Consider the following 57,671-nt stretch of genomic DNA (forward strand, 5'->3'; position numbering starts at 1 on the left):
CGATGATCATCGCGATCAGGGACGTCATGATCACGGTCTTCGGCCCGATCCGGTCGTCGAACCGGCCGGCGGTGAGCGCGCCGAGCGCGGAGACGACGTTGGCCGCGACGCCGAACAGCAGCACGTCACCCGCACCGATGCCGTAGACGTTGACGGCGAGGACGGCGCCGAACGTGAAGACACCGGCCAGTCCGTCGCGGAACAACGCACTCGCCACCAGGAAGTAGACGGTGCGCCGGTCGGCGGACCAGAGGTCGCGGAGATCGCGCCACAACACCCGGTACGACTCGACGAAGCCGGCCTTGTCCGCACCCGGATCCGCGTGCGGGCGGGGTAGCTCGGGGACCTTCAGCAGCACGGGAATTGCGAAGACCGCGAACCAGACGGCGGCCAGCAGCGCCACCATCCGGATGTTCAGGCCGCCGTCCGTGGTGAGGCCGAGGAATCCCCGGTTGTCGCCGTCACCGGAGATGAAACCGAAGTAGCACACCAGCAGGAGCACGATCCCACCGAAATAGCCCATCGCCCAGCCGAACCCGGACACTCGGCCGATGTTCGCCGGCGTCGACACCTGCCTGAGCATCGCGTTGTACGGGACGCCGGCCAGTTCGAAGATCACCGAACCGGCGGCCAGCAGCACCAGCCCGAGCCACAGGTACTGATACGAGTCGCGGACGAAGAACATCGCCGCCATGCATCCGACCGTCGCGAACGTGAGCACGCCGAGCGCCCACTTGCGTCGTCCTGCGGCGTCGAATCGCTGCCCGGTGACGGGGGCGAGCACGGCGATGAGGAAACCGGCGATGCCGAGCGACCACCCGAGCCACGTGCTCGCGGAGATCGATCCCGGCAGGTCCTCCCCCACCGCGTCCGTCAGGTACACGGAGAATACGAACGTGAGGATCACGGCGTTGAACGCGGCCGATCCCCAGTCCCACAGCCCCCACGCGACAACCTGTCTGCGCGTCGCGGCCTCGCCGATCCCGGCCGGCGGACGAACGTCGGTGCTCATGCCCGCGAGCCTATGCGAGCGAACGGGGAGTTCGTGCGGTCTGACGCGACGAGCGTCCCGTTCGGACGGAAGGACGTAGTGTGCACTCAGTTGCATACGCACCTCGTTGCATACATACTTCTGTTCGTGGCCCTCGAACATGCGCTTCTCGTCTCCCTGACCGAGCACTCCGGCTCGGGCTACGAATTGGCGCGCCGGTTCGACAAGTCCATCGGCTTCTTCCAGAGCGCCACCCACCAGCAGATCTACCGCGTCCTCAAACGGATGGACGAGTCCGGCTGGGTCGACGCCGAGGTCGTGGCGCAGGACGGCAGACCCGACAAGAAGGTGTACCGGGTCAGCGCGGCCGGGCGCGCGGAACTCGAGCGCTGGATCGCCGAACCGACCGAGCCCAATCACCTGCGTAACGAGCTGGCAGTGAAGATCCGCGCCGCTCAGCACGGTGACATCGCCGCACTCACGGCCGAGGTCGCTCGCCACCGCGACGGGCACGCCGCCCGGCTCGAGGTCTACCGCATGATCGAAAAACGCGACTTTCCCGCACCGGAGCAGCTCTCCGGGGCAGCCCTGCACCAGTACCTCGTCCTGCGCGGCGGAATCCGCGTCGAAGAGGGATTCGCCGACTGGTGCCAAGAAGTACTCGACGCGCTCGCACAGTAAGGACACGCCGCCAATGACTCAGTTCCCTCAGCTCCTCGCTCCCCTCGACCTCGGTTTCACGACGCTGAAGAACCGGGTGATCATGGGCTCCATCCACACCGGGCTCGAAGATCGCGCGAAGGACGTTCCCCGTCTGGCCGAGTACTTCGCCGAGCGTGCCCGCGGAGGTGTCGCGCTGATCGTCACCGGCGGATACGCGCCCAACCGGACGGGCTGGCTGCTGCCGTTCGGCGCCAAGCTCACCAACCGTGTCGAGGCCCGGCGGCACCGCGCGATCACGAAGGCGGTGCACGACGAGGGCGGCAAGATCGCCCTGCAGATCCTGCACGCCGGCCGGTACAGCTACCAGCCCTTCAGCGTCTCCGCCTCGTCGATCAAGGCCCCGATCAACCCGTTCCGGCCCCGCAAACTCACGGGCCGCGGCGTGCGCTGGCAGATCCGCAACTTCGTCCGCTGCGCCCGGCTCGCGCAGCAGGCGAACTACGACGGCGTCGAGATCATGGGCGGCGAGGGCTACTTCATCAACCAGTTCCTGTGCGAGCGCACCAACAAGCGCACCGACATGTGGGGCGGCACTCCCGAGAACCGCAGGCGGATGGCCGTCGAGATCGTCCGCCGCACGCGCAAGGCGGTGGGCCCGAACTTCATCATCATCTTCCGCCTGTCGATGGCCGATCTCGTCGAGGGCGGTCAGACATGGGACGAGATCGTCGCGCTGGCACAGGAAGTGGAGGCCGCGGGCGCGACCATCATCAACACCGACATCGGCTGGCATGAATCCCGTGTTCCCACGATCGTGACGTCGGTGCCGCGGGCCGCGTTCGCCGACATCACCGGCAAGCTCGAGAAGCACGTGAGCATCCCCGTGGCCGCGTCGAACCGGATCAACATGCCGGAGGTCGCCGAGGAGATCCTGACCCGCGGTGACGCGCAGCTCATCTCGATGGCACGGCCGATGCTCGCCGATCCCGACTGGGTGCGGAAGGCGGAGGCAGGCACCCCCGACGAGATCAACACGTGCATCGCGTGCAACCAGGCCTGCCTCGACCATGCCTTCGTCCGCAAGCACGTGTCGTGCCTGCTGAATCCGCGTGCGGGCCGGGAGACGGAACTGACGCTCTCCCCCACCCGGGCCGCGAAGCGTGTCGCCGTCGTCGGCGCCGGCCCCGCGGGACTGTCCGCGGCACTGGGCCTGGCACAGCGCGGCCACTCGGTGACCCTGTTCGAGGCGGATTCGGAGATCGGCGGCCAGTTCGGCATCGCCCGCAAGATCCCCGGCAAGGAGGAGTTCGCGGAGACGATCCGGTACTACAACCGCCAGCTTCCACTCGCCGGTGTCGACGTCCGGCTCGACAGCCGCGTCACCGCGACCGAGCTGGTCGGCGAGTACGACGAGGTGATCGTCGCGACCGGTGTGACGCCGCGCGTTCCGTCCATTCCGGGCATCGACCACCCGAAGGTGCTCACGTATCCGGAGGTCGTGCGGGGCGGCAAGCCCGTCGGGCAGTCGGTCGCCGTGATCGGGGCCGGTGGGATCGGCGTCGACGTCAGCGAGTTCCTCACCCACGAGCACTCCCCGACGCTCGACCTGAAGGAGTGGAAGCAGGAGTGGGGTGTCACCGAACCCGAAGCGGCGGCGGGCGCCCTCACCACACCCATTCCCGAACCGTCGCCGCGCGAGGTGTACCTGCTGCAGCGCAAGAGCGGCCGGATCGGCACCGGACTCGCGAAGACCACGGGCTGGGTCCACCGGGCAGCGCTGAAGAACAAGGGCGTGCAGGAACTGTCCGGGGTCAACTACGAGCGCATCGACGACGACGGCCTGCACATCACATTCGGCGCCAAGCGCGAGAAGCCCCGCACCCTCGCCGTCGACAACGTCGTGATCTGCGCAGGTCAGGAATCGGTGCGTGACCTCGTCGACGAACTGACCGTCGCCGGCGTCACCACCCACGTCATCGGCGGCGCCGACGTCGCAGCCGAACTCGACGCCAAACGTGCCATCGAGCAGGGCACCCGGCTCGCCGCGCGCATCTGACGCACTACGCTGCTGACCGTGAGCTTGCCGAACCCCACTCCCAGTGCCCGCGCCGTCGTGACCGGCGCCTCGTCCGGAATCGGCGAGGCGCTGGCGACTGATCTCGCCTCCCGGGGCCACTCCCTGATCCTCGTCGCACGCCGCGGCGAGGTGATGGAGTCACTCGCCGGGACCCTGCGCGACAAGCACGGCGTCGAGGTCGACGTGCGCGCCTGCGATCTGTCGGATCGCGACGCGCGGGCCACCCTCGTCACCGAACTGTCCGGACGTGAGATCAGCGTCCTGTGCAACAACGCGGGCATCGCCACGTTCGGCCCGGTCGCCGAACTCGATCCCGCGTACGAGCGGGCCCAGGTGGAACTCAACGCCGTTGCGGTGCACGACCTCACCCTCGCGGTGTTGCCCGGGATGATCGAACGCAAGTCCGGCGCCATCCTCATGGTCGGCTCCGCGGCAGGCAACATGCCCATCCCTCACAACGCCACATACGCGGCCAGCAAGGCGTTCGTCAACACCTTCTCCGAGTCGCTGCGCGGCGAACTCAAGGGGACGGGAGTGAACGTCACCCTCCTCGCACCCGGCCCGGTCCGCACCGAGGAGCCCGATCCGGCGGAGGCGTCGATCGTGGACAAGCTGGTGCCCGACTTCCTGTGGATCTCCAGCGAGTACACCGCCAAGGTGTCGCTCGACGGGCTGGCCGACAACAAGATGCGCGTCGTGCCCGGCATCATCAGCAAGGCGATGTCCGTTGCCGGGCAGTACAGCCCGCGCGCGGTGGTCGCCCCGATCGTCGGAACGTTCTACAGGAAGCTGGGCGGATGACCCCCGGGTGAATGTACCGTTCACCGCTGCCGAGGCGCTGAAAGGTACATTCGCCCAGCGTTTCTAGCGCCTGCGACGTTTGCCCGTCCCGAAGATACTGCGGGAGATCTCGCGCCCGGCGGCCGACGCGGCCGAGCGGAGGAAGCTCTTCACCGCGGAGTTCCCGAGAATCTGCTCGGCCATGTTCGGACCCTCCGGCTGTGCGGGCGGCGGTGCCGGCAGGTCGGGCAGCGGGGGCAGGTCGAGGCCCGGTTCCGTGGCCGGCGCTCCGGCGACCTTGGCCGTCAGCTTCTCGTACGCCGATTCCCGGTCGACGGTCTGCCCGTACTTCGCCGACAGCGGGCTCGACGACGCCGCGGCCGTGATCGCGTCGTTGCCGATGGTGTCCATCAGCGAGCGGGGAGGCCGAATCCTCGTCCACGCCACCGGCGTCGGCGCGCCCCGTTCCGACAGGACCGTGACGATCGCCTCACCGATGCCCAGTGAGGTGAGAGCCTTCTCGAGGTCGTAGTTCTCGGTGGTCGGGTACGTTCGTACCGTTTTCGTCAGCGCCTTCTGGTCGTCGGGGGTGAAGGCGCGCAGCGCGTGCTGGATCCGGGCGCCGAGCTGCGACAGCACCGCATTCGGGACGTCCGTCGGCAACTGGGTGCAGAAGAAGACCCCCACACCCTTGGAGCGGATGAGCTTCACGGTCTGTTCCACCTGCTGCAGAAACGCCTTCGACGCGTCCGCGAAGAGCAGGTGCGCCTCATCGAAGATGAAGACGAGCTTGGGTTTGTCGAGATCACCTTCCTCGGGCAACGTCTGGAACAGGTCTGCCAGCACCCACATCAGGAAGGTGGAGAACAATGCCGGGCGCGCGGCCTGGGCGCCCAACTCGAACAACGCGATCACGCCCTTGCCGTCGATCACCCGGAGCAGGTCTTCGGTCTCCAGCTCGGGCTCCCCGAAGAACGTGTCGCCGCCGTCGGCTTCGAGATTGACGAGGGCCCTGAGGATCACACCGGCCGTGGCCGGGGACACGCCGCCGATGCCCTTCAGATCGGCCTTGCCCTCGTCGCTGGTGAGATGCGCGATGACCGATCGCAGATCCAACAGGTCGAGCAGCGCGAGCCCCTGAACGTCGGCCCAGTGGAAGATCAGCCCCAGCGTGGACTCCTGAGTCTCGTTGAGCCCGAGAACCTTGGCGAGCAGGATCGGCCCGAACGCCGTGATGGTCGCGCGGACGGGAATGCCCAGGCCTTCCGTTCCCAGCGAGAGGAATTCGACCGGGGATCCCGCCGGCCGCCACTCGTCGTCACCCGTCTCGGACGCTCGGGCCGTGATTTTGTCGCCCGCCTCACCCGGCTGTGACAGGCCCGACAGGTCGCCCTTCACGTCGGCCATCACCACGGGAACCCCTGCAGCCGACAGTTGCTCGGCAATACCCTGCAGCGTCTTCGTCTTTCCCGTCCCGGTGGCGCCGGCGACGAGTCCGTGCCGGTTGACCGTCGCGAGGGGGATGCGCACCCGGGCCGCCCGATCCACGGCGCCGTCGAGAACCACGGTGCCCAGCTCCAGAGCCGCACCCTCCGAGGAGTATCCGGCCGCGATGGCCGCGGCGGCACCGGAGGGGGCGGCGACGCCTGCAGGAGCACGGTTCTCTTCAACCTCCGCGTCCCGGGCTTCCTGCTCCGCCGCCTCTGCCGCTGCCGCGGCCTCCGCCGCGATCCTGGCCGCTTCGGCGGCCGCCGCCCTCGCCGCCGCCGCCCTTTCCGCCGGAGTCGAGGTCGCGCCACCGTCCTGCGATTGCTGGGTCATCCAAGCCCTCCTCGGATCACGCACGTCGGGAGAAAGTGTCCACCGCAGACTTTATCCCGTCACTCACGTGACTACTGTGTTCCTGGTGCAGGACAAACTTGTGTGGATCGACTGTGAAATGACCGGGCTCCGGCTCGGTACCGACAAGCTGATCGAGATCGCAGCTCTGGTCACGGACAGCGAGCTGAACGTGCTCGGTGAGGGTGTCGACATCGTCATCCACGCCGACGACGACGCGCTCGCGGCCATGCCCGACGTGGTGACCAAGATGCACGAGAACTCGGGGCTGACCGACGAGGTCCGGAAGTCCACGGTCACGCTCGCCGAGGCCGAGCAGCAGGTGCTCGCCTACATCCGCGAGCACGTGCCGGTCGCCGGGACGGCGCCGCTCGCAGGCAACTCGATCGCGACCGACCGCGGATTCATCGCCCGCGACATGCCGGACCTCGACACCTACCTGCACTACCGGATGATCGACGTCAGCTCCATCAAGGAACTGTCCCGGCGCTGGTACCCGCGGATCTACTTCGGTCAGCCCGAAAAGGGTCTCGCCCACCGCGCCCTGGCCGATATCAAGGAGTCGATCCGGGAACTGAAGTACTACCGGAAGACGGCGTTCGTGGCCGAGCCCGGACCGTCTACCAGCGACATCGCCGCCGTTGTCGAGGAACTCGGGCCAGCCTGAGATACCGATTGGCTTCTCGGGCACCGGACGCGCTAGTATCTTCCTCGCCGAAGTTACTGCCCCCGGGCGGTGCCTGAAGCACATGGTGAGTGTAGTTCAGTTGGTAGAGCACCAGGTTGTGATCCTGGCTGTCGCGGGTTCGAGTCCCGTCACTCACCCCAAACGGAAAGCCCCCGGCCTCGGCCGGGGGCTTTCCTCTTTGCGATTGGTCTGACGCCTGCTGTCAGGCGTTGGCGTTGCCCGCCTTCCAGACATCCCACGGGATGTTCCAGTCACCGAGGCCGTCCGTGCCCGACAGCGTGCCGCCCAGCGTGTTCTTGACGATCACGATGTCGCCGCGCTTCGTGTTGTCGTACACCCACTTCGCGTTGGACGGGCTGAGGTTCAGGCAGCCGTGGCTCGCGTTCGAGTAGCCCTGCTGCCCCACCGACCACGGCGCCGAGTGGAAGAAGATGCCGCTGTAGGACATTCGCGTGGCCCAGTCGACGGGAGTCTTGTATCCCTGCGGGGAGTTGACCGGCACGCCGTAGGTGGACGAGTCCATGACGAGGTTCGCGAACCGGTCGCCGATGATGTAGACGCCGTTGTCGGTGGGTGTGTCGTCCTTACCCATCGACGTGGGCATCGTCATGATCACTTCGCCGTTGCGCTCGAACGTCACCTGCTTGGTGTTGTCGTCCGCCGTCGCGACGAGGGCGTCGCCGATGGTGAAGGCCGTGTGGACGTCCTCCTGGCCGAACAGTCCGTCACCGAGGTCGCGGCCGTACACGGCGACCTTGACGTCCACGGCGGTGCCGGGGGCCCAGTAGCTCTGCGGACGCCACCGCACCTCACGGTTGTTCACCCAGTAGAACGCGCCCTCGACGGGCGGATTCGTCGTGACGGTGATGCCGGCCTCCGCCGCCTTGCGGTCGGGGATGTTCTCGTCGAACTGGACCGCGATCGGCTGACCGATGCCCACCACGTCGCCCTCCGACGGCATCACGTACGGCTTGGTGACGTTGCCGGGTGCGCTGGTGGTGAACGCGGATGTCGAGGTGGTACCGCCGCCCAGTCCGTTCGCCTTCACCTCGAGCCGGTACTCCTTGTCGTAGCCCAGCGGCTCCGTGTTGACCCAGGACAACCCGTCGGGCGCGATGGCGCCGTCGACCGTCTCACCCTCCGGGTTGAGCATGGTGACCGCCGCCAGCGTGCCGTCGGCCACCGTCACCGTCACCGGCTGTCCGGGCGAGAATCCCACCGCACCATCGACGGCCGACGCCGTCAGCTTCGGCTTGATGAGCTCGGTGACCGGATTGGAATCGATCGGCGCCTCACCTTCCGACGTGACGCTGTCGGCACCGGAGACGGTGCACCCCGCGATCGACACTGCGAATACGAGTGATGCCGCCACAATCGTCGCCGTCTTCGAGACGGATCTCACCGATTGCGCACGCACGCGCCCGCCACGCCCCACACCCATGGATAACCCCACTTCACGTCCTCGCTCCGAATTCACGTTCAAGCCGGCACGTCCCTCGCCTTCGCAAGACGAATCGGCACGTCGAGACCGTGTGGTCTCCAATGATGCCAGCCACTGGAGACCGGTTCCAACCAAGCGCCGAGCCGCTCAATAACGTTCGAATATCAATCGTGACCAGCGGCGCTCTTGTTACGCGCCACCGTGCGGATCGGGTCGCCACGGGCAGTCGCCACCAGGCGATTTGCATTCCCGAGAAGCGACCCGCTAATGTTCTGTCTCGCAAGAGCGAGCGCCTATAGCTCAGTTGGTAGAGCAAGTGACTCTTAATCACTGGGTCCGGGGTTCGAGTCCCTGTGGGCGCACTTGCACGAAGGCCCCCATCCTCTCACGAGGATGGGGGCCTTTCTCATGTCACCACCATCACAGCGTGCGTGCGGGGCGGTCAGATGACGAACGGGCCGCCGGAACGTGAAGTCACTGCGAACTTCACATCCGACGGCCCGTTCGAGGGTCGTTCAGCGCAACGCTTTGCGGAGCACCAGGAGCCCTGCCACCGCACCCACGGCGATCAGTCCGTACTTGACCGCCGGCTCGTTCAGCTTGGCGATCAGCGTCCGCTTCGTGTTCTCCATGAGACGCTTCGGGTTGGTGCGGACCGTCAATTCGTCGAGAGTGCTCGCGAGCTGATTACGCGCGTTCTCGATCTCACGCTCGATGCTCTCGGTGTCCCTGGGCACGTGTCCTCCAACTTGTTCGACTGGTTCGATCAGCGAGAGCGACGCTACCGCGACGATCCCACACTTGCGTCAACCGTAGACGAGAACACGCGACCTGCGACTCCGTCTCCCCCGATCGCGCCGCGGCCCACGGTCAGACCTTCCCGGTAGCCTGACTTCTCGTGACCGACAACAGCAGACTCGCACCCGGAGACACCGCCCCCGCCTTCACACTGCCCGACGCCGACGGCAACGACGTGTCGCTCGCCGACTACCGCGGCCGCAAGGTCGTCGTGTACTTCTACCCGGCGGCGAGCACGCCGGGCTGCACCAAACAGGCCTGCGATTTCCGCGACAACCTCGCCGACCTGAACGGCGCAGGCCTGGACGTGATCGGCATCTCCCCCGACAAGCCGGCGAAGCTGGCCAAGTTCCGCGACAACGAGGAACTGACGTTCCCCCTCCTGTCCGATCCCGACAAGGCCACACTCGAGGCGTGGGGCGCGTTCGGCGAGAAGAAGATGTACGGCAAGACGGTGCAGGGTGTCATCCGCTCCACGTTCCTCGTCGACGAGGACGGGAAGATCGAAGTGGCCCAGTACAACGTCCGCGCCACCGGCCACGTCGCGAAACTGCGCCGGGACCTGTCCGTCTGATCCACGCGACGGGCGGCTGCGACTCGTCAGCCGCCCGTGAGCCGTTCGATGCCGTCGAGCATCCGGTCGAGGCCGAATCGGAAGTCGTGTTCGAGCCAGTGCGCGTCGTCGGCGTCGCCGGCATCGAACGCACCCCCGGCGATCGCCGCCCGCAGTGCGGGAAACCGCTTCTCGTCGAGCAGTAGCGGGAGCAGCCGGGCGTAGTCGACCTGCTCCACCTTCGCCGACCGTTCCAGGTCCAGCGCGAACCGCGCCCGCCCGATCACGAACAGCGAAACATTCAGCACCACTTGCAGCTTCCGGTCCTCGCTCAGGCCGGTGTCGGCCAGCGACCGCAGACCGGCCTCCAGCCACGCGAGATTGTTGGGGCCCGTCGGAGGCGCGGAGATGGTCACCTCCGGCCACCACGCGTGCGTCCGGACCGCCCGGTACTCGCCCAGCGCCCACGATTCGAGTCGGTCCCGCCAGCCCCCCGTGACGACGAGTCCGCGGGGCTCACCGATTGCCCGATCGGCCATCAGCTCCACCAGGTCGTCCTTGCTGTCCACGTAGCGGTACAGCGACATGGTGGTGAATCCGAGTTGCTTGGCGACCCGGCTCATGGACAGACCCGCGAGGCCTTCGGCGTCCGCCACCTCGATGGCGGCGTCGACCACCCGCTCGAGGCTCAACCCCTTCCGGGGGCCGCGGGTCCCCGGTTCCTCGATCCCCCAGGCCAGCCGGACGGCCTTGGGCAGGGCCACGGTGGGGTCGTCGGGGGTTTCGTTCGGTCGGGGCATGCACGTGTCCACTTCGTCGGGGTCTTGCGCTCATCCTAAAACTGCGTACGCTGCACACCATGAGTATACGAGATACACAGTTTTGCGTGTCGGCCGTCTCGGTCACCGGTTTACGCAAGGCATACGGAGACGTCACCGTCCTCGACGGAGTCGACCTCGACGTGCCGCCAGGCAGCGTGTTCGCGCTCCTCGGCGCCAACGGTGCGGGAAAGACGACGATGGTCCGCATCCTGTCGACCCTGACACCGCCTGACGCGGGCACCGTGCACGTCGCCGGGCACGACCTTCGCTGCGACCCTCAGGGAGTGCGGCGGAAGATCAGCCTCACCGGGCAGTACGCGGCGGTCGACGACCTTCTCACCGGCGAGGAGAACCTCCGGCTCATGGCCCGGCTGAGCCACCTCGGCCGCGCAGAGGGCAAGCGGCGCGCCCGCGAGCTACTCGAGCAGTTCGACCTGGTGGACGCGAGAACCCGCCGCGCAGGGACGTACTCGGGTGGGATGACCCGGCGCCTCGATCTGGCGATGAGCCTCATCTCGCGGCCCGACATCATCTTCCTCGACGAACCGACCACCGGTCTCGACCCGCGCAGCCGGCAGTCCATGTGGGAGATGATCCGAAGACTGGTCGACGGCGGCGTCACCATCTTCCTGACCACCCAATACCTCGAGGAAGCCGACCGGCTGGCAGACCGGGTCGCCGTCCTCGACGGCGGCAGGGTCGTGGCCGAGGGCACTCCTGACGAGCTGAAGCGACTCGTGCCCGGCGGTCACCTCGAGCTCACGTTCACCCGGCCGTCCGAACTGCACGACGTCGCCCAGGCCTTCGACGACGCCGTCCTCGACGCCGACCGCCTGGCCGTTCAGGTCCCGACCGACGGCAGCATCGGCCAGCTGAAGACGCTGCTCGGACGAATCGACGACCAGAGCGTCACCGTCGACAAGCTCTCGCTCCACTCCCCCGATCTCGACGACGTCTTCTTCGCTCTCACCGACAACTCGAACGCTTCTCCGATCCGGAACGAGGCCGCAGCCCGATGATCCCGAACACGCAGTCACGCCCCCTCGACGACTTCGCGGCGATGACCGGCCGCAGCCTGACGCGCCTGCTCCGCAGCCCGGACACGATGATCATGGGCGTCGCCCTTCCGGTGATGCTGCTGCTGTTGTTCGTGTACGTCTTCGGCGGAGCCATGCAGACCGCCACCGGCTACCTCGACTACGTGGTGCCCGGAATCATCCTGCTCTGCGCCGGTTTCGGATCCTCACAGACGGCGGTGAGCGTCACCGGCGACATGGTGCACGGCATCGTCGACCGATTCCGGTCCATGCCCATCGCACGTTCGGCGTTCCTGTTCGGCCATGTCGCGTCCAGTGTCATCCGCAATCTCCTCACGTCCCTCGTCGTGATCGGCGTCGCGATGATCATGGGATTCGGGCCCACCGCAGGCCCGATACAGTGGCTGGCCGCACTCGCGATCGTCGCCCTGTTCATCCTCGCCATCTCCTGGCTGGCGACGGCGCTCGGGCTCCTCGCCGGCACCGAGGAAGCCGCCAACGGGTTCACCTTCTTCCTGCTCTTCCTCCCCTACGTCAGCAGCGCGTTCGTTCCCACCGACACGATGCCGAGCTGGCTACACGCCTTCGCCGAGAACCAGCCCGTCACGCCGGTGATCGAAACGGTCCGTGGCCTACTGCTCGGCACACCCGTCGACGACACAGCTCTGATCGCGGTGTTGTGGTGTGTCGGAATCGCCTGTGCCGGCTACTTGTGGGCGATCACATTGTTCACCCGGAGAGCGGCTCGATGAGTCGTCTCCGCCAGGTGAAACCTGACGCGTCACCGGGAGGGATCTTCGGAATCCGGACGAAAGACGGATAGCCTGGGGCGGTGGAGTCTTCAGTCAGCAAGCAAGCGCCGCGCCGAGTGGACCCGGCGTTGGAGCTGCAGTCGGACCCGCAGGAACTCCTGCCCCGCAGACGGCCGACCCAGGAACGTAGTCGCCGGAAGTTCGACGCGCTGCTCACGGCATCGCGGGAGTTGCTGGTGGACGTGGGATTCGAATCGTTCACGTGCGAAGAGGTCGCCGCACGCGCGGACGTCCCGATCGGCACCCTCTACCAGTTCTTCGCGAACAAGTACGTGATCGTCTGCGAACTCAACCGGCAGGACCTCGTCGGAGTCCAGCACGAGATCGCCCAGTTCAACGGTGAGGTCCCGTCCCTCGACTGGCTGCGGTTCCTCAATTCCTTCGTCGACCACATGGCAGGCCTGTGGACGTCCGACCCGTCGAGGCGCGAGGTGTGGCTGGCGATGCAGTCGACGCCGTCGACGCGCGCCACCGGCGCCATCCACGAGAAGGCGTTCGCGGAGCAGGTGTCACGGATGCTCGCGCCGCTCACCCCGCAGACGTCGCGGGAGCGGCGCACGATGATGGCCGAGGTGCTCGTCCACGTCGTGTACTCGATGCTCAACTTCTCCGTGCAGGACAACCAGAGCCACGCGGACGCCGTCGCCGAACTCAAACGGCTGATGGTGGCATACCTGTTGGTCGCCGAGAAGGAATCGCGCTCCACCTAGGCGCTACGCGCCTGTGCGCCCTTCCGGTTGCCGGAGCTACCAGAAAGGCGCACGGGCGCCGGAGGCGCCTACAGGGACTCGATGACGGCGAACGCGCCCGCCATGTCTCCGTCGTGTGTGAGGGAGATGTGAATCTTCACATCGGTCAGATGCTTGGCGACGTCTCCGCGTAAGCGGATGCTCGGTCGCCCCCACGCATCCGTCACCACCTCGATCAGGTGGTGGATCATCTCGGGCAGCACCGGCGGGCTGGCGAAGAGAGACGTGGACCAGGCCTTGATCACTGCCTCCTTCGCAGCCCACCGGGCGGCGAAATGTCTAGCCGGATCGGAGCTCCGGGTCACGGCGTCCCGACGCTCGCCCGGTGTGAAGTTGTCGAGCATTGCCGTCCCTGGCCGGTCCAGCTGCTCGGCGAACTCCGACACCGTCACGAGATCGAAGCCGATCCCCAGAACTCCCATCCGTCGTTCCTACTTGCAGCCGGGCAGACCCGAGCTGTACACGTCGTCCGATCCCAGGCGCGCGGCCTCGGTGAGCAGGACGTCCGCCTCGAGCTGACGGGACGCCGCAGCCGGGACGCTGTCGCCGCCGAAGCGACGATCCGCCGGACGCTCGTACAGGCTGCCGCCGCCGACCATGGCCTTCGCCAGTCGACGCTGACCCTCGACGGTGCGCTTGCGTGCCTGCTCGAGGTACGCCTCACGCTTGTCGGCCGGGATGGCCTCGACGAACGCCTGCGAGTGCACGACCGCGACCATGCCCGACACGTGCCCGAAGCCGAGGCTGGTCAGCAGACCGGCCTTCAGCGGGAACTGCTCGCCGAAGCGGAGCGGCTCCCGAGCCCACACGAGGTGTTCGAACTCGGCCATCTTCTCGTCGACGCAGTCGAGGCTGCGGTTCGGCGGAACGATGCCCTGGTCCAGCACCTGGCAGAGACCGATCAGCTGGAACGCTGCGGCACCACCCTTGGCGTGTCCGGTGAGGCTCTTCTGCGAGACCACGAACAGCGGCGCACCGTCGCTGCGGCCGAGTGCCCCGGCGAGGCGCTCGTGCAGCTCCGCCTCGTTGGGATCGTTGGCCGCGGTGGACGTGTCGTGCTTGGAGATCACCGAGATGTCGTCGGCGCTGACACCGAGCTTGCCGAGGGACTGGGCGAGCTGCGAATTCGCTCCCCCACGACCCGCACCGAGCGCACCGATTCCGGGAGCCGGGATCGACGTGTGGACACCGTCCGCGAACGAGCCGGCGTAGGCGACCACACCGAGGACGGGCAGGCCCATCTCGAGTGCCAGGTCACCGCGGGCCAGCAGGATCGTGCCACCACCCTGCGACTCGACGAACCCGCCGCGACGACGGTCGTTGGCCCGCGAGAATCGACGGTCGTCGATGCCCTTGGCCCGCATGTCGTCGGTCTTGGCCGTGGCGGACATGTCACCGAATCCGATGATGCCTTCCGCGCTGAGGTCGTCGAACCCGCCGGCGACCACGAGCTGGGCCTTGCCGAGCTTGATCTTGTCGACGCCCTCTTCGACGGACACCGCGGCCGTGGCGCACGCCGCAACCGGGTGAACCATGGCGCCGTAACCGCCGACGTAGGACTGGACCACGTGCGCCGCAATCACATTCGGCAGGGCTTCCTGCAGGATGTCGTTCGGCCGGTTCTCGCCGAGCAGCGTGTCGATGTACAGCGACCTCATGGAAGTCATGCCGCCCATGCCGGTGCCCTGGGTGTTGGCGACCAGCGAGGGGTGCACCCACCGCAGCAGTTCGCTGGGCGTGAACCCACCGGTGAGGAACGCGTCCACCGTGGCGACGATGTTCCACAGGCCCACGCGGTCGACGGAGTCGGCCATGTCGGCGGGGATGCCCCACTTGGTGACGTCGAATCCGGTCGGGATCTGACCACCCACGCTCCGCGTGAGCTTCATCTTGCGGGGGACGCGGATCTCGGTGCCCGCACGGCGGGTGACCTGCCAGTCACCGCTGTCCGGAACCGGGGTCGCGACCGTGTTCTCCGGGTCGGCCTCCACGAAGGCCAGTGCCTCCGCCTCGGTGCTGACGACGAAGCTCAGGTCCTTGTCGAGGAAGACCGACGTGAGGAGCGGTGCGGTGTTCTCGACCATGGCGCCGTCGTCCGCGTAGCGGCGGATGCCGCAGCGCTCGACGACCGTGTCGTGGTACTTGTCCGCGATCTCGGCCTCCGGAACCAGTTCCCCGGTCTCGGCGTCGTACCAGCCTGCGGACGGCGTGGTCTCCCACACGACGAGTCCGGTGTTCCAGGCGAGTTCGAGAACGCCTGCCGCCGAAAGCTCTTCGTCGACCTCCATCTCGAAGCGGGTACGCGAGGAGCCGAACGGTCCGAGCTCACCGGCGCCGACGATGACGACGAGGTCCTCCGGAGCCGCAGTGACGCCGGACCAGGCCGGTGCCACCGACGCGGAGACCCGCGGCGGGGCGGGCAGAGCCGCGATGGTCTCGAGCTCGTCCGCATCCGCGTCGGCCTCGGCAGCTGCGGTCGCAGCTTCCTGAGCCTGCTTCGCCAGCGCGGGCAGGTCCAGGTTCGCCTGGGCGAGCCCACCGGTCAGATCGGCCGCGAGCGGCTCGGTGGAGGCGAGGCGACGTGCCTCGGGCTCGCACCACTGCAGCAGCTCGGTGGCCATTTCCTGGGTGGACCAGGTACGGACTCCGGCACCTTCGACGGCCTCGACCAGCGGGTCGTTGCCGCCCATGAGGCCGGTTCCGCGGACCCAGCCGATGAGAGCGTGCACCAGGGTGACGCGCTCGGCCCAGTTGCGCTCGGCCTTCCAGCGGCCGACCACTGCGTCCAGCGCGGCCTTGGCCTCGCCGTACGCACCGTCGCCACCGAACAGGCCGCGGTTCGGGGAACCGGGCAGGACCACGTGCAGGTGGGTGTCGACGTCACGGTCGTAACCGATCTTCGACAGTCCGCCGATCAGGCGCTCCACCGACCACAGGAGAACGCGCATCTCCATTTCGGCGCGGGCGCCGGCGTCGGCGAGGTCGCCTGCCACGCGGGGCGCGGCGAACGGGAACAGCAGCGTCGGGGTGACCGCTTCCTTGACGAGCTTCTTCGATCCACCGGCCGTCTCGTACTGCGCTTCACCGATCCACTCGATGAGCGCGTCGATGTCCGTGTAGGACGCCATGTTCGCGGGGACCACCCACAGGGCGGCACCGGCGCGAGCATTGCGGCGGTAGAGGTCGCGGTAGAAGCCGAGACGCTTGTCGTCGAGACGCGAGGTGGTCACGAAGACCGTCGCGCCGCCGGCGAGGAGCTTGCCTGCGACCGAGGCCGCGATGGAGCCCTTGCTGGCACCGGTGACGACGGCGACCTGGTCTGCCCATTCCGGGGTCTCGTCGGTGACGACGACTGCCGCCTCCGCGATGCGTCCGTACTTCTCGGCCAGAGCCGTGCGACCCTCGTCGGTTGCGCGGGCCTGCCACCATGCGGCCTGCGCCGCAACGGACTTGCCTGCACCGGCGAAGCCTTCGATCTCGAGAGACTCCACGCCTGCCGCGTCGATCCACAGACGAGCGAGGTCCTCACGTGCACTGGCCCAGCGGTCGTCGAGCAGGACCGCCCGCTTGGCGTCGAACGCCGGAGCGACCAGGCGCGGCCAGTCGGAACCGAGTTCCGCCGACACGAGGTCGACGAGTTCGGTGTCGGTCGGCTGCGCTGCCGTCGCCGTGTCGCCTGCGAAGCCGAGCTGCTCGAGCACGAGGCGGGCGGCCGAGGCCAGCACGCCGTCGCGGCCCGTGATGTGCTCGGTGAACTCGCCCAGTGCCGCGGCGTCGACGGTGCCACCGGCTCCGCCACCCGAGGACGGGAGGGAGACGCTGATCCCGCGGCGCGAGGCCACTGCGGCCACTGCGCTGTCGATGACGGCGTCCACTGCGGCGCCGTCGGCGAGACCGCCGCCGGCCAGACCACCGAGGTCACCACCACGGATGCTGGAACCGTCGCGGGTTCCGAGCGCCACCTCTGCGGTGACGTGGTACGCCCAGCCGTCGCCGAGTTCCCAGACCTTCTTCACACGGTCTGCGATGGCCGCCGGACGACGACCCGAGGGGCCGAAGACCTTGCGGAGGTGATCGTTGATCGAGTCGGACAGCACCGGGCCGAACGGCTTGTACGTGCGGGCCAGGGAGTCGACCGTGCCGGCGAGCGAGCCCATGTCGGCGTCAGCGGCACCGTCGATCGCGCCGAGCGAGAGCTCGGAGCCGAGGTCGACGAGCAGCTGGTTACGCCGCGAGGACACACCGTCGCACAGCGCCTCGATCGTGTCGACGGGGCCGACCTGATCGGGACGGAGCTTGGTCCACAGGCTGATCAGGACCTTGGTGGCGTCAGCGGCCTTGAACGCGATGTCGTCGGGACGCGGTCCGCCGGACGGTGCAGCGGCCGGGGCCGGGGCGGCGGCGGGTGCAGCCGATGCGGCGGGCGCCTCGGCTGCGGGTGCTGCGGGCTCGTCGTCCTCGACCGGCGCCGGATCGACGTCGGTGGAGTACACGATGGACGCTTCACGCTCGATGTTGAGGACCTCGACCGGGTAGCCGAAGCGGCCCGGCAGCTTCAGGGTCTGCGACGCGAGGTTCGCGACGGTCGGGACGGAGCCCAGACCGATCTCCACGAACCGCTCGACACCCAGTCCACCCTCGGACTCGTCGGCGAACAGCAGGTCCTGCGTCTCGATCCAGCGCACCGGGCTGGCGAACTGCCAGGCCAGGAGCTCGGTGAGGACCACGCGGGTGAGCTGAACCGGCTTCTTCGCCCAGGAGTCGAAGTCCTTCAGCACCTTGTCGAGGGGCTTCGACGGCACCAGGTCGGCGATCTCCTGCACGAACTCCTTCTTCAGGGAGAACGGCTTGGGGACCAGGTTCGGGATGTAACGCCCGATCAGGATGGCCGGGTCGATGTCCTGCGGAAGCAGTTCCTCGAGACGTCCGCGGAAGTCGTCGACGCCGCCACGCAGCACCGTCGAGTGGAACGGGACGTCGATGCCCGGGACCATGATGTACGCGCGCTTGCCACCGAAAGCCTCACGGCGGATGTCGATTTCGACCTCCAGCGCGTTGAGTCCGGCGACGGTACCGGCGATGGCGTACTGCGAGCCACGCAGGTTCAGGTTCACGATCTGCAGGAACTCACCGGTCGCCTCGGCGACACCGGCGACGAACGCCTCGACGTCGTCGTCGGCCAGACCGATCTGCGACGGGCGGATGGCAGCCATCCGGTAGTCGGAGCGGCCGGCCTCGTCGCGGGGAACGAGTGCGTGCATCGCGGAACCACGCTGGAAGACCACCTCGAGAACAGCTTCGAGAGGCAGCACACCGGCGACGGCGGCGAGAGCGTTGTACTCACCGACCGAGTGGCCTGCGAGCAGGGCACCCTCGACGAAGGCACCGGACTCGCGGAGCTCGGCGACCTGAGCCACACCGAGCGTCGCCATCGCGACCTGGGTGAACTGGGTCAGGTGCAGGACGCCGTCCGGGTGCTTGTGCTCGACACCGCGGGCCTTGACGACCGTCGGGTTGTCGCGGACCACGGCGAGGATCGAGAAGCCGAGGGCCTTGCGGGTGTGCTTGTCGGCGCGGTCCCAGATCTCACGGGCGGCCTTGGAGCGGGCGCGGGCGTCGAGGCCCATGCCGGGACGCTGGATGCCCTGTCCGGGGAACGCGTAGACGGTCTTCGGGGCGGCGGTGCGACCCGTTGCGACCATCACCAGTTCACCGTCGATACGGCAACCGACCTCGACGATCTCGGCGCCACGGTCCACCGCGATGCGGTCGACGCGGACATCGATCTCGGCGCCCGGGCGAACCATGCCCAGGAAGCGTGCGGTCCAGGCGGTGAGGCGACGCGGCGGCGTCTTGGTCTCGGCCGGATCCACGGCGGTGACGACCTGCTGAGCAGCGGCGGAGAGCCACATGCCGTGCACGATCGGGCTGCCGAGGCCGGCGAGCAGTGCCGCGTTGTCGGAGGTGTGGATCGGGTTGTGGTCGCCCGACACCTGGGCGAAGGAGCCCATGTTGCGGGGAGCGACGATCGTGGTGTCGCGGCGACGACGACGCGGGGTGTCGACGGCCTCGTCACTCAGCGAGCCACCGGCGCGGGCCGGGTCGGACAGTTCGCCCTTGCCGGTGCGGCCGCGGATCGCGAAGCGCTCCGACAGAGTGACGACGGCAGGCGCGTCCAGGCCCTCGCCGAGCATGGCGCCGACCTCGACCTTGACCTCGACGACGCGGCCCAGGTCGGTGTCGAGAACCGAGGCGACCTCGGCCTTGACGACGAGAATGCTGGTCTCCGAAGGCAGTTCGCCGACGAAATCGACACCGTGGTCCAGGTGGACCAGGTCGAGCATGCCCTCGATGACGGACAGCGAGTCTTCGGTCTTGGCAGCACCGAGCACGGCGAACACGGCCGGCCAGCAAGCGCCGACGACCACGTCCGGGACGGCCTTGCCGCTGACGCTCAGCGTCGTGGGCAGACCCGAGCCGGTGACACCGGCATGGTCGGCGACCAGGTCGGGCGTCCAGGCGAGGTTGAGGCGTGCGACACCATTCTTGACGGCGGGCAGTTCCTGACCGGCAGCGACCGCGAGGAGTGCGGTCATCGACTTCTCGGCGTCGGCCTCGGTGACCACGGGAGCGCCACCGTCCGCGACGGACGCGGGAACGGTGATGATGATCTGGACGGACTTGGCTGCCACCAGCGGGACGGTGAGGAGCACCTGCTGGTCGTCGATGACGGACAGCTCGGCACCGGTGGTCTCGTGCACCGCGAGGGTGTCGGACTCGATCGACCACTTGTCGAGGTCACCGAGCCGGCGAACCGGGTTCAGCGTCAGGCGCGAGGCCCACTGGATGTCGGGAGCCGACAGCACGGTGTCGAGGAGGCCGCGGGCGATGTCCGCGTGACGACGTGCGGGCAGCGACAGCGGCGCGACACCGGCGGTGACCAGCTCGTCGTACGTGGCCTTCTCGAAGCGGTCCAGCAGCTCGCCGACAGGCTCGTCGACGCGCGTGATGCCGGCGACGGCGACGGTGCCGGGGATGACGCAGACCTGGTCGGCCGTGTAGCGGGGATCGTGTGCCTGCCACAGCGAGTCGGAACGCCACCAGCGGCGGACGTCACCGTCGACGACGGGCACGAAGTTGACCGGCTTGCCGGGGGTCTTGCACAGCGAGACGAAGAAGGAGACGTCGGCGGGGTGCAGAACCGTGGTGGCGTAGTCGGGGTACTGCGCCTGCAGGGCGCAGACGGCTGCCTCGGGACGCTCGAGAATCGCGTCGTCGGCGAACAGGGTGGGGATGGGGCCACGGTCGACCGGGTGCAGACGCGACTCGGTGCGCTGCAGCATCTCACCGAAGCGCGCACGCCAGGTGATGTCGAGCCACGGGCTCGAGGTGGCCTCGGTGATGGCGTCCTGGACGTCGGTGCCGCAGTCGAATGCCTTCGCCGCGTCGATGCCGACAGCCAGCTCGAGGTAGCGGCGCAGCCACTGCTCGTACGTCATGGTCGCGACGTCGCCGAAGTACGGCTTCGCCGTGATGTTCAGTGCCTCGATGATCTCGTCGCGACGCTCGGCGACGGCGTCGGCGTCACCGGCGACCTCGTCGAGCAGACGGCCGGTGCGGGACGCGGCGTTGTCGATCTCGTGGATGTCGGCGCCGAGCTGGCTACGGCCGGAGGCCATGCCGCCCTCGGCGGTGCCTGCTCCGACCCAGTCCGGAGTACCGGGGGTGTCGACGAGGAGCTGCTTCACCTCGGCAGAGGTGGTCGCCTCGAGGGTGGCCATGGCGGCGGTGCCGACCAGGATGCCGTCGAGCGGCATGGCCGGGAAGCCGTGTGCAACGGACCAGCGGCCGGTCAGGTAGTCGGCAGCCTGCTCGGGCGTGCCGATGCCGCCACCGACGCACAGGACCAGGTTCGGCCGGGTACGCAGCTCGGCGTAGGTGTCGAGGAGCAGGTCGTCCAGGTCTTCCCACGAGTGGTGGCCACCGGCGCGGCCGCCCTCGATGTGGGCGATGACGGGGAACGAGGGAACCTCGTTGGCGATGCGGATGACCGAGCGGATCTGCGCGACCGTGCCCGGCTTGAACGCGACGTAGCTGAAACCGGCATCGGTGAGGTCGCCGATGATCGAGACGGCGTCCTCGAGCTCGGGGATACCGGCGGTGACGACGACACCGTCGAACGGGGCACCCGCGGCGCGGGCCTTCGGCACGAGGCGCTTGCCACCGACGTGAAGCTTCCACAGGTAGGGGTCGAGGAACATCGAGTTGAACTGCACGGCGCGGCCCGGCTCGAGCAGCCCGGTGAGCTTCTCGACGTTGTCGGCGAAGATCTGCTCGGTGACCTGGCCACCGCCGGCGAGCTCGGCCCAGTGGCCTGCGTTGGCTGCTGCGGCGACGATCGTCGGGTCGACCGTGGTCGGGGTCATGCCGGCGAGCAGGATCGGCGAACGACCGGTCAGCTTCGTGAATGCGGTCTCGACGCCGATGCGGCCGCCCGGCAGCGACACCGGCTTCGGGAGGAACTCGGTCCACGCGGCGGGAACCTCGGGGGTTGCGCCGGGGGTGAGCAGGTTGCGGTGACCGCCACGGGTCGCGGCGGCGACGATGCCGACGCCCTGGCCGCGGACACTGGCCGACGTCATACGGGTGAGGAGGTCACCGGGTCCGAGATCGAGGATCCACGCGGCACCGGCTTCGAGGGTGCTGTCGACGGCGGCGACCCAGTCGACGGGATCGACGAGGCAGGCGCTCGTGAGAGCGCGGGCCTTCTCCTCGTCGAGACCGCAGCGCACGGCCCACTGGCCGACGATGTCGATCGTCTCCGCGAGTGCGGGGTGGTGGAAGCCGATCTCGACCGCGAGGGACTCGAAGACGGGCGCGAAGATGGAGCCGCCACGCTTCTTGGCGTCGCGCTCACGGGCCTCGTCGGCCTCGATCTGCTCGCACCGCTGCTGGACGCGTGCCAGCTGGGCGGGCGGGCCGGACAGCACGACGCGGCGACGGGCGTTACGGATGCCGAGGACGGCAGCACGCTCGGGCTCGAGGCCCTCGGCGAGCTCCTCGACGATCTGACGGAGTCGTTCCGGGTCGACGTTGGAGACAGCCAGCATCGGGGTGGAGTCGGCGGCGGCAATCACTCCGCGACGACGGCCGACGAGGCCGGCGGCCGCACCGATGAGCTGAGCGAGGGCGAGGAGTTCGCCGTCCTTCTGACCCGAGGAGGCAACGGCCTCCGCGGCGAGGAGTCCCTGGGAGTGGCCGATCACCGACACGGGAGCCGTAACCGCGGGATCGAGGCCCTGAGCAGCCAGCGCACGCAACGCTGCGATCTGGGTGAGGAAGACGCCGGGGAGAGACACCGCCGCCGAGGTGAGCGCTGCCGCGGAGGGTCCGGCCGCCTGGGCGCCGTCCTCTTCGTCGGCGAGTTCCTGCTCGAGGATCCACGCGATGGGGTCGAATCCGACCGGGCGCACGACGAGGAGTTCCTGCGCCACGGGGGCCAGGTAGTCGGCCGCGTCGTTGACGATCGTGGTGAGTGCCGGCTCGAGTCCGTTGTCGCGGCTCAGTTCCTCCAGCGAGCTCAGCCAGGGTGCACCCTGACCACCGAAGGCGAGCGCGTACGGCTCACCTCCGAGCAGACGATCCACGAGGGTGCCCTTGCTCGACGACCGAGTGTCGTCCCGGTCTACGCCGATGCGCCGCGAACCCTTCGAGTTTTTTCCGTTTCCTGCGGGTGTCGTGTCGTCAATCGTCACGCGTATGTCCTCTCCTGGTCCCCTCTGGGGGGAGGTGGGGATAGTGTCTGCCGCCCTCGGCATCGTGTGCCAGCTGTATCGGCTCTGATCAGCTCTTCCGGGCTGTTCAAGGTTGACACAGAATCATGAGGATTTCCTCACGTTCACGAGCCGCCCCGGTGTCACAGCCGTGCATCGGAGAAATATCGCGTGATGTCCCTCACAGATCTCCCGCGAAGTGACCGGTGGGTAGATCGCGTCCGCGCTGTACGGAGGCGGTGCAAGGACGTCCAAGAACCTGAGGAAAGCCTCATATTAATCGTTATCAATCTGTTACCACCTTGACGAAGCCCCAGGTTCATGCAGGTCCGCGCCCCCGAATCCGGGTCCGCGCCCAGCGAAAGCGAACCTGTCGGACCCTCGCACTAATGTTCGAATCCAGGAACTGCCGACAGCCATTCTCCGGGGGGAAGAAATGAGCACAGCCCACGTCCGCGCCCTACTCGATCACGTCGCCGCCGAACTGCCGCGAGAGCTTTGGCCGCATTGGACGGAGGGCTGGCCGCACGAGATCGAAGCCGGGCTGCTCGATGCCGCGTTCTCCGCACGCGCGACGTACGGCACACCCACCACGGGGGTTCGCGCCGTCATCACCCGCTGGCGCGATCACCGGGCCGCACCCCTCGACGACCTCACGGCACTCGCCGCGCACGCCGATGAACCCGAAGGCCTCCTGGCCGTCCTGAACAACCGGCAGCGAGTACCGGGGAACTACACCACCAAGGCCGAGGCCGTCGCCTCGGCGGCACGCTCGCTCGCCGAGCTGGGCTGCACCACCTCGGCGGATCTCCGCGACGACGAGGCCCAGCGGAACGCGATCGTCGGGGTGCCCGGGTTCGGTGCCGCCACCTGGGAGTGCCTCGCCATGCAACTCGGCATCCGCACCGCCGAATCTCACCGCCTGGTGTGCGAGTTCCTCGGCGAGGCGCTCGATCTCGAAGCACCCCCATCGACGGCAGACGCCGAACACCTCGTCGCCTCCGCAGCAGTGCGGCTCGAGATCACGCCCGCCACCTTCACCCACGCCGTCTGGCGGCACCAGCGCGCGCAGCGGCGGGTGGCAAGTGCGAGATGAAGTACACGCGAGAAGCGCTCGAGCAGGCGGTCGCGGAATCGACGAGCGTGGCCGGCGTCATGCGCTACCTCGGCCTGAAACCCGCGGGTGGGACACACGCTCACCTGAGTCGACAGATCAAGAGGTTCGGAATCGATACGACGCACTTCACCGGGAGCGCACACACCAAGGGCAAGCCGGCTCGCAATCGCATGTCGTGGGAGGAGATTCTCGTGGAACGACCACCAGGTAGCGCACGCGTGAAACCACATCTGTTGCGCCGGGCCCTGATCGAGGCCGGGGTCGAATACAAATGTGTTCTCTGCGGCCTCGGCGACGACTGGTGCGGAAGCCCCTTGACTCTGCACGTCGACCACATTGACGGTGATCCCCTCGACTCACGTTTGCATCAGATCCGGTTCCTCTGCCCCAATTGTCACAGTCAGACACCGACGTGGGCCGGCCGAAATCGCTGGACACAGGGTGGTGAGCACACAGGCTGATCCGAGGATGGGCTCCTGTCGAGGTGTGGCGTAGTCTGTCCTCGCGCGCGAGTGGCGGAATGGCAGACGCGCCACACTTAGGATGTGGTGTCCAACGGACGTGGGGGTTCAAGTCCCCCCTCGCGCACTTCTCGGGTTTCCCTGCCGATTCGGCGGCCCTGTTTCGCTTGGATCGACGGCTCGTCGGGCGCCTCCGGCGGCTGTGACCGCCGCCATAGCGGCAACCTCTCCTAGCAGCGCATTCAGCGATTCAGGTACCGTCGTTACGTGTCCGGTAACCGTAAGCAACGCCGCCCCGCGCTGATTCTGTTGGTGGTCGTCGGGGCTGTCGGGTGCCTTGCACTCGGCTGGTGGCAGTGGACACGTTTCGAAGCGGTGGGCGGGACCGGCCAGAATCTCGGATATGCGTTCCAGTGGCCGCTGTTCGCGGCGTTCCTCGTCTACGCCTTTCGGCGATTCGTGCAGCTCGAGGACGCCGAACCGGCTGACCCCGCCGACGTCCCGGATGCTCCCACCGAACTGCGGGAGATCCCGGCAGACGTCTTGCCCCCTCGCCCCTCGGTGGCCGAGGACGATGATCCGGACGATCTCGAGAGCCGGCAGATTTCGCAGTACAACCAGTACCTCGCCGAGCTGTCCGCTCGCGAGACCGATAGGAGCACCACGTGAGCACGGGCCAAGACGAGACGACTGCCGGTTCGGTCGCAGACACCGCGAAGCAGAAGAAGATCGCCCCCGCGCTCCTGCGCTACCGCGTCCTCGCCTACGCCACCGGTGTGTGGCTGCTGGTCCTCACCGCAGAGATGGTGGCCAAGTACATCTTCAAGGTCGACAACCTGCCCACCTGGATCGCCGTGGTCCACGGCTGGGTGTACTTCGTCTACCTGCTGGTGACGCTCGACCTGGCGGTCAAGGTGCGCTGGCCCGCGGGCCGGACGGTCGGAACGCTACTCGCGGGCACCATTCCGTTCCTGTCGTTCTACGTGGAGCACCAGCGGACCAAGCAGGTCCGCCGCGACTTCGGTCTCTGATCGAACCGGTCGGCTCCCTCACATGACGACCGGCTGCCCGGTGATCATCGCGATCACGTAGGTCAGCCAGGCGAGCGGTGTCTGCGGCACCATCATCGGCGACATGAGAAACCTCCTCCCGTCAAGCGTAGCGAGTGTCAGCGCCCGGTGAGCGCCGCCAGGGCGGGGACGAGCTGAACGAGCGCCCGCCCTCGGTGCGAGGACGCGTCCTTCTCCTCGGGTGACAGCTGGGCGGCCGATCGGGTGTCCCCGTCGGGCACGAACACCGGGTCGTAGCCGAACCCGCCGTCGCCGACGGGCTCGCGGGCGATGCTCCCCCGCCATTCGCCGCGGACCACCGATTCCTCGCCGCCGGGCACCACGAGCGCGCACGCCGAGACGAACGCCGCTCCCCTGCGGTCGTCGGGCACGTCACCGAGCTGAGCCAGGACCAGGGCGGTGTTCGCGGGATCGTTTCCGTGCGTGCCCGACCACCGTGCGGACAAAATTCCGGGCATGCCGTTCAGTGCGTCCACCTCGATTCCGGAATCGTCTGCGACACAGGGCAATCCGGTTGCGGCGGCACCGTCGCGCGCTTTCGCCAGGGCGTTCTCCTCGAACGTCGCACCCGTTTCGGGGGCCTCGGGGTACTCGGGCACGGCATCGAGTCCGACCAGTTCGATTCCGTCGACACCGGCTGCCGCGAGCACCCGATGCAGTTCCCGGAGTTTCTTCGCGTTGCGGCTCGCCACCAGCACTCGTGTGGTTCCCGGCACCGAGCTAGCTCCCGAACTTCTTCTTCGACGTCTCCGGGACCTTCGGCTCCGGAAGCACACCGGGGTAGGGCAGTTCGAGTGCGGCCTTCTGGATCTCGAACAGCTGCTCGCACCCTGCGAGCGCGGAATCCAGCAGTTTGTCGAGCGTGCTCCGCGGGAACGTCGCGCCCTCGCCGGTGCCCTGGATCTCGACGAGAGTACCGGTGTCGGTGGCCACCACGTTCATGTCGACCTCGGCGCGCGAGTCCTCCTCGTACGGCAGGTCGAGGCGCACACGGCCGTCGACGACGCCCACACTCACCGCGGCGATGCCGCAGGAGATCGGCTGGGGGTCGGCGAGACGGCCGGCGGCGCGGAGGTAGGTCACCGCGTCGACCAGGGCCACGTAGGCGCCGGTGATGGCGGCGGTGCGAGTCCCGCCGTCGGCCTGCAGCACGTCGCAGTCGAGGGCGATGGTGTTCTCACCGATGGCGGCGAGGTCGATGCAGGCGCGGAGGGAGCGTCCGACCAGCCGGCTGATCTCCTGGGTCCGTCCACCGACCTTGCCCTTGACGGACTCTCGGCCGCTGCGGGTGTGGGTGGCGGCGGGCAGCATGGCGTACTCGGCCGTCAGCCAGCCGAGTCCGGAACCCTGACGCCAGCGGGGAACACCGTCCTCGACGCTGGCCGTACACATCACCCTGGTGTTTCCGAATTCCACCAGCACCGATCCCGCGGGATGAGTGGTGAAACCCCGGGTGATCTTGACCTCGCGGAGTTCGTCGTCCGCCCTACCGTCTTCTCGTGTGGTCACGGCAGAGAGCCTAGTCGCCCCCGTCCGGGGGGCGGGCACACGGCTTCAGACGGTGTAGACGCCGCCCGCGGACACCGCGTGCACGGGGCCGGAGAATTCGGCCTTGGCCTCGGCGATGACGTCTTCACGCGACGTCCACGGCGGTATGTGGGTGAGCAGCAGTTCGGCGACACCGGCGCGGTGTGCGACCTGACCGGCCTCGGTGCCCGAGAGGTGGATCCCTTCGGGCCGGTCCGGACTGTGTGTCCACGACGCCTCGGCGAGCAGTACGTCGGCCGCGCGGGCGAGGTCGATCACTTCTTCGCACATGCCGGTGTCGCCGGTGTACACGAGGGTGCGCCCGGCGCCGTTGGTCACGCGGAACCCGTACGCCTCGGGCGGGTGGTTGACCCGGCGCGCGGTGATGGTGAGGTCGCCGAACGTGACCGGTTCGCCGTCGGCCCAGTGGTGCAGGTCGATCGTGTCGGAGATGTCGTCGATGTCGCCGCCGCACTCCGCGGACGCGACGCCGATCCGGCGGGCGGTGTCGGACGGGCCGTAGACGAGTGCGCGCCCCTTCGGCGGGTGAGGATGATAGCGACGCCAGACGAGCAGTCCGGGGAGGTCCAGGCAGTGGTCCGCGTGCAGGTGGCTGAGTAGGACGGAGACCTCGCCGGGATCGGCGAACCGCTGGAGCGCACCGAGGACACCGGGTCCGAAGTCGAGTACCAGCGGCGGTGTGTCCGGCGCGGTCAACAGATAACCCGATGCAGGTGAGTCTGGTCCGGAGACGCTCCCTGAACACCCCAGGACGGTAATGCGCATACCCGCCATGCTGCCACGACGACCCGTTTCGGAAAAAGCTTCCGACCGAATTGGCGCGTCGACCTCACAACCGATGGGGAACTGTGACCTGACCATGCCGATCTACCGCGGATCCGCCGCCGTTACCGTTCCCATGCCTCTTCGAGGACCCGGACCTGTGGGTCGTAGGTGCCGGTCGAGAGGTACTTCCATCCGGCGTCGGCGACCACGAACGCGATGTCGGCCCGCTGCCCCGTCTCGACGGCGCACCGTGCCACATCGAGTGCGGCATGGAGATTGGCGCCGGTGGACGTACCGGCGAAGATTCCCTCGACGTCGATCAGCTCGCGGGTGCGCTGGATCGCCTCGGCGTGACGTACCCGGAATCGCCGGGTGAGTACCGATTCGTCGTACAGTTCCGGAACGAATCCCTCTTCGATGTTGCGGAGACCGCAGACCATTTCCCCGAAGCGCGGTTCCGCGGCCACGATCTCGACGCCGTCGACGTGCTCGCGGAGAAACCGGCCCGTACCCATCAGTGTCCCGGTGGTGCCGAGCCCCGCGACGAAGTGGGTGATCTCGGGAAGATCCCGCAGGATTTCCGGCCCCGTGGTCTCGTAGTGTGCCATCGCGTTGGCCGGGTTGCCGTATTGGTAGAGCAGTACCCAGTCCGGATTCTCGTCCGACAGCCGCATCGCGACGGCGACGGCCTCGTTGGAACCACCCGCGGCCGGAGAGTCGATGATCCGCGCGCCGAACATCGTCAGCAGCTGGCGGCGCTCCATCGACGTGTTCTCGGGCATCACGCAGATCAGCTGGTAGCCCTTCAGTTTGGCGGCCATCGCCAGGGAGATACCGGTGTTGCCGCTGGTCGATTCGAGAATCGTCGCACCGGGAGTGAGACGGCCGTCCCGTTCTGCCTGCTCGATCATGCGTAGCGCCGGGCGATCCTTGATCGAACCGGTGGGATTGTGATCCTCGAGTTTGGCCCACAGCCGCACCGGGCTGCTGCCGTTCCAGCGTGGCGACAGCCGGGGCAGGCCGACCAGAGGTGTGTTCCCGAGAGTGTCGATGTACGAATCGAACCTTGCCACGGCAGCGATCAGCCTCCCGTGACTACACAGCGAACGGACGGACACTCGCCGTCGACGTCGGGGGTCGAAACTGTGACAGCCATGATCAACTCCTGAGGGTGCGGTGGGGTGCGGCGACGGAGATCCGCCGCTGGGCACGCCCGGACGTCGGCGACGCGGCGTGTGCGCGAACCCGTGAGTTCGAACCACCTCCACCGGCCCTCCGTGACGACACTGTCGACAGCTCTGAACTACGCAGTTCCTGGGTGCCCGGATCTCGGGTGGAGCGTACCAGCAGGCCCTACTCGCAGCGGTCGGATGCGCCGTACACGCCGGTGGATCGCACGTGCCTCATCCCGAGGTGATCACCCGAACGATTGTGGCCCCACCGCTTTCCGGGCCCGCTGCTTCCTGGCGTCCGCGGAGAGCAGCCAGGCCGCGACGACACCGCCGACGGCGCCGAACAGATGTCCCTGCCAGGACACACCGGGAGCGCTGGGCAACACACCCCACAGCAGGCTGCCGTAGACGACGAACACCACGACGCCGACGAGGATCTGGCCGAGGCTGCGGGCGAAGATTCCCCGGACCAGCAGGTAGGCGAGCCAGCCGAAGATCAGGACGGAGGCGCCGATGTGGTTGGAATAGGATCCACCGGTCAACCAGGTGCCCAGACCTCCGACCACCCAGACGATCCCGGTGGCGGCGAGGCCGCGGGCGATGCCCGACAGCAGCACGAGGAACCCGAGGACCAGCAGCGGGACGGTGTTCGCGAACAGGTGTGCCCAGTCGTCGTGCAGGACCGGGGCGAACAGGATCCCCCACAGCCCGTCGACGGAGCGCGGCCCGACTCCGTTCTCTTCGAGTCGCTCGTCGGACGCCACGTCGACGATCTCGATGACGTACAGCAGCATCGTGAAGGTGCCGATGAGGATTGCGGACTGCAGCCACAGCGGCTTCGACTTCGGTGCCGGCGACGCGCCGCCCCTGGGCACCGGCGAGCCGAATCGCGAGGAGTCGAACGACGAAGTCATGATCCACACACCCCTGTCGTCATGCCCACAACTGCCCTTCCAGTGCTTCTTCTGCTTCCTCGACCGTACCGCCGTATGCGCCGGTCGACAGATATTTCCATCCGCCGTCGGCGACGATGAACGCGATGTTCGCCGCGCGTTCGGCCTTGACGGCCTTGCGCGCCACCCCCAGCGCGGCGTGGAGGATCGCGCCGGTCGAGATGCCCGCGAAGATGCCTTCGTTGTCGATCAGTTGCCGGGTGCGGCGGACGGCGTCGGCGGGGCCGACGGAGAACCGCGAGGTGAGGACGGATTCGTCGTACAACTCGGGGACGAAGCCTTCGTCGATGTTACGGAGGCCGTACACGAGTTCGCCGTAGCGGGGCTCGGCCGCCACGATCTCGATGCCGTCGACGTGTTCGCGGAGGTAGCGTCCCACACCCATCAGGGTGCCGGTGGTGCCGAGACCCGCGACGAAGTGGGTGATCTCGGGAAGGTCGCGCAGTATCTCGGGGCCGGTGGTCTCGTAGTGCGCCAGCGCATTCGCGGGATTGCCGTACTGGTACAGCATCACCCAGTCGGGATGCTCCGCGGACAGCTCCTTGGCCACGGCGACAGCCTGATTCGATCCACCGCGCGCGGGTGAGTCGATGATCTGCGCACCGAACATCGTGAGCAGTTGCCTGCGTTCCACGGACGTGTTCTCGGGCATCACGCAGATCAGGTGGTAGCCCTTGAGTTTCGCGGCCATCGCGAGCGAGATCCCGGTGTTCCCGCTGGTCGGTTCGAGGATCGTGGCGCCGGGTGTCAGGGTGCCGTCGTTCTCGGCCTGCTCGATCATGCGGAGAGCGGGCCGGTCCTTCACCGAACCGGTGGGGTTGCGGTCTTCGAGCTTCGCCCACAGGCGGACCGGCGCAGCGCCGTTCCAGCTCGGCGACAGGCGGGGCAGCCCGACGAGGGGTGTGTCGCCCAGGGTGTCGATCAGCGAATCGAACCGCGCCACGGCCGCGATCAGCCTCCGGCGACGGCGGGCAGGATCGTCACGGAGTCCCCGTCGGCCACCTCGGTGTCGAGTCCGCCCGAGAATCGGACGTCCTCGTCGTTGACGTACACGTTGACGAAGCGGTGCAGGCGGCCGTCGTTGATCAGGCGGTCCTTGATGCCGCCGTAGTTGCCGTCGAGATCGTCGATGACGGCGGAGAGTGTGGGACCTGTTGCCTCCACCCGCTTTTCACCGCCGGTGTGGGTACGCAGGATGGTGGGGATCGAAACTGTGACAGCCATGGTCGGCTCCTCGGGATGTGGGTGTCTTTGCATGCCGCGGGCCCGTCGCGAGGGACGGCACCGTCACTTGTCGGGGATGTCTGCCACGGACGTGTGGGCGAACTTGTAGCTCTGGACCACGTCGACGGGTTCCTCGGTGACGACACCGTCGACGATGCGGTAGCTGCGCAGTTCGTGGGCGTCGGGGTCGCGGGTGGAGATCAGCACGTAGTGGGCGTCCGGTTCGGACGCGAAGGAGATGTCGGTCCGGCTGGGGTACGCCTCGGTGGCGGTGTGCGAGTGGTAGATCACGACGGGCACCTCGTCGGCGTCGTCCATCGCCCGCCACACCTTCAGTTGCTCACCCGAGTCGAAGCGGTAGAACGTCGGCGAACGCTCGGCGTTGATCATCGGGATGTGCCGTTCGGGGCGGTCGGAGCCTTCCGGCCCGGCGATGACCCCGCACGCCTCGTCGGGGTGGTCGGCGCGCGCATGCGCCACCATCGCCTCGACGAAGTCCGATCGAATCACCAGCACGTCATCCACCTCCGTGAGCGCCATCCTAGGTGCGCACCGGCGAGTCGGCCACCGACCGGCCGGTACCTCAGGAACGCGTACCTCAGGAACGCGTACCTCAGGAACGCAGTGCAGAGGGGAACAGTTCGCGGTAGGTGGGAATTCCCGCGACCGGGGTGGCGCTGAGGACGGCGTCGACGATGGCCTTCTCCACCACTTCGGCGGCGGCGGTGCAGACGGCGTCGACGACGGGCAGGTCGGGCGGGAACGCGTCGGGCACTCCCGGCGGGTGGTGAACGGGGTGGATACCGGTGGAGAGCGCGAAGATCGTGTCGCCGTCGAGCGGCGAGTGCGCCGGCCGGATCGCGCGGGCAAGCCCGTCGTGGCCCGCCACGGCGACGCGGCGTAACGCCGCCTTCCCCAGGACGGCGTCGGTCGCGACGACCCCGATGGTCGTGTTGAGGACGGTGCTCTTGGCGATCAGTTCGCGCGCCGCCGACACCTCGGCGGCGTCCGGGGGTCTGAGCCCGAATGCGGCTGCACCCACGGTGGCGACACCCCAGGGCAGTCCGGTCGCCGGGTCGAACACGGTTCCGACGGGATTGGCCACCATCAGCGCGGACACCGTGATGCCCTTCGCCGGACCGTCCGTGACGACGACGCTCGCCGTTCCGACACCCCCTTTGAGCGCGCCCGCACGCGCACCGACTCCGGCGCCCACCGAACCGGAGAGCACGGTGTGGGACGCGGAATCTGCTGCCCGGTAACCGAATTTGGCGGTGGGGCGCGTGCGCCAGTCACCGACCGGTAGATCGAAGATCACGGCGGCGGGAACGATCGGAACCACCTGATCGGGCTCCCCCATGGCGATTCCGTGACCGTGCTCCTCGAGCCACCGCATGACGCCGTCCGCGGCGGCGAGTCCGTAGGCGCTGCCGCCGGTCAGGACGATCGCGTGAACCCTCCGGACGCTGTGGCTGGGGTCGAGAAGGTCGGTTTCCCGGGTGCCCGGTCCCCCGCCACGGACGTCGACCGCTCCGGTCGCGCCGTGCGGCGCGAGGACCACGGTGCACCCGGTGGCGGCGCCGCTTCCGAGCGTGGCGTCGCCGTCGAGTTCGTGGTGGTGCCCGACGCTCAGGCCCACCACATCGACGAGCGAATCGGTGCGGCCCGGCGTCGTGGCCGTCACGGCGCGAGTGCCTGAACGAGCGAGTCCTGCATCCAGGTCAGCCAGTGGTAGATGTCCAGGTGCGGTGCGCGGGGATCGGCGGGATCGAGTTCGTCGGGCGTGTCGGCGTCGATGCCCAGGTTGGTGCCCAGCGCCAGCCGGACGTCGTTGAGACCGCTGAGCCAGGCGTCGGCCTGCTCCGGCGTGAGCAGCACCTTGCCGCCGTTCTCGGGCACCGTGTGGAGAATGACCGAGCCCGCCGCCAGTTTGGCGTCGATGATCTCCGGTTCGTGGAGTCCGCGCAGCGCACCGTTGATGTCGGCCTTCGATTCGGCGCGGATCTCGTCGTCGTCCGGCGCGTCCATGTCGGGACGGTGGAAGTCGGGTAGCAGCCGGGCGAGGACCTCCTCGTCGGGTGCCGCCGTGTTGCCCGTCCGCATCCCGGTGAGCGCCGCGAGTTCGTCCTCCGGGGCGGACGCGGCCCGCTCCTCGAGGAGGCCGAGGACGGAGGCGACCAGCGATCGCAGCACCGTGGCCTCGTGCGCGTCCATCTCCGAACGCAGTTTCACACCGCCGAGCGAGTTCTTCCTGCTCCACATCCGCACGTCGTGTACCGAGTTCCTTACTGTCCGAACGGAAAGTTAGCTGCCGTCACGCTGCATCGTGGCCCACAGGCCGGCCGCGTGCAGCTTGCGTACATCGTTTTCGACCTTGTCCCGGGAGCCGCTCGACACCACGGCCTTCCCCTCGGAATGAACCTGCATCATCAATTCCGTGGCCTTGGCTTTGCTGTACCCGAAGAGCTTCTGGAAAATGTAGGTGACGTAGTGCATCAAATTCACCGGATCGTCCCACACGACGGTGATCCAGGGACGATCATTGGCTTCATCGATCTCGGCGACCTCCGACTCTGCAGGGGTGACCTGCGGCGATGCCGGCATGGCATCCACGAATGGAGCTGTCGTCGAGCAATGAGCCATGACACCAGGGTACGACGCTCCTCCACTGGGCGACACCGCGGCTTACAGTGGCCGGGTGTCCAGAGACAGCACCGCCTTGTTCACCGACCAGTACGAGTTGACGATGTTGTCGGCGGCCCTCGCCGACGGTTCCGCCCACCGACGCTGCAGTTTCGAGGTGTTCGCCCGCCGGCTCCCCGACGGCCGCCGCTACGGAGTCGTCGGCGGCACCGCCCGTCTGGTTGCCGCGCTGTCGAACTTCCGTTTCGGCGAGCGGGAACTCGAGATCGTGTCCCGTTTCCTCGACGAGGTGACCGTCGCATGGCTGCGTGACTATCGCTTCGGCGGGGACATCGACGGCTACCGGGAGGGCGACTTCTATTTTCCCGGCTCCCCGATCCTCTCCGTCCGCGGAACGTTCGCGGAATGCGTCCTACTCGAGACGCTGAGCCTGTCGATCCTCAACCACGACAGCGCGATCGCGTCCGCCGCCGCACGCATGGTCAGCGCTGCCGACGGACGCCCCATGATCGAGATGGGTTCGCGGCGCACCCACGAGGAATCCGCGGTGGCGGCCTCCCGCGCCGCCTACCTGGCGGGTTTCACGGCCACGTCGAATCTGGAGGCGGTCCGCAGGCACGGAGTACCCGGTGCGGGTACCAGCGCGCACGCGTTCACCCTGTTGCACACCACCCCGGACGGGCCGGACGAGGCGGCGGCGTTCCGCGCGCAGGTCGCGGCACTCGGAGTCGGGACCACGCTCCTCGTCGACACGTACGACATCACCGAGGGCGTCAAGACCGCCGTCGAGGTCGCGGGCCCCGAACTCGGGGGCGTCCGGATCGACTCCGGCGATCTGGGCGTCCTGGCCCGGCAGGTCCGCAGGCAGCTCGACGACCTCGGTGCGACCGGGACGAAGATCGTCGTCTCCGGCGACCTCGACGAATACGCCATCGCCGCGTTGCGGGCCGAACCGGTGGACGTCTACGGCGTCGGCACGTCCGTCGTCGTCGGCTCCGGCGCGCCGACCGCCGGCATGGTCTACAAACTCGTCGAGGTGGACGGCATCCCCGTCGAGAAGAGGAGCAGCAACAAGGCGTCGCGGGGCGGCACCAAGCGGGCGCTGCGATTCGCCCGTGACACCGGAACCCTGGTGGAGGAGGTCGTGTACTCGGCACACTCGGACGCACCCGGCTCGGCCGGCCTCGAGGCGCGGGAACTGCTGGTCCCGCTGGTGCGGGGCGGTGAGACCGTCTGCGACACGACTACCCTGGAAGACAGCAGATCCCTCCTGGCGGCGGGCCTCGTGAGCCTGCCCTGGGAGGGCCTGAAGCTCTCCCACGGCGAGCCCGCGATCCCGGTGCGCTTCGCCGAACCCGAACCCAGGAGGGCACCATGACCGACATCGAGAACACCGACCTCCGGCGGGCGCTGCTCGTGGTCGACGTCCAGAACGACTTCTGCGAGGGCGGCTCCCTCGCCGTCGACGGCGGTTCCGCGGTCGCGGCCGCGATCAGCCGCTTCCTGGCGGCGACCGAATACGACGCCGTCGCGGCCACGATCGACCACCACATCGAGCCGGGCCACCACTTCTCCGACGAACCGGACTACGTCGACACGTGGCCGGTGCACTGCAAATCGGGAACGTCCGGCGCGGACTTCCACCCCGACCTCGACCTGAGCAGCATCGAATCGGTGTTCTCCAAGGGCGAGTTCTCGGCGGCCTACTCGGGCTTCGAGGGCAAGAACTCCGACGGCCAGAGCCTGGAGAAATGGCTGCGTGCGGCCGGAGTCACCGAGGTCGACGTCGTGGGGATCGCCACTGATCACTGCGTGGTCGCGACGGCTCTCGACGCCGTGGCCGCCGGATTCCCGACGCGCGTCCACCTCCCCCTCACTGCAGGCGTCGCCCCCGCGACCGTCGAGGCCGCGATCACCGCGATGCGGGCCGCCGGGGTGCGCCTCGTGGGCCGCGATGCAGACACCCCCTCGGACCGCGTGACGATTTCTGACGTAGGTCCCGAGTAACCTGCTCGGGTGCCTGAAAACCTCCCCAACGTCCCCGAGCTGTTGCGCACGGCGGTGCGGTCGCTGGGCGGTGCCGAGCGGTCCAACCAGCTGACCATGGCTTCCGCCGTCGCGCATTCGATCGACACCGGGGAGCATCTGGCCGTCCAGGCCGGGACTGGCACCGGCAAGTCCCTCGCCTATCTGGTGCCGAGCGTCCGGCATGCGGTGCAGAGCGGGAAGACGGTCATCGTCTCGACGGCCACCATCGCACTGCAGCGTCAGCTGATCGACCGCGACATGCCGCGGCTCGCGGACGCGCTCGAGGGCTCGCTCGGACGGAGACCGCACTTCGCGATCCTCAAGGGCCGCAACAACTATCTGTGCATGAACAAGATCCATCCCGGGTCCGCCGAGGAGCCTCCCACGGACGAGCTGTTCGACCCGTTCGCGGTGTCGCGGCTCGGACGGGAGGTCCAGCGCCTCACCGAGTGGTCCTCGGACACCGAGACCGGCGACCGCGACGACTTGGCCCCCGGAGTCAGCGACAAGGCGTGGCGCCAGGTCAGCGTCACCGCCCGCGAATGCCTCGGCAAGTCTCGGTGCCCGGTCGGCGAGGACTGCTTCGCGGAGCGGGCCCGCGCGGAGGCCTCGCAGGTCGACGTCGTGGTCACGAACCACGCCCTGCTCGCCATCGACGCCATCACCGGGATCGCGATCCTCCCCGAACACGACGTCGTGGTCATCGACGAGGCGCACGAACTGGTCGACCGCGTCACGAACGTCGCCACCGCGGAGTTGGCGGCGTCGACGATCAGTGCCGCGGCGCGGCGCTGCGCGAAGCTCGTCGAGGAGCAGGACGCAGACCGCCTCGAGGCTGCGGGCGAGGGCTGGGCCGCGCTCCTCGAGGAGTTGCGGCCGGAACGGTGGGAGGCGTTGCCGCCCGGCGCGGCCCCCGCTCTTGCCGCGGTCCGCGACGCCGCCTGGTCGCTGCGCACGGCGATCGGGCCGTCCCGTCCCGGTATGGCGTTGAGCGACCCGGAGGCCGCGGCGGCACGCAACACCGCACTCGCCTCGGTCGAGGAGGTACACGACAGCGCCGTCCGCGTTCTCAGCGCCTTCGACGAGCCGGATCCGGCCAAGCGTCACGACGTGGTGTGGCTGGCCGCCGACGACAATCGCGGGTCGATCCGCCGGGTGGTGCGGATGGCGCCGCTGTCGGTCGGCGGGCTGCTGCGTTCCCGGCTGTTCGCCGAATCGACCGTGGTCCTGACGTCCGCCACGCTGACCGTGGGCGGATCGTTCGACGGCCTGGCGGTCAACTGGGGACTTCCGGCCGAATCGTCCGTCGTGATCGATCCGGCGATGGCCACCGGCTCCGAGGCGCCGTCCGATTCGGGCACGCTCAAATGGAACGCCCTCGATGTCGGGTCGCCGTTCGACCATGCCCGCGCCGGCATCATCTACATCGCGAAGCAGCTTCCGCCGCCGGGGCGGGACGGCCTGTCCCCCACGTATCTCGACGAGATCGCCGAACTCGTCGAGGCGGCGGGCGGGCGCACGCTGGGATTGTTCTCCTCGATGCGGGCCGCCAAGGCCGCGTCCGAGGCGATGCGCGACCGGCTCGACACCCCGATCCTGTGCCAGGGCGACGACTCGACGGGCGCCCTCGTCCGGGCGTTCGCAGGCGACGAGCCGACGTCGCTTTTCGGCACGCTGTCGCTGTGGCAGGGTGTCGACGTGCCGGGACCGTCGCTGAGCCTCGTGATCCTCGACCGCATCCCCTTCCCCCGCCCCGACGACCCGTTGCTGGTCGCCCGGCAGAAGGCCGTCGAGTCGCGCGGCGGAAACGGGTTCCTTTCCGTCGCAGCCAATCACGCGGCGCTGCTGCTCGCCCAGGGTGTGGGACGTCTGCTACGCAGCGTCGACGACAAGGGTGTGGTGGCCGTCCTCGATCCGCGGCTCGCCACGGCCCGCTACGCCGGGTATCTGCGGGCCTCGCTGCCACCGTTCTGGGAGACGTCCGATCCGGAAGTCGTGCGTAAGGCACTGGGGCGGATCCGCGATTCGCGCCCGTGACCGCTGTCGCGCACTGAGTCGGACAGCGGATCGGTGCGCACCTATGCTCGACCGATGGACCTTGCGATCTCAGTCCGCGGACTCACCAAGAAGTTCGGCGAAGTCCTCGCCCTCGACGGCCTCGATCTGGAGGTGAAGTCGGGTGAGGTGCACGGATTCCTCGGACCCAACGGCTCGGGCAAGTCCACGACCATCCGGGTGCTCCTCGGTCTGCTGCGCGCCGACGGCGGCTCGGCGTCCGTTCTCGCTTCCGATCCGTGGCACGACTCCGTTCCCGTGCATCGGCGACTCGCCTACGTTCCGGGTGACGTGAACCTGTGGCCCAACCTGTCCGGCGGCGAGGCGATCGACCTCCTCGGGCGGCTGCGCGGCGGACTCGATCCGGTCCGTCGCGCGTCGCTGATCGAGCGGTTCGAACTCGACCCCACCCGCAAGGGCCGCACCTATTCGAAAGGCAACCGGCAGAAGGTCGCCCTCGTGGCGGCGCTCGCCGCCGACACCGAACTCCTCATCCTCGACGAGCCGACGTCGGGCCTGGACCCGTTGATGGAGGCGGTGTTTCAGGAATGCATCACCGAATTCGCCCGTAGCGGACGCACAGTGCTGTTGTCCAGCCACATCCTCGCCGAGGTCGACGCGCTGTGCCACGCCGTCACCATCATTCGCGCGGGCAGGACCGTGCAGGCGGGAACACTGTCCGAACTGCGCCATTTCACCCGCACCACGGTGACGGCGACCACCCGGATCAGGCCCACTCCCATCGCGAACGTCCCCGGCGTGCACAACCTGCAGAAGGGTGAGGATGCGAACACGGTGACGTTCGACGTCGATTCCGATCAGATCGATCCGGTCATGACCACACTGACGGGGCTGGGCATCGTCTCGATCACCGCCAACCCGCCGACGCTCGAGGACCTGTTCCTCCGCGAGTACCGCGACGAGGTCGAGGCACTCGGGATCGGACGGCCCCAATGAGCCGACTGAGCGGAACGGGGGTGCTCGCCGAACTGGCGGTGCGCACCGACCGGGTCCGGATTCCGGTGTGGACGGTCGCGGTGGCGGGCCTCACCGTCCTGATCGCGTCGAGTTACTCCACCATCTACCCGACCGCCGAATCCCGGCAGGCCCGCGCCGAACTCATCTCGTCCCCGGCCGCCACGGCTCTCGCCGGGCCGGGATACGGCCTGGACGACTACACGCTCGGTGCGATGGTCGCCAACGAGATCGCCGGCATGACGATGGTGGCCGTGGCGATCATGTCGGTGCTGCTGGTGACGCGGCATCTGCGGACGGAGGAGGAAACCGGGCGCACGGAACTGGTACGCGCCGGCGGCGTCGGGCGATACGCGGGAATCACGGCGGGGTTGATCTCCGCGGCGCTCGCCAATGTGTTCGTCGCGCTTCTGCTCGTCATCGGACTGCTCGCCGTGGGTCTGCCTCCGGCGGGTTCGCTGAACATGTCCGCGGGTGTGCTGGTGGTGGGGCTGGTGTTCACCTCGCTGTCAGCGCTGGCGTCCCAGTTCACCGAACACGCCCGCACTGCAAGCGGTGTCGGGATCTCCGCGATCACCGTCGCGTATCTGCTGCGTGCGGTGGGCGACGTGCAACAGGGACACAGCGGGAGCCTGCTGACGTGGGTGTCGCCGATCGGCTGGTCGCAGGCCACTCGCGCCTACGTCGACGAACGGTGGTGGCCGTTGCTGATCGGCATCGTCGCGGCGGCGCTGACCGTCGGGTGCGCGTATGCCGCCATCGGTCGCCGGGACGTCGGGGCGGGGCTCCTCGCGCCGCGGGGCGGGCGCGCCGAGGCGTCGCCCCGCCTGACCGGTGTCACCGCGCTGGCGGCCCGTCAGCAGCGCGGCCAGATCCTCGCCTGGGGTGTCGGTGTGTTCGCGCTGTCGCTGCCGATCGGTTCACTCGGCAGGCAGATCAGCGACTTCATCGACCAGGATCCCGATCTCGCACAGCTGCTGCCGGGTGGCGCCGCGGCGGCCGCCGACGGTGCGTTCGCCCTGTATCTGGTGTTCCTGGTGGTGATGGCGGCGATGTACGCCGTCGGTGCCGTCATATCCATCCGCTCGGAGGAATCGTCCGGTCGCGCCGAGGAGGCACTGTCCACCCCGGTGTCCCGGGCGTCGTGGCTCGGTGGCCAGCTGGCCGTGATCGCCGGTGCGGCCGTCGCGATCACGGTGGCGGCAGGGGTCGGCATGGGGATCACCGCGGCGTTCACGCTGTCCGATGCGGGCGCGCTCGGCCGGCTGATCGGCGCGGCCCTGAACACCGTGCCGGCAGTACTGGTGATCGTCGGTGCGTGCGCAGCCGTCTACGGCCTGATTCCCCGCGCGCTGCCGGCGTTGTGGGCATTCCTGGGCTACGTTCTCGTCGCCGGAATGTTCGGGGAAGTGCTCCCGGACTGGTTCGGGGTGCTCTCCCCCTTCCACTACACGCCGGCCCTGCCTGCCGAGAGTTTCTCGGCGACTCCCCTCGCGGTTCTGTTGCTTCTCGCGGCGGCCCTGTTCCTCGCCGCCGTCACCGGATTCCGACGCCGGGACGTCGGCCGGTGACGGCTCGGTAGCGCCGGTCAGGGGTTCGGCACCGTCACCAGACCCAGCTCCGACGGGTCGACGAGCAACCGGTGGTGCGGAAGGACCCGCACCGTGTATCCGACCGACCCGGACAGCGGCAGGGCCAGGTCTGCGACGAACAGCTCCCCCGACTCGTCCGATGCGGAATGGGTCATCGGGACCGTGACGATGTCGGTGAGCTCCTCGTCCGGTCCGGCCTTTCCGATCACGGCCTGCACGGTGACGTCCGAAACGGACAGTTCGCCGAGGCGGATGCGGGCGCGGAGCACCAGATTGGCGCCGATCTCGGGGGTGTCGGGCAGCCCCGCGCCGTCGACCTGAAGGACCGCCACCGACGGCCAGGCGGCCTCGACGCGGCGACGGAACGCGGCGAGTTCGCGGGCGCCGGCGAAGTTCTCCGCCGCCACCATCCGGGCCGATTCGGCGGCGGGCGCGTAGTACTGGACGGCGTAGTCGCGCACCATCCGCGATGCAAGCACCTTGGGCCCGAGATTCTGCAGGGTGTGACGGACCATCTCCACCCAGCGCACCGGCAGGCCGTCCGCACGGTCGTAGAACCTCGGCAGGACGGCGCGCTCGAGCAGTTCGTACAGTGCGCTGGCCTCGAGGTCGTCACGCCGTGCCTCGTCGACGACGCCGTCGGCGGTGGGGATGGCCCAGCCGTTCTCGCCGTCGAACATCTCGTCCCACCAGCCGTCCCGGATCGACAGGTTCAGTCCGCCGTTGAGGGCGGACTTCATACCCGACGTGCCACACGCCTCCAGCGGGCGCAGCGGGTTGTTGAGCCACACGTCGCAACCCCAGTAGAGGTACCGCGCCATCGACATGTCGTAGTCGGGAAGGAAGGTGATGCGGTGCCGGACGTCGGCGGCGTCGGCGAACCGCACGACCTGCTGGATGAGGGCCTTCCCGCCGTCGTCCGCGGGGTGGCTCTTCCCGGCCACCACCAGCTGCACGGGACGTTTCTCGTCGAGGAGGAGGGCGCGGAGCCGCTCGGGGTCGCGCAGCATCAGCGTCAGTCGCTTGTAGGTGGGCACCCGCCGGGCGAAGCCGACGGTGAGCACGTTCGGGTCGAACACCTCGTCCGTCCAGCCGAGTTCGGCGGACGTGGCACCGCGTTCGATCCAGGACGCGCGGACCCGGCGGCGCACTTCCTCGACCAGTTTTCCGCGCAGCGCGTTGCGGGTCGACCACAGTTCCTCGGCGGACAGGTCCTGCAGCCGCTCCCAGCCGCGGGCCTCCTCCACCAGTTCGGGGCCCAGGATTCGGGTGGCGAGATCGATCCATTCGGGTGCGGCCCAGGTGGGCGCGTGGACACCGTTGGTCACCGAGCCGATCGGCACCTCCTCGGCGTCGAATCCCTGCCACAGCGGCTGGAACATCTCGCGGCTGACGATGCCGTGCAGCTTGGACACACCGTTGGCCCGTTGCCCGAGCCGCAGGCCCATGTGGGCCATGTTGAACACGGACGGATCCGATTCGCGGCCGAGTCCGAGGATCCGGTCGATCGTCAGCCCCGGCAGCAGCGACGATTCGTTCGCAGCGTTGTCGCCGCCGAAGTAGTGCCGCACGAGGTCGGCCGGGAACCTGTCGATTCCCGCAGGAACCGGGGTGTGGGTGGTGAAGACCGTACCGGCCCGGACCGTGGCCAGCGCCTCGTCGAAGTCGAGTCCGCCGGTGGTGACCAGTTCACGGATCCGCTCGATGCCGAGGAAACCCGCATGTCCCTCGTTCATGTGGAAGACGGCGGGATCGGGGAGGCCGTAGGCGTGGGTGTAGGCGCGCACGGCACGGACACCGCCGATGCCGGCGAGGATCTCCTGTTTGATGCGGTGGTCCTGGTCGCCGCCGTACAGACGGTCGGTGACGCCCCGCATCTCGGCGTCGTTCTCCGCGATGTCGGAGTCGAGCAGCAGCAGCGGGACGCGCCCCACCTGGGCGATCCACACGCGGGCGCGCAGAACCCGGCCACCGGGGATCGCGACGTGGACGAGGACGGGCGCCCCGTCCGACGACTGCGGGCCGGACTCGGTGAGCAGGCGCAGCGGCAGGCCCTGCGGGTCGTGCGGCGGGTAGTGCTCGGCCTGCCAGCCGTCCGCGGTCAGCGACTGCCGGAAGTAACCCGAGCGGTACAACAGGCCGACACCGATCAGTGGCAGGCCCAGATCGGACGCCGCCTTCAGGTGGTCGCCTGCGAGAATTCCGAGACCGCCGGAGTAATTGGGCAGCACTTCGCTGACCCCGAACTCCATTGAGAAATACGCGATCCCACCGTCCAGCGACACTCCCTTGGCCTGCTGGTTCTGATACCAGCGGGGGCGGGACAGGTAGTCGTCGAGGTCGGCGGCCGCGGCGTCGAGCCGGGCCAGGAACGCGACATCCTCGGCCAGTTCGTCCAGGCGGGCGGGATCGACCTCCCCGAGCATGCGGACCGGGTCGAACTGCACCTGCCGCCACAGTTCCTCGTCCAGCAATCCGAACAGTTCCTGCGTGGCCGGATGCCAGGACCAGCGAAGATTGGTGGACAGCGGACCGAGGGCAGCGAGCCGCTCCGGAAGGTGGGCTCGGACAGTGAACCGACGCAAGGCTTTCACCTCGCGAACGATAACGCACTACGGGCGTCGTTGCGCCGTGTCGGGGCGGGTAGACGTCAGAACTGCAATACGGACAGGAACCGGTCGACTCCATTACGGTTGAACGGGCGGCCCAGCCCACGAGCCGCCGGCAACTTCCGGCTATGGAACGGAGCCCAGTGTGACAGGTCGACTCGGTATCGACGACGTGGAACCGAACATCGGGTGCGGTCGGTATCCCGCCAAGGCCGTTGTGGGTGAGGTGTTTCCCGTCCGGGCAACCGTGTGGCGTGAAGGTCATGACGCCGTGGCCGCCACGCTTGCGGTGCGGGGACCGCGCAGTGCCGCGTCGGGCGGCTCGGCGACCTTCCGCATTCCGATGACCGGCGGTCCTGTGCCCGACACCGTCGACGGTTCCTTCACCCCGACCGGCGAGGGCATCTGGACGTTCCGGATCGAGGCCTGGAGCGATCCGCTCACCACATGGAAGCACGCGGTCGAGGCCAAGCTGGCAGTGGGACAGGGGCCGGCCGAACTGGCCAACGACCTCGAGATCGGTGCGCGGTTGTTCGAGCGAGCCGCGAAGGGCGTCCCCCGCGCGGACCGCTCGCGGCTGGCCGCGGTCGCGGCGTCGCTGCGTTCCGACCGTCACCTCTCCGAACGTGTGGCCCCGGCGTTCGGGTCGGACGTCACGGAACTGCTGCGCGCACATCCGCTGCGCGATCTCGTCACGAAGAGCGAACCGCACACCGTGCTCGTCGATCGCACGCGCGCACTGTTCGGGTCCTGGTACGAGTTCTTCCCGCGATCCACCGGCGGCTGGGACGAGAACGGCAAGCCGCGGCACGGCACGTTCGCCACGTCCGTGGCGGCACTTCCCCGCATCGCGTCGATGGGATTCGACGTGGTGTACCTCCCACCCATCCACCCGGTCGGCAAGGTCAACCGGAAGGGCCCCAACAACACGCTGACACCCGGCCCCGACGACGTCGGTTCGCCGTGGGCCATCGGCTCGGACGAGGGCGGCCACGACGCGATTCATCCCCAGCTCGGGACGATGCGCGATTTCAAGGCGTTCATCGCTGCCGCCCGGAAGCTGCACATGGAGGTGGCGATCGATCTGGCCTTGCAGGCCGCACCGGACCATCCGTGGGCGAAGAAGCACCCCGAATGGTTCACCGTGCTCCCCGACGGCACCATCGCCTACGCCGAGAACCCGCCGAAGAAGTACCAGGACATCTACCCGGTCAACTTCGACGACGACCGCGACGGGATCTACGCGGAGGTCCTGCGGGTCGTCCGGCACTGGGTCGCGGCGGGCGTCAAGATCTTCCGGGTCGACAACCCGCACACCAAGCCGCCGGACTTCTGGGAGTGGCTGATCGCCGAGGTCAAGAAATCGGATCCGGACGTCCTGTTCCTGTCCGAGGCGTTCACCCGTCCCGCGCGGTTGTACGGTCTCGCCCGCCGCGGTTTCACGCAGTCCTACACGTATTTCACGTGGCGGACCGCCAAGTGGGAGCTGACGGAGTTCGGCAAGGAGATCGCCGCCAAGGCCGACGAGGCGCGCCCCAACCTCTTCGTCAACACCCCGGACATCCTGCACGAGAGCCTGCAGACCGGCGGTCCGGGAATGTTCGCCCTGCGCGCCGCGCTGGCGGCGACCCTGTCCCCCACGTGGGGGGTGTACTCGGGATACGAACTGTACGAACATGTTCCGGTGCGCGTGGGCAGTGAGGAGTACCTCGACTCGGAGAAGTATCAGCTGCGTCCCCGAGATTTCGAGGGGGCCGCCGCGCGCGGCGAGTCCCTCGAACCGTGGATCACCGCGCTCAACCGGATCCGCAGGCAGCATCCGGCGTTGCAGCAGCTGCGCAACATCCATTTCCACCACGTCGACAACGACGCCCTGATCGCCTATTCCAAGTTCGACGCCACCACCGGCGATGCCGTGCTGACGGTGATCAACCTCAACCCGTACGGCGCCGAGCAGGGCAACGTGTGGCTGGACATGCCCGCGCTGGGCCGCGACTGGCACGACCACCTGACCGTGCTCGACGAGGTCACCGGGGAGCAGTATCACTGGGGGCAGGCCAACTTCGTGCGCCTGGAGCCGTGGCGCGCGGTGGCCCATATCCTGGCATTACCGTCGATCCCCTATCCGGCCAGAACGAAGCTGGCCTACCGCGGAGGTACATAGTGACCGTCGAACCGCCTGTCGCCATCGCACCCGACGCCGCCGACCTCGACCTGCTGTCCCGGGGCGAGCACCACAACCCGCACTCGATCCTGGGCGCGCACCCGCACCCCGACGGCACGGTGATCCGCGCACTGCGCCCCCACGCCGAGGGCGTCGACGCCGTCATCGGGGGGACGAGTTTCTCGCTGGAACACCTGGCGCACGGCGTGTGGGGCACCCTCGTCCCGTACCGGGATCTGATGGACTACCGGCTGTCCACGACGTGGCCGGGTGGCCACAACGACGTCTCCGCAGACGGGTACCGGTTCCTGCCCACGCTCGGCGAACTCGATCTGCACCTGTTCGGTGAGGGCAGGCACGAGCGGCTGTGGGAGATCCTCGGCGCGCACCGCCGCCGCTACGACACCCCCGACGGCACCGTCACCGGCACCTCGTTCGCCGTCTGGGCTCCCAATGCCCGCGGGGTGAGTGTGATCGGCGATTTCGACGGGTGGAGTGGGCGGAACTTCCCGATGCGGGTGCTCGGCTCCACCGGGGTGTGGGAGTTGTTCGTTCCCGGCATCGAGGTCGGCGACCTGTACAAGTTCCGGGTCCACGGACCGGACGGCACTGTCCGCGACAAGGCCGACCCCATGGCCTTCGCCACCGAGGTCCCTCCGGCTACCGCGTCCCGGGTGTCGGTCAGCACGTACGAATGGAACGACGCCGACTGGCTGGCGGAGCGCGCGGCCACCGAGCCGGCGCAGTCCCCGATGAGCGTGTACGAGGTTCACCTCGCTTCGTGGCGGCCCGGGCTGAACTACCGCGAGATGGCCGAACAACTCGCCGCCCACATCACCGAGACGGGATTCACCCACGTCGAGCTGCTGCCGGTCGCCGAGCACCCGTTCGGCGGTTCGTGGGGATACCAGGTCACGTCGTACTACGCGCCCACCTCACGATTCGGCTCCCCCGACGACTTCCGGTGGTTCGTCGACCACCTGCACGCCGCCGGCATCGGGGTCATCGTCGACTGGGTACCGGCCCACTTCCCCAAGGACGAGTGGGCACTGGCACGTTTCGACGGCACACCGCTCTACGAGCACAGCGATCCCCAGCGCGGCGAGCAACTCGACTGGGGAACGTACGTGTTCGATTTCGGGCGGCGCGAGGTCCGCAACTTCCTCGTCGCCAACGCGCTGTACTGGCTCGACGAGTTCCACGTGGACGGTCTGCGCGTCGACGCGGTCGCGTCGATGCTGTACCTCGACTATTCGCGGCCGGAGGGCGGTTGGACGCCGAACATCCACGGCGGCAGGGAGAATCTCGAGGCCGTCGCCTTCCTGCAGGAAACCAACGCCACGGTCCACAAGCAGCACCGCGGGGTCGTCACCATCGCGGAGGAGTCGACGGCGTGGCCGGGTGTCACCCGCGCGACCAACGTCGGCGGTCTCGGTTTCAACATGAAATGGAACATGGGGTGGATGCACGACACCCTCGGATTCATGGCTCACGATCCCGTCCACCGCAGCTATCACCATCACGAGATCACGTTCTCCCTGATGTACGCGTGGAGCGAGAACTATCTGCTGCCCATCAGCCACGACGAGGTGGTGCACGGCAAGGGCACGCTGTGGACGCGGATGCCCGGCGACGACTACGCGAAGGCCGCCGGTGTGCGGGCGCTGCTGGCGTACATGTGGTCGCACCCCGGCAAGCAACTGCTGTTCATGGGTCAGGAATTCGGACAGACGGCGGAGTGGTCCGAGGAGCGCGGACTCGACTGGTACCAGCTCGACGACCCGTATACCGGCGGCTTCCACCGTGGTCTGCTCCGGCTCGTCCACGACCTCAACACCACCTACCGCGAGCACCCGGCGTTGTGGACTCTCGACACGTCACCGGGCGGGTTCTCCTGGATCGACGCCAACGACACCGCGAACAACGTCCTGAGCTTCCTGCGCTACGGCACCGATGGGTCGATCCTGGCCTGCCTGTTCAATTTCTCGGGTTCGCCGCATTCGCATTATCGTGTGGGCTTGCCAGAACGGGGCGAATGGCGTGAAATTCTCAACACCGACGCCGAGGTCTATGCGGGCTCGGGTTGGGGAAATCTCGGTGCGGTGACGGCAACGTCGCAGCCGTGGCACGGCCGTCCCGCCTCTGCAGAGGTGGCACTGCCCGCGAACGGCGCGATCTGGATGAGTCTGGAGCGTTGATGAAGGCACCGCCTTGCTGACCCGACGTCGGCAGTGGGCTGCGAGCGTGGGCGTTCTGGCCGTGGCCGCGGTCGTCCTGTCCGGGTGCACGCGGTCGGTGGACGGCGAGGCCGCGTCCATCTACGACGATCCGTTCAAGGTGGCTGGGCTGGATGCCACGTCGGGTCCGAGCGGTGCCCGCAAGGGCGTGGCCGACGCCGACGTGCCCGTCACCGGCACCGACGGCGGTGAGATCGACACGATGGCCGCCAACGCGGTGAGCGACATCGAGGATTACTGGCGCACCGAGTTCCCGGCGCTGTTCCAGCGCAAGTTCGAGCCGGTCGAGGAATTGATCTCCTGGGATCCGCGGGAGGCCGACGGCCCGCGGTTCTGCGGGGACAGCACCGAGGAACTCCTCAACGCCGGTTACTGCAGCACCGACCACACGATCGGCTGGGACCGGGCGCTGCTGCTGCCCGAGGTCGTGGAGAAGTTCGGCGTCGTCGCCGCCGTGTTCGTTCTGGCACACGAGTACGGGCACGCCGTCCAGACGAAGGCGGGGATCGCCGAGGAGAACGTGGGCGGTGGCATCGTGCGGGAACAGCAGGCCGACTGCTTCGCGGGGGCGTTCATGCGGTACATCGCGGAAGACAAGGCGACCCATTTCACGCTGAACACGTCGGACGGGCTGAACAAGGTACTGGCGTCGGCGGTGGCGATCGGTGACACCGACCCGAACGATCCCGACAACGTGCACGGCTCGGCGTTCGAACGCGTCACCGCCACCCAGATCGGATTCACGGACGGTCCGGCGTCCTGCACGCGCATCGACGAGAAGGAGATCGACTCGCGTCGCGCGGATCTGCCTCAGCGGTTCGCCGACGAGAGCGACGACGGCGAACTCCCCGTCACCGAGGAGGCACTCGAGGCGTTCTTCACGTCGTTCCAGCAGATTTTCGATCTCAGCGATCCCCCGACGCTGCAACTCGACGGCGCCGACCTCGACTGCGCGGACGCCGAAGCGACCGAACCGGTGTCGTACTGCCCGGCCACCAACACGATCGGGGTCAGTGTCGACGCCCTCGCCGAACGCGGCACACCGGGCCGCCCGGGCAGGCGGGAACTCTTCCAGACCAAACTTACCGGCGACTACAACGCGTACGTCCTGCTCGCCTCGCGGTACACGCTGGCGTTGCAGCGGGACCGGGGCAACGATCTGCACTCGCCCCAGACCGCGCTGCGAGCCGCCTGCCTGTCCGGCGTCATCACCAGCGCGTTGAGCCCGGACAGTCCCGCCACCCTGGAGGCGGGCAGCGTGTGGCTGTCCCCCGGCGATCTCGACGAGGCCGTGTCGGGGCTGCTCACCGACGGACTCGCCGCCAGTGACGTCAACGGGGAGACCGTTCCGAGCGGATTCTCCCGGGTCGACGCGTTCCGCACCGGAGTGCTCGGCGGCGAGCAGGCCTGCGAGGGCCGGTACCGCTGACCGTCCCACCACCGAGATCACCCGATCGCCGGCTCAGATCTCCCGGTAGCCGAGCGCCGCGGAGATCCGCCCGGCGGCCCGGCACACGACCGGCACGAGTCCGCGCATGCGCTCGTCCGGCATGTACGGGCTCGTGGCCGACACGCTGATCGCACCGACGATCGCGCACGACGCGTCCCGCACCGGTGCCGCCACACAGCGGATTCCGGGTTCGTTGTCCTCGAGGTCCATCGCCGCGCCCCTCCGCGCGTAGTCCTCCATGCGCGCGCGGAAGTCCGCCACTCCGCGGGGGCTCGGTCCCTGCGCGGCGTCGCTCTCGTACAGCGCATCCCAGCGGTCGGCCGAGTCCAGCAGCAGCGCCTTTCCGACACCGGCGCGGGTCAGCGGCATGCGGTGACCGATGCGGGAGCGCATCTCGGCACCCCGTGACCCCGGCAATTTGTCGAGATACAGCACCGATCCGCCGTCCTCGACCGCCAGGTGCACGGTGTCGTGGACGTGCGCCGACAGCTCTTCGAGGATCGGGCGCGCGACGACGGGCAGCGGGTTGCCGTGGAGGGCCTTGAAACCCAGCTCGATCAATGTCGGGCCGAGTGTGTAGCCGCGGCTTCCGCTCCGGAGATATCCCTCGTGGACCAGCAACTGCACGAGCCGGTGCGTGGTGCTGCGTCCCAGCCCGGTGCTCTCGACGACCGCGCGGAGATCCTGCGCGCCGTCGGAGACGGCGCGGATGACTGCCAGCCCCCTCGCGAGCGTCTGAGTGCCGGGTGGAATGTCGTACGTCGGATTCGCCACACCCCACTGTCCCACATATAGGGACCGTGTTCGTCATTATGGGATTCGCGTCCGATAGTGGTTCACGTGATCCAGAACACCCCCGACACATCGACACCGCGCCTGATCGCCCTCGACTGGGGTACGTCGTCACAGCGTGCCTGGCTCCTCGGCGACGGCGGCCGCATTCTGGACGTTCGCCGGCCGGACTTCGGATTACTCGGCACCGCCGGAGACGACCCCGCATCGCGCACGCGTGACTACGAAGCCGCGTTCGACGAGGCCTGCGGCGACTGGATCGCGGCCACCCCCGATCTCCCGGCTATCGCCTGCGGCATGGTCGGCAGCGCCCAGGGTTGGCGTGAAGCCGGCTATCTGACCACGCCGACCGATCTCGCGATCGACGCCGACGACCTGACGACGGTTCCTCATTCGCGCGGAGTACTGCATCTCGTACCCGGACTGCGCGTCGCACCCTCGGCCGACGGCACGGTGGCCGGCGACGTCATGCGGGGCGAGGAGACGCAGATCATCGGGGCATTGGGCATGCTCCCGCCGACCGACCGACCACTCACGATCGTGCTCCCCGGAACACACAGCAAGTGGGCACGAGTCGAGAACCGCAAGATCGTCTCGTTCGCCACATCGATGTCGGGCGAGTTGTACGGCCTGGTGATCCAGCACGGCATCCTCGGCCGAACGGCAACCCCCGAGTTGCGGGACGACGCCGCGTTCGAGCGTGGCCTCGCCACCGGAACGTCCACACCGAGTCGCGGACTACCCGCGGAGCTGTTCGGAGCACGAGCCCTCGTGCTCGACGAACTCCTCGATCCGGCGTCGCTTCCCGACTACGTCTCCGGCGTGATCATCGCCGACGAGGTCCGGCATCTCCTGCCCCACTACGCGGCCGAAAGCCGAATCCTGTTGTGCGGAAACGCCGATCTCTGCCGACGCTACGCAGCCGGACTGCGCGTTCACGGCGTGGCCGCCGACATCGTCCCCGAGGAAGCCGCAGCACAGGGTCTGTGGCGCGTGGCGGTCGATGCGGGGCTGGTCGACCCGGCGCCATCCACGAATCCCGAGAAGGAGTCCCAATGAGCACCACAGCCACTGCCACCAGGACCGGTTTGATCGCCATTCTGCGCGGCATCACCCCGGACGAGATCGTCGCCGTCGGCTCGGCCCTCGTCGACGCCGGGTTCACCGCGATCGAGGTCCCGCTGAACTCGCCGCGACCGTTCGACTCGATCGAGCGGTTGGCGGCGGCCGTCGGCGACGTCTGCGTCGTCGGGGCCGGAACCGTACTGAGCGTCGACGACGTGATCCGATCCGAAGCAGCCGGCTCCCGGATCATCGTCTCGCCCAACACCGACGTCGAGGTCATCGGCGCCGCCGTTGCCCGGAACCTGCACCCGTATCCGGGAGCGGCCACTCCCACCGAGGCGTTTCGCGCCGTCGGTGCGGGAGCACGCAGCATCAAACTGTTTCCCTCCGACTCGGTCGGGACAGCCGGGATGCAGGCATGGCGGGCAGTCCTGCCGACGGAGGTCGAATTGCTCCCCGTCGGCGGCGTCGACCGAACCAACCTCGCCGAGTGGGCATCTGCGGGCGCGGGCGGGGCGGGACTCGGAACCTGCCTGTACCGGCCCGGGGACGACGCCGAGACCGTCCGCGACCGCGCCCACACCCTGATGAACATCTGGTCGGCCGAAGCCGCCTGAACCGACACCTACGACCCCGGGGCCACCACCACAGCCCCGCACAGGAGGACTCCATGAAGATCAAGTCACTCACCACGTACGCCGTTCCCCCCAGGTGGCTGTTCCTGCGGATCGAGACGGACGACGGCGTGGTCGGCTGGGGCGAACCGGTGCTCGAAGGCCGGGCCGCGTCCGTCGCCGCGGCCGTGGAGGAACTGTCCGACTACCTGATCGGACAGGATCCGACGCAGATCGAAGACCTGTGGACGGTCATGTACAGGTCGGGCTTCTACCGCGGCGGCGGCATCCACATGAGCGCGCTGGCCGGCATCGACCAGGCCCTGTGGGACATCAAGGGCAAGGCCCTCGGCGTGCCGGCGTACGAGCTCCTCGGCGGCCGCGTCCGGGACCGGATCAAGGTCTATTCCTGGATCGGCGGCGACCGCCCCTCGGACACCGCGAAGGCGGCACGCGAAGTGGTCGACCGGGGGTTCACCGCGGTGAAGATGAACGGCACGGAGGAACTGCAGTACCTGGACTCCTGGGACAAGGTGGACCAGTGCCTCGCCAACGTCGCCGCGGTACGGGACGCAGTGGGCCCGAACATCGGCATCGGCGTCGATTTCCACGGCCGGGTGCACAAGCCGATGGCCAAGGTGCTGCTGAAGGAACTCGAACCGTTCCGGCTGATGTTCGTCGAGGAACCGGTCCTCTCCGAGCACGTCGACGGTTTCGTCGACGTGCTGCGACAGTCGCCGATCCCGATCGCGCTGGGTGAGAGATTGTTCTCCCGCTGGGATTTCAAAACCGTCCTCGCGTCCGGGGCGGTGGACATCATCCAGCCCGATCCGTCGCACTGCGGCGGCATCACCGAGGCCCGGAAGATCGCGCACATGGCCGAGGCGTACGACGTGGCACTCGCGCTGCACTGCCCCCTCGGGCCGATCGCCCTGGCCACGTGCCTGCAGATCGATGCGGGCTGTTACAACGCGACGATCCAGGAACAAAGCCTCGGCATCCACTACAACACGTCGAACGATCTCCTCGACTATCTCGTCGACCCGTCCGTGTTCACCTACGCCGACGGTCAGGTGCGAATTCCCACCGGTCCGGGATTGGGCATCGAGGTGAACGAGGAGTACGTCATCGAACGCGCCGCCGAAGGACATCGCTGGCGAAACCCGGTCTGGCGCCACAGCGACGGATCCTTTGCGGAGTGGTGAGGGCAATGGTGCAGACACAGAAGATCGGCAAGTCCACCACGGTCGCCGCGCAGGCGTCGAAGGCGCGCGTTCTCATCGCGGTGATGCTGTTCGTGACCGTCGTCATCAACTACATGGACCGGGCAAACCTGTCGATCGCGATGCCCGCGATCGCGGACGAAATGGATCTCTCCAAGGCGCAGCAGGGACTTCTGCTGTCGGCTTTCGGCTGGACCTATGCGGCGCTGCAGATTCCAGGCGGATGGCTCGTCGACAGGATTCCCCCGAGACTGCTCTACCCCGCCTGCCTCATCCTGTGGTCGATTGCGACCGCGTTCATGGGGGTCATCGGCGGCTTCGTGGCACTCATCGCGTTGCGTCTGCTGGTGGGTGTGTTCGAGGCGCCCGCGTATCCGATCAACAACCGGGTCGCGACGGCCTGGTACCCCGAGCGTGAACGGGCGACGGTGATCGGCTTCTACACCTCCGGGCAGTTCATCGGACTGGCGCTGCTCACGCCGTTCCTGTCCTGGCTGCAGTCCGTGCTGTCGTGGCACTGGGTCTTCATCGTGACCGGAACGATCGGGGCGGTCTGGGGTGCCGTGTGGTACGCGTTCTACCGCGAGCCACGCGACTCTCGGGCGAACGACGCCGAGATCGACCTGATCCGCGACGGCGGCGGACTCGTCGACCTCGTGGACGAGCAGCAACCCGAACGTCCGGCGGTGACCCGGAACGATGTCGCCACCGTCCTCGGCCGGCGCAAGCTGTGGGGAATCTACCTGGGGCAGTTCTGCCTCACGTCGACGCTGTGGTTCTTCCTCACCTGGTTCCCCACGTATCTCGTCGAGTACCGGGACATGGATTACATCAAGTCCGGATTTCTCGCCTCGCTGCCGTTCGTCGCGGCACTCGTCGGTGTGCTGTTCTCCGGGGTGTTCTCCGATTTCCTGCTGCGCAAGGGCGTGTCTCTCGGAGTCGCCCGGAAGGGTCCGATCATCGTGGGCCTGTTGCTGACCGTTGCGATGATCGGCGCCAACTTCACCGACTCGACCGCGATGGTGATCGTGTTCCTGTCCATCGCGTTCTTCGGCAACGGGCTCGCGTCGATCACGTGGTCGCTGGTCTCGGCGCTCGCGCCGGAACGACTGCTCGGGCTCACCGGTGGAATGTTCAACTTCATCGGCAACCTGTCGTCGATCGCGACACCCATCGTGATCGGGTTGCTCGTCACCGACGACAGCTTCGCGCCGGGATTCGTCTACATGACCGTGGTGACCGCGGTCGGGGTCGCGTCCTACGTCTTCCTGGTCGGACGCGTGGAGCGCGTTCGAAGCTGACCACCAGACGAGGTGACCGGGGTGAGTGCTTACAGCACTCACCCCGGTTCCGCGTCAGTACAGTGCGGCGGCGAGTTTCCGGCGGGCGGTCATGACGACCGGCTCGGCCGGGTCGAACAGTTCGAACAGTTCCAGCAGACGTGTCCGTACCCGCGTCTTGTCGTCGCCGGCGCTGCGGGCGACGACACCGATGAGACGGGCGAACGCCGCGTCGGGCGCCTGGGAGTAGAGCTCGACGTCCGCGGCCTGCAATTGGGCGTCGATGTCGTTCGGGGCGGCGTCCGCCGCGGCGACGGCACCGGGATCGACGGACTGCACGCGGGCGAGGAAACGCACCTGACGGATCGCGCCCTGCGCCTCGGCGTTGGCCGGTTCCTCGTCGAGGATCTTCTGGAACTCGGCTTCGGCCGCCGACAGGTCGCCTTCGTCGAGCGCAGCCTCGGCCGCGACGAAACGGGGGTCCTCCGGCTCGGGCTCGTCCTCGTTGCCGTCACCGGCCGGCGGTCCGGACAGCTTGCCGGCGGTTGCCTGCTGAACGGCGGCGAGCCACTGACGCAGTTGCGGTTCGGGCTGTGCGCCCTGGAAGTCGGCGAGCGGTTGCCCGCCGGCGATGGCGACCACGGTCGGGACGGACTGGACGCCGAAGGCCTGCGCGATCCGCGGGTTGGCGTCGACGTCGACCTTGGCGAGCACCCAGGTGCCGCCGGCCTCGTGTGCCAGCTTCTCGAGCAGGGGTGAGAGTTGTTTGCACGGCTCGCACCAGGTGGCCCACAGGTCGACGACCACGGGGACCTGCTGGGACCGGACGAGCACCTCCGCCTCGAACGTCGCCTCGGTGACGTCGATGACGGGCGTGAGTCCGGTACTCCCGGGTGCGGCCGGAGCGGCGCCGTCCCCGGAGGGTGCGGGTGCCGGCGGGGGTGGAGCGGCCGCACGCTCCTTGAGGGCGGAGAGATCGACTGCTCCGCTCATGGCTGCGGCCACTGCTGAGGAACGCGCTGACGGACGAGAACCTGGTCGAGTCACGTCCACCAGTTTGTCACGATTTGAGCGCGCACCGGAATGCGGGCCGTGCCTACCGCGGCGCGGATCAGACGAGCGACGGTTCGCTCTTCACTGCGCTCGACCGGGACAGTTCGCCCATCCGGCCGGTGCGGGCCGCCCAGACCTCGAACACGACGGTGCCGAACGGCGGGACGCTGGCGACGAGCGCCCAGAAGGTGGTGACGAGATTCCAGCTCAGCTTGCGGGCGGTCCACAGCGAGATGAGCAGGTACAGGACGAAGACGCCGCCGTGGATGGGCCCGAAGATCTTCACGCCGATCTCGTTGCCGTCGGCGGGCAGGTACTTGAAGGCCATGCCGATGAGGAGGCCGAGCCAGGTGAATGCCTCCAGAATTGCGACAAATCGGAAGCGCTTGGCCGTGGTGCTGAGATCGAAGACGTTCGCCATGCCGACCATTGTGCCCGACCATCTACGACAGTCCGTAGTGGTGTGAGGTACACCACCACGGACTGTCGTCTGTCAGGCCTTGGGGACGCGAACGATCAGGGCGTCACCCTGACCGCCACCACCGCACAGTGCCGCAGCGCCCACACCCCCGCCACGACGACGCAACTCCAGCGCCAGATGCAACGCGATCCGCGCCCCCGACATCCCCAGCGGATGCCCCATCGCGATCGCCCCGCCGTTGACGTTCACGATCTCCGGATCCAACCCCAGCTCCCGCGTCGACGCGATCCCCACCGCCGCGAACGCCTCGTTGATCTCCACCAGATCCAGGTCCTTCGGCTCGATCCCCTCCTTGGCGCACGCCTTCGCGATGGCCCGCGCCGGCTGCGACTGCAGCGTCGAATCCGGACCCGCAACGACCCCGTGCGCACCGATCTCCGCGATCCACGACAACCCGAGTTCCTGCGCCTTCGCCTTGCTCATCACCACGACAGCGGCCGCGCCATCGGAGATCTGCGACGCCGACCCGGCGGTGACCGTGCCGTCCTTGCTGAACGCCGGCCGCAGCCTGGCCAGGGACTCCACCGTCGTATCGCCGCGCACGCCCTCGTCGGCGCCGACCAGCACGGGATCACCCTTGCGCTGCGGCACCGGCACCGGCACCACCTCGTCGTCGAACACCCCGTCCTTCCAGGCCCGCGCCGCCTTCTGATGCGACGCCGCCGCGAACGTGTCCTGCTCCTCGCGGCTGATCCGCTGCCCGTCCTCCGCGTTCTTCGCCTCGGTCAGACTCCCCATCGCCTGATCGGTGAAGATGTCGTACAACCCGTCGAAGGCCATGTGGTCGCGCATCGTGACGTCGCCGTACTTGAAACCCTCCCGCGACTTCTCCAGCAGGTGCGGGGCGCGCGACATCGACTCCTGGCCGCCGGCGACCACCACCTCGAACTCGCCGGCCCGGATCAGCTGATCCGCCAACGCGATCGCATCGATCCCGGACAGGCACACCTTGTTGATGGTCAGCGCCGGCACATCCATCCCGATCCCTGCGGCCACCGCGGCCTGCCGCGCCGGGATCTGCCCCGCCCCCGCCGTGAGCACCTGCCCCATGATCACGTACTCGACCTGCTCGGGAGCGACGCCCGCCTTCTCCAGCGCACCACGAATCGCCACCCCACCCAGATCCGAACCCGACACATCCTTCAACGAACCCAGCAACCGGCCCATCGGGGTCCGGGCTCCGGCGACGATCACAGAACTGGTCACGATTTCCTCCGCGTGAGACGAGTAGACAGGTGCGGGGCGACGGAAGTCACATCCCGACGAGAACTACCGAAACGGTAGCGCTAACGTCGGGACCATGACACAGTCCTCCCCCACCCAGACCACGTCACCGCTGTCCTCGGACCTGGTGACCGCCATCGACCACGTCGGCATCGCCGTTCCCGACCTCGACGCCGCCATCGCGTGGTACTCCGAACACCTCGGCATGGTGTCGACGCACGAAGAGGTGAACGAGGAGCAGGGCGTGCGCGAAGCGATGCTGAGCGTCGTCGGCTCCCCCGAGGGCAGCACCGCGCTGCAGCTTCTCGCACCGTTGAACGAGAACTCGACCATCGCCAAGTTCATCGATCGCAGCGGTCCCGGTCTCCAGCAGCTCGCGTACCGCGTGACGGACATCGACGCCATCTCCGCCCAGTTGCGCGAGCGCGGCGTGCGCCTGCTGTACGACGCACCCCGCCGCGGAACCGCAGACTCGCGCATCAACTTCGTCCACCCGAAGGATGCAGGCGGAGTTCTCGTCGAGCTCGTCGAGCCGTCGGCGACCCACTAGCGCTGTGGCCGGCCGCCGGGTACCAGGCGCAGAGACAAGTTCTACTTTGCCCAGGTAGATTGGCGGCCATGGTAAACGAGCAGGACCGTGGTTCGATCCCCCTTCCCTTCTCCACCGTGCGCAAGGGATTCGACCGGGACGAGGTACGTAACTACTTCGAGCGATTCGACGCCGAGCTCCGCGTCACTGCCGCCGACCGCGACGCCGCGGCGGCGCAGGCGCGGGATCTCGCCAAGCAGCTCGACGATGCGCGGGACGAGATCGACGATCTCCGCAAGGATGTCGACCGCCTGTCCGTTCCGCC

The 57,671-nt window shown here is 68.1% G+C and carries 49 protein-coding genes and 3 tRNA genes (1 of these 52 running past the window's edge); 29 read left to right on the forward strand and 23 right to left on the reverse strand.

Annotated features, from left to right (window positions below):
* Positions 1–1,012, reverse strand: a 1,012-nt coding sequence (locus AZG88_RS21825) for an MFS transporter (RefSeq protein ID WP_061699013.1), incomplete at its 3' end; no start/stop codon positions are given.
* A gap of 126 nt (positions 1,013–1,138) precedes the next feature.
* Here AZG88_RS21825 and AZG88_RS21830 point away from each other — a divergent pair.
* From AZG88_RS21830 to cmrA, 3 genes are read left to right on the forward strand one after another with little or no spacing between them, the layout of a single operon-like run.
* The gene (locus AZG88_RS21830; protein ID WP_005248270.1) at positions 1,139–1,672 is read left to right on the forward strand and encodes a PadR family transcriptional regulator; all 534 of its coding nucleotides are present in this window, start codon (positions 1,139–1,141) and stop codon (positions 1,670–1,672) included.
* Between the two features lie 13 nt (positions 1,673–1,685).
* Positions 1,686–3,710 (forward strand): NADPH-dependent 2,4-dienoyl-CoA reductase, encoded by a 2,025-nt coding sequence (locus AZG88_RS21835; RefSeq protein ID WP_061699016.1) that lies wholly within the window; start codon positions 1,686–1,688, stop codon positions 3,708–3,710.
* Positions 3,711–3,728: 18 nt separating this feature from the next.
* The gene (gene cmrA, locus AZG88_RS21840) at positions 3,729–4,532 is read left to right on the forward strand and encodes a mycolate reductase (protein ID WP_005248273.1); all 804 of its coding nucleotides are present in this window, start codon (positions 3,729–3,731) and stop codon (positions 4,530–4,532) included.
* A gap of 63 nt (positions 4,533–4,595) precedes the next feature.
* Here the strand turns inward: cmrA and AZG88_RS21845 are convergent, their stop codons facing one another.
* On the reverse strand, positions 4,596–6,332 hold the full coding sequence (locus AZG88_RS21845; protein ID WP_061699019.1) for a helicase HerA-like domain-containing protein: 1,737 nt from the start codon (positions 6,330–6,332) through the stop codon (positions 4,596–4,598).
* Between the two features lie 85 nt (positions 6,333–6,417).
* Between AZG88_RS21845 and orn the strand changes: the two genes are divergently transcribed.
* Together orn and AZG88_RS21855 are read left to right on the forward strand one after the other, a co-directional pair.
* Positions 6,418–7,017 (forward strand): oligoribonuclease, encoded by a 600-nt coding sequence (gene orn, locus AZG88_RS21850; RefSeq protein ID WP_005261989.1) that lies wholly within the window; start codon positions 6,418–6,420, stop codon positions 7,015–7,017.
* 85 nt (positions 7,018–7,102) lie between these two features.
* A tRNA-His gene (locus AZG88_RS21855) sits at positions 7,103–7,178 on the forward strand.
* Between the two features lie 62 nt (positions 7,179–7,240).
* Here AZG88_RS21855 and AZG88_RS21860 read toward each other — a convergent pair.
* Complete coding sequence (locus tag AZG88_RS21860; RefSeq protein WP_025432971.1) at positions 7,241–8,479, reverse strand: L,D-transpeptidase; 1,239 nt, start codon at positions 8,477–8,479, stop codon at positions 7,241–7,243.
* Positions 8,480–8,768: 289 nt separating this feature from the next.
* Here AZG88_RS21860 and AZG88_RS21865 point away from each other — a divergent pair.
* A tRNA-Lys gene (locus tag AZG88_RS21865) sits at positions 8,769–8,841 on the forward strand.
* A gap of 153 nt (positions 8,842–8,994) precedes the next feature.
* Here AZG88_RS21865 and AZG88_RS21870 read toward each other — a convergent pair.
* Positions 8,995–9,216, reverse strand: a complete 222-nt coding sequence (locus tag AZG88_RS21870) for a DUF3618 domain-containing protein (protein WP_005248277.1) — start codon at positions 9,214–9,216, stop codon at positions 8,995–8,997.
* A 161-nt stretch (positions 9,217–9,377) separates the two neighbouring features.
* Between AZG88_RS21870 and bcp the strand changes: the two genes are divergently transcribed.
* Complete coding sequence (gene bcp, locus AZG88_RS21875; protein ID WP_005248278.1) at positions 9,378–9,851, forward strand: thioredoxin-dependent thiol peroxidase; 474 nt, start codon at positions 9,378–9,380, stop codon at positions 9,849–9,851.
* Positions 9,852–9,877: 26 nt separating this feature from the next.
* Here the strand turns inward: bcp and AZG88_RS21880 are convergent, their stop codons facing one another.
* Positions 9,878–10,630, reverse strand: a complete 753-nt coding sequence (locus AZG88_RS21880) for a TetR/AcrR family transcriptional regulator (RefSeq protein ID WP_025432972.1) — start codon at positions 10,628–10,630, stop codon at positions 9,878–9,880.
* 59 nt (positions 10,631–10,689) lie between these two features.
* Here AZG88_RS21880 and AZG88_RS21885 point away from each other — a divergent pair, with 59 nt between their 5' ends.
* The 3 genes from AZG88_RS21885 to AZG88_RS21895 all read left to right on the forward strand — a co-directional run bounded on the left by AZG88_RS21885 (position 10,690) and on the right by AZG88_RS21895 (position 13,210).
* The gene (locus AZG88_RS21885; RefSeq protein WP_061699021.1) at positions 10,690–11,670 is read left to right on the forward strand and encodes an ATP-binding cassette domain-containing protein; all 981 of its coding nucleotides are present in this window, start codon (positions 10,690–10,692) and stop codon (positions 11,668–11,670) included.
* On the forward strand, positions 11,667–12,440 hold the full coding sequence (locus tag AZG88_RS21890) for an ABC transporter permease (RefSeq protein WP_061045772.1): 774 nt from the start codon (positions 11,667–11,669) through the stop codon (positions 12,438–12,440). The genes AZG88_RS21885 and AZG88_RS21890 overlap by 4 nt, the downstream gene beginning before the upstream one ends.
* An 80-nt stretch (positions 12,441–12,520) precedes the next feature.
* Complete coding sequence (locus AZG88_RS21895) at positions 12,521–13,210, forward strand: TetR family transcriptional regulator (RefSeq protein ID WP_005248286.1); 690 nt, start codon at positions 12,521–12,523, stop codon at positions 13,208–13,210.
* A gap of 68 nt (positions 13,211–13,278) precedes the next feature.
* Here the strand turns inward: AZG88_RS21895 and acpS are convergent, their stop codons facing one another.
* Both acpS and AZG88_RS21905 read right to left on the reverse strand, forming a co-directional pair.
* Complete coding sequence (gene acpS / locus AZG88_RS21900; RefSeq protein WP_005248288.1) at positions 13,279–13,671, reverse strand: holo-ACP synthase AcpS; 393 nt, start codon at positions 13,669–13,671, stop codon at positions 13,279–13,281.
* Between the two features lie 9 nt (positions 13,672–13,680).
* Positions 13,681–23,004, reverse strand: a complete 9,324-nt coding sequence (locus AZG88_RS21905) for a type I polyketide synthase (RefSeq protein WP_061699023.1) — start codon at positions 23,002–23,004, stop codon at positions 13,681–13,683.
* Positions 23,005–23,458: 454 nt separating this feature from the next.
* On the opposite strand from AZG88_RS21905, the gene AZG88_RS21910 reads away from it, so the two are divergent.
* From AZG88_RS21910 to AZG88_RS21930, 5 genes are all read left to right on the forward strand, one after another.
* Positions 23,459–24,118: a hypothetical protein gene (locus AZG88_RS21910; RefSeq protein ID WP_061699025.1), complete on the forward strand. Its 660-nt coding sequence runs from the start codon at positions 23,459–23,461 to the stop codon at positions 24,116–24,118.
* Positions 24,115–24,600: an HNH endonuclease signature motif containing protein gene (locus AZG88_RS53905; protein ID WP_061699027.1), complete on the forward strand. Its 486-nt coding sequence runs from the start codon at positions 24,115–24,117 to the stop codon at positions 24,598–24,600. Before AZG88_RS21910 ends, AZG88_RS53905 begins: the two co-directional genes overlap by 4 nt.
* A gap of 45 nt (positions 24,601–24,645) precedes the next feature.
* A tRNA-Leu gene (locus tag AZG88_RS21920) sits at positions 24,646–24,727 on the forward strand.
* Positions 24,728–24,867: 140 nt separating this feature from the next.
* Entirely contained in the window at positions 24,868–25,269 is a 402-nt protein-coding gene (locus AZG88_RS21925) for a hypothetical protein (protein WP_061699029.1), read from the forward strand.
* Complete coding sequence (locus AZG88_RS21930; RefSeq protein WP_005248298.1) at positions 25,266–25,631, forward strand: DUF3817 domain-containing protein; 366 nt, start codon at positions 25,266–25,268, stop codon at positions 25,629–25,631. Before AZG88_RS21925 ends, AZG88_RS21930 begins: the two co-directional genes overlap by 4 nt.
* Positions 25,632–25,768: 137 nt before the next feature.
* On the opposite strand, the gene rdgB is transcribed toward AZG88_RS21930, so the two are convergent.
* The 11 genes from rdgB to clpS all read right to left on the reverse strand — a co-directional run bounded on the left by rdgB (position 25,769) and on the right by clpS (position 33,975).
* Positions 25,769–26,386: an RdgB/HAM1 family non-canonical purine NTP pyrophosphatase gene (rdgB, locus tag AZG88_RS21935; RefSeq protein ID WP_061699031.1), complete on the reverse strand. Its 618-nt coding sequence runs from the start codon at positions 26,384–26,386 to the stop codon at positions 25,769–25,771.
* A gap of 4 nt (positions 26,387–26,390) precedes the next feature.
* Positions 26,391–27,179 carry a ribonuclease PH gene (rph, locus tag AZG88_RS21940; protein WP_005248301.1) on the reverse strand — a complete coding sequence of 263 codons (789 nt, stop codon included), beginning with the start codon at positions 27,177–27,179 and terminating at the stop codon, positions 26,391–26,393.
* Positions 27,180–27,224: 45 nt separating this feature from the next.
* The gene (locus tag AZG88_RS21945; protein ID WP_179443392.1) at positions 27,225–27,983 is read right to left on the reverse strand and encodes a cyclic nucleotide-degrading phosphodiesterase; all 759 of its coding nucleotides are present in this window, start codon (positions 27,981–27,983) and stop codon (positions 27,225–27,227) included.
* Between the two features lie 122 nt (positions 27,984–28,105).
* Positions 28,106–29,056 (reverse strand): PLP-dependent cysteine synthase family protein, encoded by a 951-nt coding sequence (locus AZG88_RS21950; RefSeq protein WP_025432973.1) that lies wholly within the window; start codon positions 29,054–29,056, stop codon positions 28,106–28,108.
* A gap of 344 nt (positions 29,057–29,400) precedes the next feature.
* A complete protein-coding gene (locus tag AZG88_RS21955) occupies positions 29,401–30,069 on the reverse strand; it encodes a rhomboid family intramembrane serine protease (protein ID WP_061045798.1) in 669 nt (222 codons plus the stop codon).
* A 19-nt stretch (positions 30,070–30,088) separates the two neighbouring features.
* On the reverse strand, positions 30,089–31,051 hold the full coding sequence (locus AZG88_RS21960; protein WP_005262003.1) for a PLP-dependent cysteine synthase family protein: 963 nt from the start codon (positions 31,049–31,051) through the stop codon (positions 30,089–30,091).
* An 8-nt stretch (positions 31,052–31,059) separates the two neighbouring features.
* A complete protein-coding gene (locus tag AZG88_RS21965) occupies positions 31,060–31,332 on the reverse strand; it encodes a MoaD family protein (RefSeq protein WP_009474135.1) in 273 nt (90 codons plus the stop codon).
* A gap of 63 nt (positions 31,333–31,395) precedes the next feature.
* Positions 31,396–31,815, reverse strand: a complete 420-nt coding sequence (locus tag AZG88_RS21970) for a Mov34/MPN/PAD-1 family protein (protein WP_231914128.1) — start codon at positions 31,813–31,815, stop codon at positions 31,396–31,398.
* Between the two features lie 130 nt (positions 31,816–31,945).
* Positions 31,946–33,016 carry a P1 family peptidase gene (locus tag AZG88_RS21975; RefSeq protein ID WP_061699033.1) on the reverse strand — a complete coding sequence of 357 codons (1,071 nt, stop codon included), beginning with the start codon at positions 33,014–33,016 and terminating at the stop codon, positions 31,946–31,948.
* A complete protein-coding gene (gene aosR, locus AZG88_RS21980) occupies positions 33,013–33,600 on the reverse strand; it encodes an oxidative stress transcriptional regulator AosR (RefSeq protein ID WP_005248321.1) in 588 nt (195 codons plus the stop codon). The genes AZG88_RS21975 and aosR overlap by 4 nt, the downstream gene beginning before the upstream one ends.
* A gap of 36 nt (positions 33,601–33,636) precedes the next feature.
* Positions 33,637–33,975, reverse strand: coding sequence for an ATP-dependent Clp protease adapter ClpS (clpS, locus tag AZG88_RS21985; protein WP_005248322.1), 339 nt, complete (start codon positions 33,973–33,975; stop codon positions 33,637–33,639).
* Here clpS and AZG88_RS21990 point away from each other — a divergent pair.
* From AZG88_RS21990 to AZG88_RS22010, 5 genes are read left to right on the forward strand one after another with little or no spacing between them, the layout of a single operon-like run.
* Positions 33,974–35,353 (forward strand): nicotinate phosphoribosyltransferase, encoded by a 1,380-nt coding sequence (locus AZG88_RS21990; RefSeq protein ID WP_061045765.1) that lies wholly within the window; start codon positions 33,974–33,976, stop codon positions 35,351–35,353. The genes clpS and AZG88_RS21990 overlap by 2 nt on opposite strands.
* Positions 35,350–35,982 carry an isochorismatase family protein gene (locus tag AZG88_RS21995; protein WP_061045764.1) on the forward strand — a complete coding sequence of 211 codons (633 nt, stop codon included), beginning with the start codon at positions 35,350–35,352 and terminating at the stop codon, positions 35,980–35,982. The genes AZG88_RS21990 and AZG88_RS21995 overlap by 4 nt, the downstream gene beginning before the upstream one ends.
* Before the next feature lie 9 nt (positions 35,983–35,991).
* On the forward strand, positions 35,992–38,040 hold the full coding sequence (locus tag AZG88_RS22000) for an ATP-dependent DNA helicase (protein WP_061699036.1): 2,049 nt from the start codon (positions 35,992–35,994) through the stop codon (positions 38,038–38,040).
* 54 nt (positions 38,041–38,094) lie between these two features.
* Complete coding sequence (locus tag AZG88_RS22005) at positions 38,095–39,015, forward strand: ABC transporter ATP-binding protein (RefSeq protein WP_061045763.1); 921 nt, start codon at positions 38,095–38,097, stop codon at positions 39,013–39,015.
* Positions 39,012–40,604, forward strand: a complete 1,593-nt coding sequence (locus AZG88_RS22010) for an ABC transporter permease (RefSeq protein WP_061699038.1) — start codon at positions 39,012–39,014, stop codon at positions 40,602–40,604. Before AZG88_RS22005 ends, AZG88_RS22010 begins: the two co-directional genes overlap by 4 nt.
* Before the next feature lie 17 nt (positions 40,605–40,621).
* Here the strand turns inward: AZG88_RS22010 and glgP are convergent, their stop codons facing one another.
* On the reverse strand, positions 40,622–43,219 hold the full coding sequence (gene glgP / locus AZG88_RS22015; RefSeq protein ID WP_025432976.1) for an alpha-glucan family phosphorylase: 2,598 nt from the start codon (positions 43,217–43,219) through the stop codon (positions 40,622–40,624).
* 160 nt (positions 43,220–43,379) lie between these two features.
* On the opposite strand from glgP, the gene AZG88_RS22020 reads away from it, so the two are divergent.
* Genes AZG88_RS22020 through AZG88_RS22030 form a run of 3 tightly spaced genes read left to right on the forward strand, consistent with a single transcriptional unit; the run spans position 43,380 to position 49,064 of the window.
* Positions 43,380–45,398 (forward strand): maltotransferase domain-containing protein, encoded by a 2,019-nt coding sequence (locus tag AZG88_RS22020; protein WP_061045760.1) that lies wholly within the window; start codon positions 43,380–43,382, stop codon positions 45,396–45,398.
* Complete coding sequence (gene glgB / locus AZG88_RS22025; protein WP_061699041.1) at positions 45,398–47,596, forward strand: 1,4-alpha-glucan branching protein GlgB; 2,199 nt, start codon at positions 45,398–45,400, stop codon at positions 47,594–47,596. Before AZG88_RS22020 ends, glgB begins: the two co-directional genes overlap by 1 nt.
* A 16-nt stretch (positions 47,597–47,612) precedes the next feature.
* Positions 47,613–49,064, forward strand: a complete 1,452-nt coding sequence (locus AZG88_RS22030; protein WP_005248331.1) for a neutral zinc metallopeptidase — start codon at positions 47,613–47,615, stop codon at positions 49,062–49,064.
* A 33-nt stretch (positions 49,065–49,097) separates the two neighbouring features.
* On the opposite strand, the gene AZG88_RS22035 is transcribed toward AZG88_RS22030, so the two are convergent.
* Positions 49,098–49,874 carry an IclR family transcriptional regulator gene (locus tag AZG88_RS22035; protein ID WP_005248332.1) on the reverse strand — a complete coding sequence of 259 codons (777 nt, stop codon included), beginning with the start codon at positions 49,872–49,874 and terminating at the stop codon, positions 49,098–49,100.
* A gap of 51 nt (positions 49,875–49,925) precedes the next feature.
* On the opposite strand from AZG88_RS22035, the gene AZG88_RS22040 reads away from it, so the two are divergent.
* Genes AZG88_RS22040 through AZG88_RS22055 form a run of 4 tightly spaced genes read left to right on the forward strand, consistent with a single transcriptional unit; the run spans position 49,926 to position 54,080 of the window.
* Positions 49,926–50,936: a 2-dehydro-3-deoxygalactonokinase gene (locus AZG88_RS22040; protein ID WP_061699043.1), complete on the forward strand. Its 1,011-nt coding sequence runs from the start codon at positions 49,926–49,928 to the stop codon at positions 50,934–50,936.
* Entirely contained in the window at positions 50,933–51,559 is a 627-nt protein-coding gene (locus AZG88_RS22045) for a 2-dehydro-3-deoxy-6-phosphogalactonate aldolase (protein ID WP_005248344.1), read from the forward strand. The genes AZG88_RS22040 and AZG88_RS22045 overlap by 4 nt, the downstream gene beginning before the upstream one ends.
* 53 nt (positions 51,560–51,612) lie before the next feature.
* Entirely contained in the window at positions 51,613–52,761 is a 1,149-nt protein-coding gene (gene dgoD / locus AZG88_RS22050) for a galactonate dehydratase (RefSeq protein ID WP_005248345.1), read from the forward strand.
* Between the two features lie 5 nt (positions 52,762–52,766).
* Positions 52,767–54,080 (forward strand): MFS transporter, encoded by a 1,314-nt coding sequence (locus AZG88_RS22055; RefSeq protein ID WP_025432978.1) that lies wholly within the window; start codon positions 52,767–52,769, stop codon positions 54,078–54,080.
* 54 nt (positions 54,081–54,134) lie between these two features.
* On the opposite strand, the gene AZG88_RS22060 is transcribed toward AZG88_RS22055, so the two are convergent.
* The 3 genes from AZG88_RS22060 to AZG88_RS22070 all read right to left on the reverse strand — a co-directional run bounded on the left by AZG88_RS22060 (position 54,135) and on the right by AZG88_RS22070 (position 56,799).
* The gene (locus tag AZG88_RS22060; protein WP_005248348.1) at positions 54,135–55,052 is read right to left on the reverse strand and encodes a tetratricopeptide repeat protein; all 918 of its coding nucleotides are present in this window, start codon (positions 55,050–55,052) and stop codon (positions 54,135–54,137) included.
* Between the two features lie 118 nt (positions 55,053–55,170).
* Positions 55,171–55,542 (reverse strand): DUF3817 domain-containing protein, encoded by a 372-nt coding sequence (locus tag AZG88_RS22065; RefSeq protein ID WP_005248350.1) that lies wholly within the window; start codon positions 55,540–55,542, stop codon positions 55,171–55,173.
* Positions 55,543–55,605: 63 nt separating this feature from the next.
* Entirely contained in the window at positions 55,606–56,799 is a 1,194-nt protein-coding gene (locus AZG88_RS22070) for an acetyl-CoA C-acetyltransferase (RefSeq protein ID WP_005248351.1), read from the reverse strand.
* 94 nt (positions 56,800–56,893) lie between these two features.
* Here AZG88_RS22070 and mce point away from each other — a divergent pair, with 94 nt between their 5' ends.
* Entirely contained in the window at positions 56,894–57,367 is a 474-nt protein-coding gene (gene mce / locus AZG88_RS22075) for a methylmalonyl-CoA epimerase (protein WP_005248354.1), read from the forward strand.
* 68 nt (positions 57,368–57,435) lie between these two features.
* A protein-coding gene (locus AZG88_RS22080) for a hypothetical protein (RefSeq protein ID WP_061045758.1) crosses the window boundary here: on the forward strand, positions 57,436–57,671 show its 5' end (the start). It continues 850 nt past the right edge of the window; the window shows 236 of its 1,086 coding nt (coding positions 1–236); it begins with the start codon at positions 57,436–57,438; its stop codon lies beyond the right edge, outside the window.

Origin of the sequence: Rhodococcus sp. LB1 (assembly GCF_001583455.1) — a bacterium.
Classification (GTDB): Bacteria; Actinomycetota; Actinomycetes; order Mycobacteriales; family Mycobacteriaceae; genus Rhodococcus_F; species Rhodococcus_F opacus.

What these genes read in the sequence shown, in the direction of transcription:
- AZG88_RS22010 (WP_061699038.1), top strand. Translation starts at nt 39,012, where the DNA reads ATGAGCCGACTGAGCGGAACGGGGGTGCTCGCCGAACTGGCGGTGCGC.
- AZG88_RS21885 (WP_061699021.1), top strand. Translation starts at nt 10,690, where the DNA reads ATGAGTATACGAGATACACAGTTTTGCGTGTCGGCCGTCTCGGTCACC.
- AZG88_RS53905 (WP_061699027.1), top strand. Translation starts at nt 24,115, where the DNA reads ATGAAGTACACGCGAGAAGCGCTCGAGCAGGCGGTCGCGGAATCGACG.
- AZG88_RS22055 (WP_025432978.1), top strand. Translation starts at nt 52,767, where the DNA reads ATGGTGCAGACACAGAAGATCGGCAAGTCCACCACGGTCGCCGCGCAG.
- clpS (WP_005248322.1), bottom strand. Translation starts at nt 33,975, where the DNA reads ATGGCTCATTGCTCGACGACAGCTCCATTCGTGGATGCCATGCCGGCA.
- AZG88_RS21910 (WP_061699025.1), top strand. Translation starts at nt 23,459, where the DNA reads ATGAGCACAGCCCACGTCCGCGCCCTACTCGATCACGTCGCCGCCGAA.
- AZG88_RS21955 (WP_061045798.1), bottom strand. Translation starts at nt 30,069, where the DNA reads ATGACTTCGTCGTTCGACTCCTCGCGATTCGGCTCGCCGGTGCCCAGG.
- AZG88_RS21970 (WP_231914128.1), bottom strand. Translation starts at nt 31,815, where the DNA reads ATGGTGGCGCATGCGCGCGCCGACCACCCCGACGAGGCGTGCGGGGTC.
- AZG88_RS21845 (WP_061699019.1), bottom strand. Translation starts at nt 6,332, where the DNA reads ATGACCCAGCAATCGCAGGACGGTGGCGCGACCTCGACTCCGGCGGAA.
- acpS (WP_005248288.1), bottom strand. Translation starts at nt 13,671, where the DNA reads ATGGGAGTTCTGGGGATCGGCTTCGATCTCGTGACGGTGTCGGAGTTC.
- AZG88_RS21990 (WP_061045765.1), top strand. Translation starts at nt 33,974, where the DNA reads ATGACACCAGGGTACGACGCTCCTCCACTGGGCGACACCGCGGCTTAC.
- mce (WP_005248354.1), top strand. Translation starts at nt 56,894, where the DNA reads ATGACACAGTCCTCCCCCACCCAGACCACGTCACCGCTGTCCTCGGAC.
- dgoD (WP_005248345.1), top strand. Translation starts at nt 51,613, where the DNA reads ATGAAGATCAAGTCACTCACCACGTACGCCGTTCCCCCCAGGTGGCTG.
- AZG88_RS22005 (WP_061045763.1), top strand. Translation starts at nt 38,095, where the DNA reads ATGGACCTTGCGATCTCAGTCCGCGGACTCACCAAGAAGTTCGGCGAA.
- AZG88_RS22060 (WP_005248348.1), bottom strand. Translation starts at nt 55,052, where the DNA reads ATGAGCGGAGCAGTCGATCTCTCCGCCCTCAAGGAGCGTGCGGCCGCT.
- AZG88_RS21860 (WP_025432971.1), bottom strand. Translation starts at nt 8,479, where the DNA reads ATGGGTGTGGGGCGTGGCGGGCGCGTGCGTGCGCAATCGGTGAGATCC.
- AZG88_RS21965 (WP_009474135.1), bottom strand. Translation starts at nt 31,332, where the DNA reads ATGGCTGTCACAGTTTCGATCCCCACCATCCTGCGTACCCACACCGGC.
- AZG88_RS21890 (WP_061045772.1), top strand. Translation starts at nt 11,667, where the DNA reads ATGATCCCGAACACGCAGTCACGCCCCCTCGACGACTTCGCGGCGATG.
- AZG88_RS22065 (WP_005248350.1), bottom strand. Translation starts at nt 55,542, where the DNA reads ATGGTCGGCATGGCGAACGTCTTCGATCTCAGCACCACGGCCAAGCGC.
- AZG88_RS21945 (WP_179443392.1), bottom strand. Translation starts at nt 27,983, where the DNA reads ATGCGCATTACCGTCCTGGGGTGTTCAGGGAGCGTCTCCGGACCAGAC.
- AZG88_RS21880 (WP_025432972.1), bottom strand. Translation starts at nt 10,630, where the DNA reads ATGCCCCGACCGAACGAAACCCCCGACGACCCCACCGTGGCCCTGCCC.
- AZG88_RS22045 (WP_005248344.1), top strand. Translation starts at nt 50,933, where the DNA reads ATGAGCACCACAGCCACTGCCACCAGGACCGGTTTGATCGCCATTCTG.
- AZG88_RS21835 (WP_061699016.1), top strand. Translation starts at nt 1,686, where the DNA reads ATGACTCAGTTCCCTCAGCTCCTCGCTCCCCTCGACCTCGGTTTCACG.
- AZG88_RS21995 (WP_061045764.1), top strand. Translation starts at nt 35,350, where the DNA reads ATGACCGACATCGAGAACACCGACCTCCGGCGGGCGCTGCTCGTGGTC.